Source organism: Carboxylicivirga litoralis, assembly GCF_025499605.1.
Classification (GTDB): Bacteria; Bacteroidota; Bacteroidia; order Bacteroidales; family Marinilabiliaceae; genus Carboxylicivirga; species Carboxylicivirga litoralis.
In genome coordinates this window covers 1-57,671 of the sequence record NZ_JAFMVC010000010.1, presented here as the reverse complement: position 1 = coordinate 57,671, position 57,671 = coordinate 1, and the positions used below count along the sequence as shown (strand labels likewise).

Here is a 57,671-nt window from a genome sequence, read left to right as displayed (position 1 = left end):
GACTATGATGCTGCTTTAAAAGCCTTATAAAATAATTAGTTGTTTAGTTTTATTCTCAAAAAAGCTGCACTGATAAAGATCGGTGCAGCTTTTTTAATAGATTTTTCATGATTTAAAGATATTAGATTACAAACTCAAGACAAAAGATAACTAATCTTCTTTGAGTTTATTTTTTCTAATGACCTATTGGTCTAAAGACCTATTGACCTAACTATATTCCATTCTTAAAGAAATCTTCTTCAGTTAATGTTGTCAAGCGGTTTTCAGCCACTTCTTTCAATTTAATAGCATAGCGTTCATTGCCTTTCTTAGGGTTCAGCTCCTCTGGTAGTACATCAATAAACAATTGGTACATTTCTTTGGCCTTTTTGGGGTCTTTAAGCTGATAATCGTAGATAGAAGCCTGACGATATAAATATTGCGGTTTGTTATCGTATTTAAAAGCCTCGTGATAGTTATTTATGGCTTGCTTGTAATTCCCCATATCAAAATAAATCATAGCCAGTTTAACATTTGTTTTCTCCATCAATACTGGTGATGGCTTAATTAGTTCCATGGCTAAATAGAGGTACATAATCCCATTTTGCGGCTGGTTCGATTGTCCAAGCGAAGCACCTAAGAAAAAGGCAACCTCAGGGTCATCATCTTTTAGTTTGAAGGCCGATTTCAGATATTTAGTTGCATTATCATAATTCTCTAATCGATACGAAGCAATGCCCAGGTGCTTCTTGGTTAGAAACGAACTATCACCTTGTGCCTCCAATCGTCGGAACATGACCAGAACATTGTGGTTAGAGCCATTTTTGAAATTAGCCAGGCCGGCAATCAGCAGGAAGTTTTTGTTATTTTCCAGCTTTTCAATATATGGCACACAAAGGTCGTGGCACTCAACATACATTTTTTGTCTTAAATACAAGTTAGCTAAGCGCACAGCAATCTTTTGATTGTCGGGGTACTGTGATAAAATCATTTTGTAGATTGAGATGGCAGAGTTGGGAACCTTGGCTTTCTCATACGTTTCGGCTAAAAGTGTGTTAACGCTTAGATTGGTTGAATCGTGTTTGGTGAAATTGCCGAGCAAATTAATGTTGGCATCAAAATCTTTATAGAAATGATTGATTTCGGCATATCGCAACAGGTTAATCACGTTGTTAGGTTCTGCATTATAACGATTCTTGCAAATCGGTAAAGCTTTGCTATAGTTACCATTGCTCATGTAGCTGCGGCTTAATAAATCTAATTGTTGAGTTGATAAATTAGTGGAGTCTTTTAGCAAACAATCAATGGCTTTATGAGGATAACCTGTTTGTTGATAGGCAATGGCGAGGTAATAATTATCTGTTGCTGATAGCGAGTTGGCTTTGGGTGACAGCTTTTGAATAACATCGTTGTAACGCGATTCGGCCAGCAAAATCTGAACGTCGCTTTGTGCATTAATACTGTTGATGCTGCAGATAATAAGTGCAGTAATGCCGGCAATTTGGGTCTTAAGGTTCATAGTATTTCAATTTTGTTACTCAAATTAACTAAAACATTAGTTGAATAACAAGTGTTAAGTAGAAAAATACAAAAGGCCACCAGTAATAATTACTGACAGCCTTAGAGTATATACGGAGTCACGAATATTGACTCGGAGATATAGAATTACTTAGGAGCAATTTCAGGAGGGAGTGGTTGAACCGCATCTCCTTCGGGAAGATGTGCAGGTTTCTCGGTGTAAATTGGATTTTCAGGCGAACCATCAGGAGCAATGTATTTGTCATCGCTACCACATGATGTTAAACTTAAACCGACAATAAAAAGACTAACTGCGAAAATTGACTTTAATGTTTTCATGACTCAAAACTTTAAATGATTAATTAAATTTTACATTACAAAGATGTTGTGATGTAACGAGGTATTTTATCCCAAATAAGTCAAGCGCTATCCCATTCAGCTCTTTCGATTGTTTTGTTTAGAGTTTGAATTACATTATTTTTAGAGTTATTCATCGTAAATCAGCAAGATTGGAGCGAGAAGTACTTAATATGCAAGAAGGTCCTGCCACTAACTATATTGATGCTTTGCATCAGAAGTTTGGCGGGCAACGAACATTAGATACTTATTCGATTAATAATGCGTCGATAGCATGTCATCTGACGACTTATGAAATTTATAGAGGAATTGAACTGGTTGTAACAGAGGGCTTATATAACAAAATATTAGAGACCAGGCATATTCCGGATGATGAACCGGATTTTATTCACATCAACATATTTAAAGAAGGGCAATTAACCCGTCATTATTCATCGAAAAAGGAACATGTTGAAGCCGGAACCACAAAAGGTGTATTTGCTCATAATGGTCTATTCCCTTTGGTTACTGAGTTTCCTGCCAACCACAATTTCAAAGCGATTGGCTTTAAGTTTCGGAAAGATGCCCTAATGGAGTTAATGCCTGAAGCCATCGAAACCTATCATACTTTGTTTGGTGATCATAACCCGATTACTTATCATGCCAGTTTGCCAAAGGAGATAGAACGGATAACAGACGATATTTTTTATTTCAGAGAGAGTGAGTTTGGTAATCGTTCATTGGTTATAGCAAGAGGGCTTGAAGCTTTTACCGCTTTATGGATAATGGCAAAAAATCATGCGGTAGCCAATGATTTAAACGGCCTGCATGCTGACGATTATAAGCGTCTGTTGAATATTAAGAAAAAGCTTTTAAGCAGCTTAGAGCAGAAAGTAGTTATTGAAGATATTGCAATTGAATATGGTATAAGCGTGTCGAAGTTGAAGCGTGATTTCAAGACTTTATATGATTGTTCGATTTACCAGTTTTATACACATGCCAAGATGGATGAGGCCTACCGAAGACTTAAATCAGGTGACTACTCCGTAATGGAAGTCGGTTATGATTTAGGCTATCAAAATCTTTCCAAATTCTCATCCATGTTTAAAAAGGTAAAAGGCATTTTGCCTAAAGAAGTTCTAAAATTACCTGATTAATCAGCTTTTTCGGCTAAAGCCAGTATGTAAATTCTTTTCAGTATATTTTACTTTAATAATTAACACTTAATGCTATGTCGTATTTAAGTGTATAGATTCATATCGTTTTCTCGACAAAAACAGAGAGCTCTATCTTACCGATAATAATTAATGAAAACTGTGGAAAGAAAGGCATATTAATGTTAACTGGCTTCAGCCAGTAGCACCATTCGTTGTCTCAGGTTACTTCAGCCCAATACCACTAATTTTCTTATACAAATCCAAGGCATATACATCGGTCATACCCGAGATAAAATCCAATACTGATTGTATTTTCTCGTAAAGTGGCGTCTCTTCATCTGTTGTAAACTGCTCTGGAATAAAAGGTAATAGCATTTTTGAGTAGAAATCCTTCGGGTTGGTAACCGCTTTTATAAACTCTTCGAGCAATGTACCCAATATGCGATATCCGGCTATCTCAATCTCAACCACAGAAGGATGTTTGTAGATGCGTTTAAAGGCGGTTGTTTTGCATGTTTCCATCGCTTCCAATTCGGTACCTGTCAGGTGATCGATTAAGCCACCTTTAAACTGCCCTTCAAGAATGGTTTGATGATTATTCCAGAATATTTCCGTGCAAAGGCCAACCAGTTTGCCAATGACTTTAGCACGTAAAAAGGCCATCTGCTCATTCTTATCCGTCACGTCATTGAATATTTCCTCAATCTTAGTGAACTCATGAGCTTCCTTCTTTTTATCGAAAAAGCCGGTTAGTAAATCATATGTTTCTTCGTAGGAAAGGATTTTCAGCTTGTGGGCATCTTCAATATCCATTACCTGGTAACAAATATCATCGGCAGCTTCAACCAGGTAAACCAGCGGATGGCGGGCATATATCCCTTTTTCTTCGTCAATTAGTTTTAAGCCAAGTGTGTTGGCAATGTGCTGAAAAGTCGTTTTCTCCGATTGGAAATAGCCGTATTTCTTCAGGCCTATACCCGATTCGTAAGGGTATTTAAGGATAGAAGCAATGGTGGTATAAGTCATGGCAAACCCACCTTTGCGACGGCCTTTAAAGGCGTGAGTGAGCATGCGCAAGGCATTGGCATTACCTTCGAAACGGGTGATATCGGTCCATTGAGAAGAAGTGAGTTCCTCCTTAAACTTCAAACCGTCGCCGTTGGTAAAATAATGTCCAATGGCGGCTTCGCCCGAATGACCAAAAGGCGGATTGCCCAGGTCGTGTGCCAGGCAAGCAGCTGCTACCACCGAGCCAATCTCAGCTACCAAATCCGCATTGCCCATGGCAGCTTTGAGTAATCGGGCAGAGATATTATTACCCAACGAACGTCCTACACTGGCTACTTCGAGACTATGTGTTAGCCGGTTGTGCACAAATACACTGCCGGGCAAAGGAAAAACCTGTGTTTTATCCTGCAAGCGACGAAAGGGAGAGGAGAATATCAAGCGGTCGTAATCGCGTTGAAATTGCGTGCGGTCGTGTTTTATCTCTTTCTTATCTTCTTGTCCGGTACGTATGGTTGATAATAGTTGCTCCCAATTCATTTTCACACGAGTCGATTTAAATAGTAAAACCTGTATTGATGATAAATCTGATTGACTGCATCAGATTCTTGGTCAAAACTAGTTAATTCCACCTATAAACAGCAATTTTATTCGTGTATTTACCTGAAATAAGAGGCAGCTTCCATTGCCAGACAGGCCCCCGCTCAGTCAAAACGCTGTTTTGATTTAGGACGAATATTAGAGTATGCAGGAACCCTGACCTTAGCAACGTAAGCGGAGTTTTATGTTAGTTTTTGTCCTGTAGCAAAAAGTGACTCTGGTTTGGGCGAAGCGTCAATATTACTTTCCTTTTGCATTGCCCAAAAGGAACAAAAGTCTAGCCGGAAAGAATTCCCCCGCCCTCTTTCCTTTTACGATTAATTCTAAAGAAGTAAGGTGTTTACAAACACAAAGGCAAGCCCCTTCTTTGAATTAATAAGGTAAAAGGAAATTCACCCTCACACAGGCCATCCCTTTCCGGCCGGCCCCCGCTCAGTCAAATCGCTGTTTTGATTGGTGAATGAAACAGACGGTAGTTTACAAAACTCTGAGTCTTTGCGCTTCCGTATTTATCTTATACGCGTAAATGCGGACAATCAATAAATTTTTGTTTGGTAATCTTTCATGGCTTTATCCAGCTGCCTGGCTTGTCCATTACACATGATGTCGAGTCGGGCCCAAAAGTGTGGACCGTGGTTTTTCTCATGCACATGACACAGTTCGTGTAAAAGTACATAATCTATCAATTCGGCGGGCAGGCGCATCAGGTGAAGGTTCAGGTTAATATTGTTGGTGGCCGAACAGGAGCCCCAGCGCGATTTGAGGTTTTTAATCGTCACATTCTGATAACGAATATTGTGCTGTTGTGCCAGCCAGGCCAGTCGCCCAGGTAAAAAGCGTTTGGCCTCCATGCGCAGCGCCTCTTCAATGCCAAAGCGGATGGTGTCTTGTATTTCGGGCGATGCAACCGGTACATTAGCCGGATAGTAAACCTGCAGAATGCCATCTTTCAGCTGTAAGCGTACTTTAGGATTAGCATGTTGACTGATGCGCAGGGCAAACGAGCGGGTTTGAAAGCGTGTATGCTCATCAAAAATGGTGAGCTTTTGCTCTTTTTCCTCCAGCTTGCGCAGATTCGCCTGAATCCATTCGCGCTTTTCGTGCAAAAAACGGATGCCTTCTTTAATGCTTTCGCCCTGAGGAACAATTAAAGTGACGCCGCTAAAAGGTTTTAAGCGGATGCTGATGCGTCGGGCCTTTGCACTCATTCGAATGGTCACTTCTCCCAACTCCGGTATGTCTATTAATTGTTCGTTTTTCACACTTTTACTTTGTGCTGTAAAAGTAATAAATAATCAGAATGAAGAGAGGAGAGACCCTCTGTTCGGCACGGCAATCGCATTTAAAATTAAGGAAGTGTTTTGCTCGCGCTATACCGACATAGGCAACGCAGTTTGAGGGTGTCCGAAAATAAAAAAAGGAATACGGTCACTGAGCGGAGTCGAAGTGATTATGCATTGAAAATCAACTTTATTTAAATTTCATCTCGACTCCCCTTCGACAAGCTCAGGGAGCAACTCGATGAACGGACTTTTGTTTTTGGACACCCTTTTTGGGCTGTAGGCAATTGAAGCGTAGCGTAAATCGTGAATTCCTTCAAAGGCTAATTTTTATGAACAAAAAGGGGAAGCCTCAACGGCTTGAGTTGAAAAGACAATTTCTTAAATGCGATTGCCGTGCTCTGTTCGGTATGGATTGTATCTATGTCGGCTTAATACGTAGTCTGAGACTACAAAGTAATAGAATCGAATTCGCCGACTTTGCTTAGCAATGATTTAGTATATCTACTTCGATAGCAGATTAAAGAACTTAAGCTTTTCGCTTAATGAAGTTGCTTGTTCCACCATTTGGCCCGAGTTGGAGCTCATTTCCTCCGAAATGGCGGCGTTGTTTTGCGTTGAGCGATTAATCTCCTGAATGGCATTATTAATTTGCGCAGCACCCAGGTTTTGTTCTTCACTTGATGAGGCAATCTCAGCTATCAGGTCAGCATTCTTTTTAATAAGTGGCAAGGTGTGTTGCAACTTTTCCAATGCCAATTCAGCCACTTCATTTCCTTGTTTCGAGAAGTCATCAATTTCTTTAGCAGCTGTCTTGCTTCGTTCGGCCAGCTTTCGCACCTCGCCAGCAACAACGGCAAAACCACGCCCTTCTTCACCGGCTCTGGATGCCTCAACTGCCGCATTAAGTGCCAGCAAGTTGGTTTGGATAGCTATTTCATCAATGACTTTAATTTTTTCATTGATTTGCTGCATGGCATTTAACGCCTGTTGTGTACTAGAAAAGCTTTCGTCTACCGAATCACTTGCTTTTTTTGAGTTTTCTTTTGTGGCAAGGGCATTTTGGCTGTTGGCTTCTATGTTAGCAGCCATCTCTTCCATGGCCGAAGATATTTCTTCCAATCCTGACGCCTGGGTATTAGCAACCGATGAAATTTCAGTGGCTGTCTTATTTAAATTGTAACCCATGCTATTCAAGTCGTTCGCCGATGTGTTGACTTCGTTAATAACAGTCCCAACCTGGCTTTGTAACTCATTAATGGCTTTATGAATTTCATATAATTCACCTTTAATAGGTGCTTTGTATTGCTCTTGTTTAGTTGAAATCTGTCCAGCTGCAATGGCTTTTAACTTCTCCGTTATATCCGCCAGAGGCTTTTTAATTTGCAGATAAACAAGGTATTGAAGAATGATGGTGACCACAATGCCTCCCAGCAAAGCCCCCCAAAACGGATAAGCGTCAGGATGGGTATAATGAATGCGACTGTTCATAACTGTCAGAAAGACGTTAATCATCCACAGGGCACCAATCCTAAAGAAAATACTGCCTTTGTATAATAGTCGAAGGACAAAGTAGCCAATTGAACCTGTGGTTACTAAAATAATAAAGAACCTTACTACAAATGATTCCATAACTTTGTTTTATCTCTCAAATTTAAGTTTATCTTTTCTTTATAGCCAATCTATTGTTTTGTTGTTAATTGACGCTATAGAAAATGAGAAAAGCGCTGCAAAGATAGTAATGCAATCATTTATGGCACTATGATAAATATTAGTTTTGCACCAAAGCACAAAAAAGCCACAACATGTCGTTGTGGCTTTTCGGTAAGTAACATTCAGTTATGTTATTAACCTGATTTCGTCGTAAAATTTCTGATTCAGATCGCTTATAAATTGTGAGTTTCAATCGAAAATTATGAAAGAATAGCGGGCTATTTTGAATAATTTTGGAGAAGAAAATCGCTGTTTATAAGTGAAACATCAATGCTTTGTCATAAAAAATTAATCTACTGCGTTAAATTTTTCGAGCTAGCTCGCTAGCCCTGCAAAATTTGCCTTGTATATCAATTCCTTATGACAATCTGAATTCTGAAATTTAACTCGAACTCAGGTTATTATCCTTTTTTCTCTTTCTTTTCTGAGCAGCATTCTTTCTTCTCTGTACATGCTTTCTTTTCAGAGCAAGCTTTTTTCTCAGAGCAGCATTCTTTTTTCTTCTTCTTGTCCGTTTTCTGTTCTGTTTTTTGTGGTTCCTGGTCAATAGTAGCTGCCATTGCAGGTGAAGCAATTGCTAAAGTAAAAGCAAAAAGGAACGAAAGGATTAATGTCTTCTTCATAATGTTGTGTTTTAAAAATTAATTTCTTGTTTGTGATATACAAATGTATAATTGCATGGAATAAAGGTAAGTTATTGACTTGTTAATCGTTGTTAAGGCGATGTTAAAAGAAGATATTCGAGTCTTTTATTTTGGTATTTTTGAGGCATTAATAAGAATGCGTATTTTTAAGGTGATGGCAAAAATTAAGAAACACTATGTATTATCGATAGCCACATTTATTGGTTTGGCTCTCTTGTTGTTTATACAGATAAACTACATTGTTAGGGCGGCCAGGTTAGAAGAGAAAAACTTTAATCATCGTGTGGTGATGGCTTTAAAGGATGCTCGCGATGAAATTGGGAATCGTTTGTGCCCCGAGATGGATAAGTTTTTATGTGGCAACAACTGCATCAATGCGCGCAAAAAAAGCGTTGAAGTTGATAGCATTATTCATTCGCAGCTCGAGATTTATAATCTGCCACTAAATTATACTTTTGCTGTTACCGACACGATATTAGGAAATAACTCAAGGCTTATTTGGGGGCCTAAATGCTATCAGCAAACTTTAAATGGCTTGTTGGAGCGCGAAGGCATACGTTTACGATTGCAATTCCCCGATCGTAATCGATTTATTTTGGCACAAATGAGTGGACTATTTATGATGTCTATAGCCATCATTCTGTTTCTTCTGGTTTCCTTTATTTTGCTTTTGCGACTGATAAATCGAGAGCAATTGTTAATGGCCCATATGCGTGAGTTTGTAAATAATATGCTGCACGAATTTCAAACGCCATTAGCCAATATTCGTCTGGCGGCCAACTTAATTATAAAGAAAAAAAGTGATGGTGATAAAGCTGAAGGATATGCCCAGGTTGTATTAAATGAGTACAAAAGGATGCAAAATCATGTAGAAGAGATTTTGAAATTATCGTGCGAACCCAACAAAGAAGGAGAATTTAACGAAATAGACCTGCAAAAAGTGATTGAGCAGGTGGTTCAATCGTTTACCTATCGAATAGAAGAAAAGGGCGGAAAGATTAACATGGCGTTAAAAGCATCGAACCATACTTTAAATAGTTATAACAGCAGGTTGTCACTTGTATTATCAAACCTATTAGACAATGCCATAAAGTATAGTGCTGATAGTCCTGAAATTCGATTAGAAACAGCAACGGTTAAAGGCATGCTACAGGTGAAAGTGATAGATAATGGAATTGGTATTGCCAAAAAGGAGTTGCCTTTTATTTTTGATAAGTATTACCGTGTTGGTACTGGCGATGTGCATAATGTAAAAGGTTTTGGTCTTGGGCTGACCTTTGTAAAAAAAGTAATTGAAGAACACAATGGCCAGATAACTGTTGAAAGTGAGGAGGGGAAAGGAACTTGTTTCACCATTTTGTTACCACTTAAGTAATGGCAAAAATACTGTTAGTCGAAGATGATATAAGCATGGGCTTTTTGTTGGTTGATTTTTTGGAATCGAACGGCTTTGATGTGAAGCTCTACAAAGATGGGAAACGAGGTTTGGAAGCGTTCAGAAAAGGACGATACGACTTCTGCATTCTGGATGTGATGTTGCCGGGTATGGATGGTTTTACCATTGCTGAAAACATACGGCAGGAAGATAAGTTGGTACCCATTATCTTTTTAACGGCGCGTTCCATGAAACAGGATAAAATCAAAGGTTTTCAATTAGGGGTTGATGATTATGTGACGAAACCTTTTGATGAGGACGAGTTACTATATCGTATTCAGGCCATTTTAAATAGAATAGAATTGCAAAATGAAATGCCAAAGCCTGAAATAACGAAATTCACCATTGGCAATTATAAGTTCGATTCGGCTAACCAAAGTCTTGAGGGCAATGAGTTCTCAAAACGATTGACTCAAAAGGAAAGCGATGTATTAAAGATGCTGTGCCTTTCAAAGAATGAAATTGTAAAACGTGAAGATATATTAATAGCGGTTTGGGGCGAAAACGATTACTTTCATGGTCGTAGCCTGGATGTGTTTATAGCCAAGTTGCGTAAATACCTGAAGGAAGACGAACGTGTTTCCATTGAAAATGTACCTAAGGTTGGGTTTGTATTAAACGGATAAAGCCTATGCAAGCTCATAATCAAATCAAAACCTTTCAGTTGACCAGACCCAATGGTGAGTCTACCGATTTTGTGATCAAATCAACTGCTGATATTTATGAGCAGATGGAAAATGATCCTCAATTAGCCGACCAGCCCCATCGGCATGATTACTATACCATTATTGTTGTTGAAAAGGCGCTTGGAGGAGCACATATTATCGATTTTAAAGAATATCCATTGAATGAAGCAGCTGTTCATTTTGTATATCCGGGACAGGTTCATCAATTTCTAAGTGTCACAAAACCTAATGGTTACGTTCTTAATTTCAGTTCGACATTTTTGATGCAAAATAGCATTTCTGAAGAGCTCATTGATAGAGTCTATTTGTATAATAGCTATGGCGATTCACCTCCAATGCCGGTTAATGAGCATCAGTTGTCAACTCTGTTTGGAATTATTGAGCAAATGAAAACCTACCTGCATGGCGATAACTATTTCCGTTACGAAGCTTTGGGCGCCTTACTGAAACTGTTTATTATTAATATTTCAGGTGCCTGTACTTTATCTCACTTAAATGCCGAATATGAAAGCGGCAGCCATCACCTTATCCGCGACTTTAAACGTTTGATACGAACAAATTATAAAAAGACTCATAAAGTACAGGATTACGCATCGCAATTATCGGTTTCAAACGACTACTTAAACCGCTATGTGAAAGAAAAGACAGGTAAATCAGCCAAAGATTATATACAAGATAAATTAGTAATTGAGGCTAAGCGCTTGTTGCTTTTTTCTGAAATGAGCAGTAAAGAACTGGCTTATGAAATAGGTTTTGAAGAGCCGTCACATTTTAACACCTTCTTTAAAAAACACAGTGGGCATTCACCTATTGCTTTCCGAAAATCCGTTCGGGCCACGTCGTAAAATGCACTAAATACCCATAAAAAGACCTTGAGGTCTGATTTTTATAATTCCTAGTCTGTTTTTTGTAAGCGCCGGATAATAAAGTGCTTGTATGTTTGCAATGTACAAAAACAGAATGCGATGAAAGCACAGGTTATTAAAGCAGAAAGCAGGGGGAAAGCGGATTATGGATGGTTGAAAGCCAACTATTCATTCAGTTTTGCCAATTATTATAACCCTGAACGCACTCATTTTGGTGTGTTACGGGTTTTAAACGACGATGTGATTGCGCCTTCAGCAGGTTTTGATACGCACCCACACGATAATATGGAAATTATCACTATTCCACTATCTGGCCGTCTAAAGCACAAAGATAGCATGGGGCATACTTCTTTTATTGAAAACGGAGAGGTACAGGTGATGAGTGCAGGGAAAGGAATTTTTCACAGTGAATATAATGGGAGTGAAGAGGAGGAACTGAATTTATTCCAGGTGTGGTTATTTCCGAATCAAAAAAATGTGGAGCCACGTTATCAGCAAATCTCCTTAAGTACTGTTGAAAAACATAATGCATTCTACCAGGTTTTAAGTCCTGATGAAAATGATGAAGGGGTTTGGATACACCAGGATGCCTGGTTCTCAATGGCACAGGTCGATGCCGGTTGGCAATCGGATTATCAGGTGAAAAAGCCCGGTAATGGCGTTTATCTAATCGTCATTGAAGGACAAGTTAAAGTGGCAGGCAAAACACTTGATAAGCGTGATGCAATTGCTATTTCAGATATTTCTGACTTAAAAATTGAAGCCTCTTCAGACAGTTACTTTTTAGTAATGGATATTCCAATGAATAATTAATAACAAAAACGATAAATGATGAAAACAAAAATTGTATTAGCAGTACTGGCAGCATTTTTTTCTATCAATGCATCTGCTCAAAGTCAACAGGTCAATATTGAAAAAACAACCGTTAAATGGACAGGAACTAAAGTGATTGGTTCAGCTCATGATGGCTTTATCAAACTTAAAGAAGGTCATTTAGATGTGAAGAAGGGTGACATTAAAGGTGGAAAGTTCGTTATGGACATGAATTCAATGACCAACACTGATTTGGATAGTGAGGAGTATAAACAGAAATTGGTTGTACACCTAAAATCAGATGATTTCTTCGGGGTAGCAACGTATCCAACTGCTATTCTTGAGATTAAAGAAGCTTCAGCTTTTATTAATAACAAGGCTAGTGTTAAAGGACATCTGACTGTTAAAGGTCAAACCAAGGCCATTGTGTTTGATGTAGAGAAGAGAGACAAAGCATATGTGGCTTCCATTGTTGTTGACCGTACCTTATATGGTATTCGCTATGGCTCTGGTTCATTCTTTGACGACCTGGGGGATAAAGCAATCAGTAATGACTTCACTTTGGATGTCAAACTGGTGTTAGAATAATTGAATGAATCAGCAAAGTAAAGAGAGGATGTTCAAAAACATTACTATTTCTCGCAAAGTGCGCAAAACAAGAAAAGCGCAAAGAACGCAAAGTTTTGAATAATAGCATTCTATATTTTGCGTTCTTTGCGAAAATCTTAGCGTTCTTAGCGTGAAACTTTATTTTTGGCCATCCTCTTTCTTTTGAGGAGGATTTGCGTTAACTGAACCAAGAGCCAGAAAGATCAGAAACGCTATGCTGATATAGGCGACGCTTCCGTATGTAGAACTCAGCGTTTTGGCTAAGCTGAACAAGTATGGACCAAGCGCACTGGCCATTACCACCATTGCCATGGCTTTACCAGAAATGGCGCCCAGGTTTTTACGGCCATAGTAGCGAGGCCAGGTAATGGCATTAATAACAGCAAAGAGGCCTCCTGTTAAACCTAATCCAATAATTATAAGTATGGTTCCTGCTGCTATTTGAATAAACAATAAACCAATAGACGCAATTATAGCACCCGTAATCATCAGGTAAAGCAGTAATTTTAGCTTGATCCAATCACTAACTATATTGGCAATAATTGAGGTGATGACAGATACAACGGTCATTGGTAAAAAGATGCTAATCGCTTCGGTGCGCGTTAAGCCAGCTTCGGCAAAGAGAGAAACCACATGAAAGGTTAAACCGGTAATAAAAAATGCATGAAAGGACAGGATGAGGGCATACATCCAAAAGCTACGCGTTTGTTTAGCTTCGTTCAAGGAATAGTCGTTATCTCCAGTGGCGTCAGCTGCATGTTTGCTGGCAGTATTTCGGCCATCAGGCGACAAGTCATATTGTTCGGGATTATCTTTATAAAAAAGCAATGCCATCAATAATACAAACACAAGTCCGGCCGCCATCACTTGCCAGGCACCTTGCCAGGTAAACTTCAGGATGAGGTAGTCGATAAATAATGGGGAGGCCGAAAATCCCAAAGAAACACTTACACTACTAAAAGCATTAATGCGGCCCCGCATCTGGTCAAACCATTTCATTATCATGTTTCTGGATGTCATGGTTAATACACCCTGACCACTAAAGCGTAACATAAAAAATAAAGCAACCATCAGTATAAATGGCACGGTCCAATGTTGTAAACCAGTAAAAGCCTTGATTTGCGCTGATATTACCTGAGAATATGAACACAACAGAAGTGTTATTGCCAATAGGGCGATGGATACAGATGCTGTTTTAGTCACACCAAAACGATCATACAGTTTTCCGGCTTTAGTGAGAACGAAAGAGCTGAGAAGTGTACCTACCATATAGGCTAAGCTAAACTGATCGCGTGTTAACAGCAGGGCATCTTTCACCGGGTCGGTAAAAGTTGAAACACCGGCTGTTTGTCCGGGTATACTGGCCCAAATACCAATTGTACCAACTAATGCGATTATATATCCATAAAAGAATGGAAATTTGCCGGGATGAATTATTTCTGCCTTTATTTTCATGGAGCGCAAAGTTATTAATATTGAAACTTTAATGGCTATATTTATAACAAATTCATTTGTTATGCGCCGAAAGGAAAGAGAAATAAAAGATGCGGTGGTAATTCATCAGCTATTATCACAAGCGAGTATTTGTCGTTTAGCTATTCATGATGAGCCATTCCCATACATTGTGCCAATGAATTATGGTTATGCTGATGGAGCCATATTTTTTCATTGTGCAACCGAGGGACGAAAGCTTGATTTGCTTCGGAAGAATAACAAAGTCGGTTTTGAAATTGAATGCGATAGTGAGGTGGTTAAAGGCGCTGTTTCGTGTCAATGGACCACGCGTTACCGGTCGGTTATAGGAACAGGAGAAATTGAATTTATTGATGATGTGGAAGGGAAAACCCTTGGCTTAGATGCCATTATGAAACAACATGGGAAAGCAGATAATGAATACATACCAAGTCTTTTAGCCAAAGCTTTAATTTTAAAGCTCAACATTACTTCATTTACGGCAAAGCAGGCTGGCGATTGGGAATAATTGCTCTCATGCTGTAATTAAACAGCAACAGGTATGAAAGACTTTCAGAAAAAAAAGATGTTCGATGATTAGCATTCCAAAAATCATCGAACATCTCAAACATCTCACATTAACATCTGATGGAATATGTCTGCGAAATTTTTTACGTTTAAAACTTATGCTTCAGCAATTGTGGTTCGCGCAATTTTAATCACTGTAGGGTGAACCAAACGCTGATAATCTTTGTATGTCATTTGAATTAACTCGGCATGATTACATGCGTTAAATGCAATGGTGCTGTCTTCGCTTAGCTTTTCAGCTACAAAGACTTCCATGTTGTAAAGGTTGCCAAAAGGTGGTTGCGCACCAACCTCACAGTCTTTAAAGGCATTCTTAAATTCCGATTCGGTAGCTAATCGAACATCTTTTGCAGCAGTAGCACGCTGTAATTCTTTAAGATCGACCTGGAACGATGCAGGTATAACAACCATACAAAGTTTACCATCTATCTTAACCATTACTGTTTTAGCTATTTCATTTCCTGAAATATGTGAATAAGCAGCTGTTTTTTGCGCAGTATAAGCTCTGGAATGGACAATGCGCTTGTAATTAATGTGTTCCAGATCCAAGTACTTTTCAAGGCGTGTAAGTGGCATAATTTTTCCCTCCAATTAAGTGTTTATAATATCTTCCTCAACAAAAACGCTAACATAAGTTACTATCAAATCAAAGGTCTGTAAAGAGGGTTTTAAGTGAAAAATTACTTCATTCCTCTTAAGTGCTGATTTTCAGATGCCATTTTTCTTTTCGACATATTTATGCCAATTTTGTGGCTCAAATAAATGTGAGAATGGGAAAAGAACAGGTGTTGACTGCCGAAGAATTACATTTTCTGGGCATCAAAGTGGTGTATAAAGATATGGTTGATAAGGGTTATAAGGTGTTGAATGTTAGAAAAGAGCCTGATGTTAATCCGCAGATATTAGCCACAAAGGATGATAAGCGATATTTTGTTGTTGTACGTACCGAAACCTATCCGGATATGGGCTTGCTATTGCCACATATTGCTTCGGAAGTAATGAAGCATGGCGAAAAACACAATGCCATTTGCTATTTTGCCAGTGTAGGTATTGCCAATGCTAATGGACAAACCGATGAAGAAATGGCCAAACCGGTTAAGGATGGTGAGTATTATATCAACTATAAAGGTTTGGAATTATTTCCAACCTACATGTAAGAATAGCAAGGATGTTAGATAAAATAAAAACCTTTTATCGTCAGAACAGGCTGCTGATTATTATTGGCTTGTCCTTCATATTGCTGATGCAAATTTGCAGTAGGGGCGGACGTGTAGATAAGCCGGCAGTACAAAAAGAACAGCCAGTTTTAGACCAGGAAATAGCGGATGATTCGCAACTTAAACCCCTCAATGAAATCTATTACGAGCAACAGCAGAAGAAGCAGGAGCGTAATCCTGAAATGATATCCTTGTATATATTGATGGGCATGGTGTTGTTGGTTTACGTAGCAACCAAGCGGGGCTGGCTACAAAAATTGAGTCCATCCATTGTGTGGGTAGTTATTAGTGTAAAGCGCAATAAAACGACTAAAGCACGGGTGGCCACCATTACAATCAATAACCAAACGAAGGAAAGCCTCACGTTTTCTCCACCAATTCTGGCTTTTGCTACACCTTTTAAAAAAGCCAGAAAATTTAGAATTAAAGGTGCTGATGAAAACCTGTTTCCCTTAACTTTAATGCCAGGAACAGCACACCGATTAACCATTGACATGGATGCTTTCAGAACAAAAGCAGGACTAACAGCTAATAAATGGGTGAGGGTAGAAGCCAACGCCGGATTAAAAGTATACCGTTCATTGTGGAAGTATCTGTTTTAAAACCATAAAAGCATCGAGTTGTTACATCAAAAAGAGAATTAGACAATGAAAAAAGGATTTTGGGCCGAACAATGGCATAAATACCGTCGAAAGAAAACCATTCTGGGGATTATTTTCGATTTTCTATTCACCATCCTGGTAATTGCCATGTTATTTCCAGCTTCCCGCAAGGTAGTGTCTTCTACAATCATTCGCTACAGCATGTTTCAGCCTAGCGAAAGTAAAGATGTGGTTTACTTATCTGATCGTGATTATAACTGGTACGTCGAAGATTTAGATGGCAATAGTGTATCATTATCAGAGTTAAAAGGTAAAGCTATCTTCCTCAATTTCTGGGCTACCTGGTGCCCGCCTTGTATTGCCGAAATGCCTTCTATCCAGCGTTTGTACGATGAATACCAAAATGAGATGGCCTTTATCCTTGTGAGCCAGGAGTCGAAGGGTATATTGCGTGAGTTTATCGACGAAAAGGAATATACCTTTCCGGTTTATGTGTTGAGAAGTCGACAACCAGATATCTTTTCCTCACGAAGTATTCCGGCGTCGTTCCTAATTTCACCTGAAGGTCAGTTGGTGATGAAAAAGCAAGGAGCCGCCCGATGGGATGGTGGAAAGGTTAAAGAGTTACTCAATGAGATGTTGAATTAAATATCAAGCCGAGATAATTAAGAGGGCAAGGTTACTCCTTGCTCTTTTTTTGTCCAGACTGATATTATATGGCATCCCTCAATAAAGCAAATCATTTCTTATCTTTGACCGTTTGATTTATAAAAACATGTAGCAATGAAATATAAAAGAGTACTTCTAAAGCTTAGTGGCGAGTCCTTAATGGGCGAGCAAGGTTATGGTATTGATCCGGAGCGTTTGAACGACTATGCAGAACAAATAAAGGAAGCTGTTGAATTGGGCGTTCAAGTTGGCATCGTCATTGGAGGTGGAAACATTTTTAGAGGGCTTAGTGGTGCCTCAAAAGGCTTCGATCGGTACAAAGGTGACCAAATGGGTATGTTGGCAACTGTTATTAACGGATTAGCCCTTCAATCGGCTTTGCAAGCCATGGCTGTAAAAACGCGCGTATTAACGGCTATTCGGATGAATCCTGTGGGCGAGTACTACGATAAGCCAAAAGCCGTGGAGGCATTAAACAATGGTGAGGTTGTTATTATGGCTGCTGGCACCGGTAATCCTTATTTTACAACCGATACAGGTTCGTCATTGCGCGGCATTGAAATTGAAGCCGATGTGATGCTGAAAGGAACGCGAGTAGATGGTATCTATACCGCCGACCCTGAGAAAGATTCAACAGCCACTAAGTTTGATGAAATTACCTTTGATGAAATTTACAACCGTGGTTTGAAGATTATGGATCTAACAGCTACAACGATGTGTAAAGAAAACAACCTGGATATTGTAGTATTTGATATGGATACAAAAGGTAACCTGGTTAAAGTATTAAAAGGCGATAATATTGGTACTTTAGTGAAGAACTAGAAAGATTATCAAATAGTAAAAAAAGAAGGATGACGTCTTTGCTTACAGCATGTAACAAAAGATGTCATCCTTTCTTTTTTGTCAATGATTAGTGGTAGTAAACGAAAAAAGGGAGCAAAACAGCTCCCTTTTATATATTTATCGACTAGACTTTATCCTACTATTAGAATTCCCACATATCGTGTTCCATCTCAAATATCTCTTGCTTAATACGCTCTGATTCCATCATTGCTTCCATACCAGCTGTATAGTCTTCAATACGACGGTTGTTATAAACGTTAGCTTCTTTATAAATGTAGCTACCAAAATAACGCTTGATAAAGATATCATCGAAAGTACGACGTTGAGCATCGTTACGTGGGTTAAATACCTCGTGACGAGCTAATAAATTACGTACTTCAGGGAAGTATATCCAGAATGTCTGAGAAATTCGAACTTCACTCTCCTGACTATCGCCTTGAACAAACTCGCGAATTGGACAAAGGCCAACAATGCGAACATCCATGCGAGAATATTTTCTGTCGAAGAACCAGATTTCCTTTAGCATGATTTGCTTAATTTCTGTTGAGCTAACTTCTCCTTCAACTACCTTTTCTTCGAATAATCCGGTTTCAACATTACGAATCATTTGCGTATCAGAAACAGCTCCCATTTCGCGCATTACCTGATCCAATGTTAATGGTACCTGAAATTCGTCATCGGTTGTAGCTGAATACGCCGTTAATCCTTCGTACTGAATTCCGTACATTAACAAATCTATCAAGTTATAACGATCATCCATCTTAGTGGTTGGATAATACATTGGTAAGTTCATCTTTTCACGTAGATCAATCACTCGCCAAATCTTTTTCGCCCAAAGCACATCAGCTTCACGCACATGCGCATACGGAATAGGCTTGCGGTTTGGTACGTGATCTTTGGTATAAAGCTCAGTATTCACTTCCTGGGCTTTGGCCATATCTGCTGCACCAATTCCTACCAATACAATCAGGATAAAGAATAATCTTTTCATCGTCTTTCTTTTTTATTTCTAGTCTACTGTAATTACTATCGGAGCCAGCTTTTTGTTACGTCCATCTGGTCCAATGGCTTTAATTTCTTCTATGGTAATCTTAGAACCTTTAGATGTTCCTTTAATTAAGTCTAATTGTTCTTCTGTAATGCGATTACTCTTTGATAATTTATTTACAAAGAATCCACCTCTTACGGTTGCAATACTAAACTGTGTGACTTTGTATTCCAGTTCGAAGTCAAAGTCAGGTCCCATGGTAGCAAATAATCCAGTTTGTGCCAGTAAAGTATTCTTTTTAATCTTACCATCTTGTTTACCTGCAAATGTAGCATAAGGTAAAGGAAGCGGTTTAATACGGAACTCTTTACTTCCAATGCGCTGACGTTTACCACCAATATTAGCATAAACCGTTACAATAGATTTGCCTCCGGCAAAACCTGGTTTAGGCTTCACAATGTAAACACCATTACCTTTGGAACGTTTTGTTGCATTTGAGAATGTTACATCCAAATCACTTGAAGATACACCAGGTACCGATACTTCTACCGGGTTATCTAATGCTTCGTAAAACACGTTCATCTTCATGGGTGAGATAACCGCGTTAGGTTGCATTACCTCAAACTCGTGTTCAATATCGTAGCCAATGTCTTTTCCATTTGGGTCAGTAAAGAAAATTTTACCTGACCACTTTTGTTTACCAACTTTGTTAGCAGGAATTTCTAATACACCAATACCTTGCTCGTTGGCTTCGATGCTATAACCCGGAATATCAAACGTTGGTTTCTGATACTCGTCAGTAGCGGCAATAAACAGTTCAACACTGTATTTTTCGCCTTTTAGTACCATGGATGAACTTGGTTTAACAATTGGGCGAATCTTATTGAACTTGTAGGTGTTTTCGTCGATGCTGCTTAATAAATATGAGGTAACATCGGCCTGTGTGTTTCTTATATTACTCTGAATACTACTTAATAATGCAAAGGATGCCGAAAGGGGTAAGTGCTCAAATTTCTGGCTTTCCCATGACTGCTGTACCTGTCCATCATTTTTAGGTTTTGCCGGCTCGGTTGATAATAACTTATTAATAGTCGCTATCATGGCCGTATCTTCTGCATCGATATTACTTAACAGAACTTCTTGGTACTTATTAATCTCCTCTTTCAGTTCTTTGCTTCGGGCACCTGCCTTTTCAGTTATCATTATCTGCGCTGCAATATCCTGGTTGTCGGCTCCTTTGTAGTTCTCAAGGGTCGCCTCAGGGCTATTATCAGCAGTACGCATCATTAATAGTTTAAGCTCGTGGATATGATTGTAAATCGTATCAGCTGAAGCCTTAATAATTTCAGCCTTTTCACGCGATGGCTTAACTTTTGCTTCATTCACTGCTTCAGCAGCATGAAAGCGAGCAATTAAGTCGGTATTTTTACTTTCAGTTGTTTTAATACTCTCTTGAATACTTTCGTCTACCAGTTGAAATGCTTGAAGTAACTCTCCTGACACGTTCAAAGCCAACATGGCTGTCAGGAACAGGTACATCATTCCGATCATTTTCTGCCTGGGGGTTTCGGGACAATTTCCGCCACTCATAGTGTTTTCTTTTTAGCAGTTAATTAATGATCTACCTGATTATTTGTTACTCATATTCATGGCACTAAGCATATTGCCATAAATAGCATTTAGCTCTGATACAGATTGGCTTAACTGCGCCACTTGTTCGCGGTATACCTTAGCATCGTTAGCCGATTGTTGAAATTGGTTTGTAATTTCAGATAAGCCTTGTGTTAAAGCTTGTGAGGCTTGAACCTGACTGTTAACGCCTTGTAATTGTAATTCGTAAGCGGAATTAATAGCAGCTAAGTTCTTTGTTACATCACCTAACTTTTCACCATACGATTGGTTATTCGATTGAAGTGTCTCGAAGTGAGCTTTCAAACTTTCGCCCGATGATGCATATACATTAGCTAATGCTTCGCTACTTTGTGCCATTGATGCTTGCTGATTAGCAAACTGACCAACAGCTTCGCCAGCATTTTTCATGTTATTGATGTAGGCATCAGTAGCTACTGTTGCATTGCCTAAATCAGATAATTGAGATGAAGTGTCTGACAACTTCTTGATACCTTCTGTTAATTTAGATATATCTTTTTGGTCAAGATTGCCACTCTGTACTAAAGCAGCTAACTCGCTACCACCACCACCAGAACCACCTTTTTCTCTAGGTTCTAAACCATGTAATTCTGGATAAACTAAACCCCAATCGGGCATTTCGTGTGGTTTTTCAAAGGCAGAAAGGGCAAAAATAATCGCTTCTGTTCCTAAACCAGCTATCAACATATAGGCTGCTCCAGGTAAGTGAAGAATTTTCCACAGTGCTCCTAAAATTACAACAGCTGCACCAAGACCGTATACTTTACCCATTACTTTTTTATAGCCAGGGCTCTCAACAAATTCCGAAATACTCATAATGAACTAATTTTTTTTCAATTAACCGTCCTAAAAATTGATTTGATTAGTCACCAATGTAATCTCTTACACATCGGAAACCGATAAATGATGTAGATGAATCCTGATACTCATATGTACGTGTACCATTTTGAAGGAAATAACCTACATCTTTCCATGAACCTCCACGAAGAACTTTTCTTTTCATTACGTGTGGATCATCTGGTAAGGCATTGTACTTATAAGTAGGATTAAAATCGTGTGTAAAAGTGTAAGCTGATTCATCGTAAGCACTAGAAGTCCATTCAGCAATATTACCAGCCATGTCAAATAAGCCGTAATCATTAGGCGCGTATGAACCTACGGACATAGTTGTCATACCACCATCATCACCATAACGACCACGAAGAGGCTTAAAGTTAGCCAGGAAGCACCCTTTATCATTACGAGTGTACATACCACCCCATGGATAATTAGCATGATCCAGACCACCGCGTGCGGCATATTCCCATTCAGCTTCGGTTGGCAAGCGATAGTTGTTTACCGGAGGCTCTCCTTTACTCTGAAGGAAGTTGTTCAATAATTGAGTTCTCCAAATACAGAAAGCCGTTGCTTGTTTCCAGTTTACACCTACTACAGGATACTCATCGAAACCAGGGTGCCAGAAATACTTTTCGGTCCAAGGTTCATTGAATGAATAGGTGAAGTCGGCAATCCAACAAAGTGTATCAGGATAAACATTAACTGCGTCTTTCATGATGAAAGCTGAGCGGTCTTTAATTTCGCGCTCTTCGCCATATTGGTCGTAAGCTACACCTTCGTACTGCTTTGTTTCAAAGTTATAACGGTTGCTTCTTTTAGCTGCTTGCAAAAGGTCAACCCATTCGTACTCGTAAGTTAATTTGCGCGTATCAATTTCTTTTCTTCTGAAGAAACGCTCGTTCTCAGGTAAGAACATTTCATCCAAAATCTCGGCATACTCTTCATTGTCCCATTCAATTGGTTCGTCCCAATTAACAAAAGGAGGATCAATCTCGTTGCCAAGATAATCTTCGCTAATAAGAAATTCTTCGAACTGCTCACCTAATAAACGACGTGCAATAGAGTCTCTCACCCAATATACAAACTGGCGGTATTCGCTGTTTGTAATTTCTGTTTCATCCATCCAGAATGAACGAACCGAAACGGTTTTTGATTGAGAGGTCATTGTATTGGCAATGTCCATATCATTTGGTCCCATGTTGAAACTTCCTTGTGGAATAAATAACATTCCGTAAGGATCTGGTTCATAAAATGAGGCCCGGCGTGCTACGCCAGTTAATTCTCCACCGCTGGATTGTCCGCATCCAGTTAAGATGGTGATTAAAATGACACTGATGGCAAGTACTTTCTTCATAATAGCCTTAATATCTGAATTACTCTTTTACTTATTCTTATATCTTATAAATATCGTACACTCTTGTATTGTTTCTTTCTTTTCTCGAGGCTTAAATCAAAACGATATCCGAGCATTATTTCATGCGAACCACTTCTGGCTCCACTTAACTCTGAGATGCTTATGTCGTAACTATATCCGATTCGAAGTCCGTTGTTTAATTCAACGCCTCCCAGCAAAACAATGGCGTCTTGCATTCGGTAAGTTAGTCCGCCCCAATATTTGTCTTTCAATATGCCGTTAATGTTCCAGTCAATCTGGTAGCTCGACATATTTGTTTTCAGAAACACGGATGGTACTAATACAATTGGTCGTTTCTTCATTTGAATGCGATAGCCTCCAGTGATAAAAACGGTACGGTTAAGGTAAGAAGCGTATGTGTCCTTAAATTTAGGTTTTGGTTGATTAAGGTGTGCCACTGAAATACCCAGATAATACTCTTTGTGTTCCAGAAAAGCGCCAAACCCTACATCAAATGCCATTCCTTGCTCCTCAGTAAATGTTTCTCTGTCATGAGATTTTTTTCCTAAAAGGTCGTCATTGTCATCTGGCAATGTGTAGAGTAAACTTCCATTGATACCTTGATTAATCAAGCCCAAAGAAAGCCCTACTCCTAACTTACCGTAATCAGTTTCCCATCTTTTAGCATAAATAGCCGACATATACAAGGTTGTAAAGGCGCCTATTTCGTCGTTCATGATTGAAAAACCAACTCCGCTGTTCCATCCCAATAAATTAATTTCTGTATCAACTCCAAAAACCGTTGTACTTGGAGCCATGGATGTTTCATTGATTTTGTCTTTAAAACCTCCCATCCACTGTTGTCTGTTACCAAGCGTAATATTCATCATTTCGCTTGTACCTGCATATCCCGGGTTGACAGTCAGCTGATTAAACATGTTCTGACTGAACTGTGGATATTGTTGCCCCCATGAAATTGAAGCAACGCAAAATAACAGAAAAAATACTATTCTCCTAGCCATGCCTTAAAAAAGCTGGTGTTAACAAAAATGAACCGTAGTTCTTAAATTTTATCTGATTGAAGACAATACTCTTCAAACGTTTATTACTACCAGCGGACAAAATGCTGGGGATATATACTCTAAATTCATATTAAAGGTTTCGTTTTTCAAAATTATAAATCACAAAAACATTGTTTTAGGTTGATTTACAATCGTTTTTTTTGAATGTAGCGAAACCATTTTTCCGGTATCTCATTGGTCGATGCAGCATCAAAATCGTTACGAGCACAAGCAATAACTTCGGCATCATTGTTTTCACCAGGAATCTCAACCCACCACCTGTCGTTATCGTGATTGTTGTAAAACTTTATTTCGAGTTCGTAATCTTCCAGGTAGACAATAAATTGACGATAGCTATCCAAATCTTTCACCGGATAATCATTATAACGTAAAGCAATGCCTTCTAGTATGTGCCAGATGGCTTGTGCTTTTAAAACTACGCCTTGTTGTTTTGTATCTAATTGTGTATCAAGCTCAAATAGACCAAAAACTTTCAGGCGATCACTCTGGCCGGCATACCAAAGGCATTGGCAGAGTTCTTCACCACTCAAGCCATTGGGCATTGGTGTCAGGTGAGCTGGTTGGTCGCACTGGCGAACGCACGTCATGTCAACACTTAAAGCATCGGCATCGCGCATTGGGGGTTCAATAACTTTATGCCCCTGCTGTCGGATTTGACCTAATCGCAAAATATCGAACGAATGCTTTTTGATTTGCTCTTCCTGATAGGAGCTGAATAAATATTTTTGAGCAGCAATAATGGATAGGTCAGCAGGAGCAAGTCCATTATCACATAAAAAACCTAAATAACTGGAGGCCGAAAAGTCTTGTTCTGGGACCAGCCAGTCTATTTTAGAGTCAATAATAGCTAAGTTATAGTTGCTTTTGTGGTGGCGTAGGCCTTTAACCATCGGTAAGGTGTAGTCCTGACTGCCTCCAATTATGATTGGAAGTACTTTCAGTTCTAACAGCTTGTTGATGATATCTTCTAAGGCTTTGTAACGATCGTCTAGAGTATTGCCGAGCAGGTTGCCCATATCGACAATTTTCAGTGGTTTTGATAACGATCGTAAACCATACAAGTGACCGCGTGTTTTATCTGGAGCCATATCACAACCTTTGTGCGCCGAATTACGCGAATCGATGATGCCAATGATGGCAACATCAACTTCATCCCAGTTAATCGAGGATGGGCTTTGCAAAGGTGTTATTTGGTTGTTAAGTCGTTCGTCAACCGAACCAACAAATGCTTCAGTAATCTGATAGTTCGGTTGGGCGAAATAGTGTATCCAGTCTTCGGTCACAGTTTGGGTTATTTGGTTTTTTTAGTGCTCGTTTTCTTTTTAGTTGTCGTTGTTTTCTTTTTTGCAGCTGTTGTTTTTTTGGCAGTCGTCTTTTTTGCAGTTGACTTGGCGCCTTTTTTAGTTGTTGCTTTTGACTGGTCAGCAATCAAAGCCTGGCAGTCTTCCAAAGATAATTCTTCTGCATTTTTATCTTTCGGAATCTTATAATTCTTTTTCTGATATTTGATAAAAGGTCCCCAGCGTCCGTTAAGAATCTGTAAATCCGGCTCTTCATCAAATAACTTAATGATTTTCTTAAGGTCTTCTTCGCGCTTGGTTTTGATGCGTTCAATGGCGGTTTCTAAATCGATTTCAAACGGATCGTCCACCCCTTTTTTAAGCGAAGTAAATTTGCTGTCGTGGCGAATGTAAGGACCGAATCGGCCAATGCCAATCACTACTACTTTGTTTTCAAACTCGCCTAAAGTACGCGGTAATTTAAACAAATCAAGGGCTTCTTCAAGCGTGATGGTTTCCAGGTGCTGTCCTTTGCGCAATGAAGCAAAGCGTGGTTTTTCAGCATCTTCATCTTCCGATGAAACACCAATTTGTGCCAAAGGACCAAAACGTCCGATACGAACCGATACTTGCTGGCCACTTGTTGGATCGATGCCTAAAATACGCTCTCCTGTACTTTTTTCAGACACCTCTAACGTTTCTTCCACCTTCACATGGAATGGCTTGTAAAACTCGTCGATAGACTTGCTCCATTCAATATTACCAAGGGCAACATCATCAAATTCCTTTTCAACTTTCGCTGTGAAGTCAAACGACACAATGTTTTCAAAATATTTAACCAGGAAGTCGTTCACCACCATACCTATGTCTGTTGGGAATAGCTTGCTGCGTTCGGCTCCTGTAATCTCCGTTTTTTCACTTTCAACCAGTTGTTTGCCTTTTTCGAGCCAGATGTGTTGGTAAACGCGCTCTGTTCCGTCGCGATCTTCTTTTTCAACATACCCACGGTTCTGAATGGTTGAAATGGTTGGCGCATAAGTTGACGGACGCCCGATACCTAATTCCTCTAGTTTCCGAACCAGGCTGGCTTCCGTGTATCTTGCCGGTTTCTGGTTCCAGCGCTGACGAGCTTCAACATTTAGCATGTCTAATACGTCGCCTTCATTCATTGGTGGCAGTAATACACCCTCTTTATCATCCTGCTCACCTTCTGTATCAGTTGATTCAATATAAACTTTTAAGAATCCATCGAATTTGATGACCTCACCGGTGGCTGTAAATTTCTCTCCTGTAGAACCGGCATTTATATGGATGATCGTTTTTTCCAGTTGTGCATCACTCATTTGCGAAGCAATAGTACGCTTCCAAATAAGTTCATATAGCTTTTTCTCCTGGGCTGAGCCAGAGACAGTTTCTTTATCTAAATACGTTGGACGGATGGCTTCGTGAGCCTCTTGAGCCCCCTTAGCTTTCGTCTTGTATTTTCTTATTTTCACATACTCGGCACCCATTTTCTCAGTAATCATCGTTGATGCCATGTTTAAGGCCAGGTCAGATAGGTTTACCGAGTCGGTACGCATGTATGTTATTTTACCAGCTTCGTATAGTTTTTGAGCGATGGACATGGTTTGCGAAACCGAGTAGCCCAACTTACGCGATGCCTCTTGTTGCAGGGTAGAAGTTGTAAAGGGAGCAGCCGGCGATTTCTTCATCGGCTTTTTCTCGATCTGTGATACTAAAAATTCAGCATCGGAGCATTGCTCTACAAAAGCTTTGGTTTCTTCAAGTGTTTTAAAGCGCTTATGTAGTTCAGCTTTTAGTTCTTTAACACGTCCTTTTTCATCGCTTACCTCAAACAAAGCGGTTACGCGGTATGACGATGTTGGTTTAAAAGCAAATACTTCGCGCTCCCGGTCAACAATCAGTCGAACCGCCACAGACTGCACGCGTCCGGCTGATAAAGAGGGTTTTACCTTGCGCCATAAAACTGGCGATAGTTCAAAACCTACCAAGCGGTCGAGTACACGACGGGCTTGCTGTGCATTTACCAGGTTGGTATCAATTTTGCGAGGGTTTTCAACGGCTTTTTGGATGGCATCCTTTGTAATCTCGTGAAACACAATGCGACGTGTGTTTTCTTCTTTCAACCCAAGCGTTTCGAACAAGTGCCAGGCAATAGCTTCTCCTTCGCGGTCTTCATCGGAAGCGAGCCATACCATTTTGGCATTCTTAGCTAATTGTTTTAGTTCTTTAACAACATCCTTTTTGTCGGAAGAGATTATATAATCTGGTTGATAGTTATTATTGATGTCAACTCCAAAATCACTTTTTGATAAATCACGTATATGACCATAACTCGACTTCACTAAAAAGTCTTTGCCTAAAAACTTTTCAATGGTTTTTGCTTTTGCAGGTGACTCGACTATCACCAGATTCTCTTCTGTAACCGTTGTTTTTTTACCCATCTCTCAATTATCTTTCAAACACCACTTAGTGTTAAAGCTCGCAAAATTATATAAAATTGTCACAATGTTAAAAAATGAAAATGCTTTACGCAAACGTTCGCCTGTTTCTATCAATCAAATTTTACTATTTTTACACCAAAATATCAATTATTGGTTTGAATCCGGCATAATGATACACTATAACTGTAACCCTTGTCAATAGCTACATTAATCTATGCAAGGATTAATTATTGATGCGAGTAATTTAATGTCTGATATTTCTAACGAATAAAACTATCCTGTACTGATGAATCAAACAAAGTCAAAATATCGCAAGTTGGTTATTACCTTTTGGGTAGTGGTGATTGGAGGAATGTTATCTGTTTTTACCTTATTCACCATGATTTCATATGGCATGCTCGGTTTTATGCCAAGCTTCGAGGAGTTAGAAAACCCGAAGAGCAACCTGGCTACCGAAGTCATTTCAAGTGACCAGCAAATATTAGGTAATTATTTTAACGAGAACCGAAGCTATAGTACATATGAGGAATTATCTCCAAATATTGTTAATGCATTGATTGCAACTGAAGATGTTCGTTTTCACGATCATTCGGGTATTGATGCGCGAGGCTTGGCTCGTGTCATGTTCCGCACAATTCTGATGCAGGATCAGAGTTCGGGTGGTGGTAGTACAATCACTCAGCAGCTGGCTAAATTATTATTTCATGGTCAGGCTGCCAGTACACTCGAACGAGCTTTTCAAAAGTTAAAAGAATGGGTCATCGCCGTAAAGCTCGAAAGAAGTTATACGAAGGAAGAAATATTAACGATGTACCTGAATAAGGCCGAATTTATTTATGATGCTTATGGAATCAAAAGTGCCGCTCAAACATTTTTTAATTCAGCTACCGATACTTTAAAGGTTGAAGAGGCTGCTGTGATTATTGGGATGCTTAAAAATCCGGCACTTTATAATCCGGTTCGTCGACCAGAACTGACGCAAGATCGTCGTAATGTGGTATTGCACCAGATGTTGAAAGCCAAATTCTTAACAGATGCGGAATACGATTCTTTATCGACCATGCCCTTAGGCTTGCAGTTCAATCGAGCTGACCACAAAGAAGGTCCGGCACCCTATTTTAGGGAATATCTTCGCTTAAGTCTGACGGCATCGGAGCCTCAGAGAGATAGTTATCCATCGTGGATGGAAGCTAAATTTATTGAAGATAGTATTCGATATGTGGATGACCCCTTGTATGGCTGGATAAACAAGAATTATCGTCCTGATGGAACAAAATACGATATTTATAAAGATGGTTTGAAGATTTATACAACCATTGATTCGCGCATGCAGCATTATGCTGAGGAGGCAGTCAAGAACCATTTGAGTCAAGATATTCAACCTAAATTTTTTGCAGAGAAGAAAGGTCGCCCGGGAGCACCTTATACCGAAGATTTGGAGAAGGAAGACTATGAAAAGATAATTGAGCGTGCCATAAAAAATACGGATCGTTATCGCGGTTTAAGAAGCAGTGGTGCTGATATGGACAGTGTAATGCGTGTTTTCAATACCAAGTATGATATGACTGTCTTTACATGGGAAGGTGAGCGCGATACATTGATGACACCTTTAGATTCGATTCATCACTATAAATTTTACTTGCGTGCCGGTATGGTGTCAATTGATCCCCTGTCTGGTCATGTAAAAGCATACGTTGGTGGGCCAAATTTCAAGCATTTTATGTACGACATGGCTGGTAAAGGAAAACGTCAGGTAGGTTCAACTATTAAGCCATTTGTATACACTTTGGCGATGCAGGAGGGTTTTACACCTTGTGATTTGGTACCAAATATTGCTCAAACTTTTTACCTGGGCGGAGGAAAAACCTGGACGCCGCGTAATAGTGGCAGTAAGCGGGCTGGTGAGATGGTCACTTTGAAATGGGGACTAGCTAATTCGAACAATAATATTACAGCCTGGGTGATGAAGCAGTTTAACCCACGAGCTGTTGCCAATACCATCCATGAGTTAGGTATTAAAAGTCCAATGGATGCCGTGCCGGCCTTGTGTTTAGGAACGCCCGATTTTGGTTTAATGGAAATGACAAGCAGCTACTGTACCTTTGCTAATAAAGGGGTGCATATTGAGCCGATGATTGTAACACGAATTGAAGATCGCTATGGTAATGTAATTAGTGACTTTCATCCGCAAAAACGCGAAGCGATTAGCGAACCAACAGCCTACTTAATGTTAAACCTGTTGCAGGGAGTGGTTAACCAGGGAACTGGTAATCGATTAAGATACAGATATCAGTTTACAGGACAAATTGGTGGAAAAACGGGTACTACCAATAATAACTCCGATGGATGGTTTATGGGGGTAACACCACAGCTGGTAACCGGAGTGTGGGTCGGTGGCGAAGACAGAGATATTCACTTTGATTCAACCTACCTGGGACAGGGGGCTAATGTGGCTTTACCAATCTTTGCTCTTTATATGAAAGAAGTTTATGCCAATGAGGAAATCGAGATTACGGAAGAAGATGTGTTTGAAGAACCACTTAATTTCTATGTAAACCTTGATTGTAATCAGCAAACACAGAAGGTTGTCGATCAAGAAGAAGGTGAAGCGGCCGAAGAGGAAGAATTGGAAAATGTTGAGGAATTCTTTTAGAAGGATCAATCACCATATATAAAAATAGCTGCTCTGGTTTGGAGCAGCTATTTTTATATATGGTGATTTTGCTATAAGCTATTGGCTATTAACTGCCAGCTTTTTATGGCATCTTGTAAACAAATGCATTAATGTTCATGCCGGCACCAACAGATGTCATTACTACGTTATCTCCAGTTTCAAGTGTGTGGCCTTCCAATTTGCCTTTTAAAATAAGGTCGAAAAGTGTTGGTACAGTTGCCACACTGCTGTTGCCCAGCTCACGTATGGTCATTGGCATCACATTTAAATCAACATTGCGCTCACCATATAAACGGAATAAGCGCTTCAGAATAGCTTCGTCCATTTTAGCATTGGCCTGGTGAATCAAGACCTTTTTAATGTCAGACAGCGACATCCCGTTCTTGTCCAGGCATTCTTTAGCCAACTGTGGAACGTTGGTCAAGGCATAGTTGTATAATCGGCGTCCGAACATTTTGAGGAAGAGGTTTTCTCCCTTTAGTTCTTCGTTGTACGGGTTGTCCATACGAAGCAGGTCGATGTGCTCTTCGGTGTCTGTTTGAACCGCATGTTTCAGTATGCCAACAGGTATTTTGCTTTCACAGGCTTCCAAAAGCACAGCACCGGCTCCATCGGCAAAAATCATAGAGTCGCGATCGTGCGGCTCCATGGCACGGCTTAGTGTATCAGCACCAATGACCAATGCGCTTTTGGCATCACCCGATTTGATGTAGTAATTCGCCTGAATCATAGCTTGTGTCCAGCCCGGGCATCCAAAAGTAATGTCGTAAGCAATAGTTTTTGGGTTTTTAATACCCAATTTATGCTTCACCCGTGATGCTAATGTTGGAAGAATATCGGGATAAATAGTGCCGTGTCGCATATCGCCCAGGTTATGCGCTACAATGATGTAATCCAGTTTTTCCGGGTCAAAATCAGCATCTTCCAATGCCGCTTTTCCGGCAAACATGGCTAAATCAGATGTGACATGATTTTTTTCGGCACATCGTCTTTCAGCGATGTCGGTGATTTGCTCAAATTTATCAACAATTTCCTGTCCTTCTGTTTCAATAATGGTTCCATCATCGTTGTAGAAGGTGTTGCTGGTAAAATCGGCATTTGCTTTCACCACAGGAGGAATATAGCTTCCCGTTCCGGTAGCTACCGCATAAATCTCAGCCTTTGAATTCATTTTTACTTTTTTTCTAATATCAAACTATAAGTGGGTATCGAAATATTTTAGCTCAACGTCGTTTCCATCAAAAACACCGTAAGAAAAGTGTTGTATCCAGTCGCCCAGGAAAATAAGCTGGCTCTCAGGTCCCACACCGACCGTCCGTGCCACGTGGCGATGACCAAATACAAAATAATCGATAGCTTCTTTTTTCAAAAAATCTTTGGCATAAAGCACAGCAAACTCCTTGTCGTCGCCAAGGTAGCGGTTGCCATAAATTTCATTATTTTTTTTACGGCTTTTGCCCGACCAGAAGTCGGCTAATCCGATGCCGCAATTAGGATGAATGCGGGCAAATAACCATTGAGCAAATTTATTGGTAAAAACCGATTTAAGAAAGTTATAATGACGATCATAATCACCTAATCCATCTCCATGAGCCAGGAATAGTTTTTTGCCGTTAAAGGTTCTAACAACAGGATCTCGATATACCTTGACGCCACACTCGTTTTCAAGATAATCGAAGAGCCAGATGTCGTGGTTACCAGTGAAAAAATGTACTGGAATGCCACTATCGGTAATTTCAGATAATTTGCCCAAAAAGCGGGTAAATCCCCGAGGGACAACTTTTTTGTACTCAAACCAGAAATCAAAGATGTCGCCCATCAGATAGATTTCAGAAGCTTTATCCTTAATCGAATCGAGCCAGGCCACAAATCGCTTTTCGTGCTCACGATGATTCTTAATGCCGGGAGCACCTAAATGCACATCGGAGGCAAAGTATATTTTCTTCGTTGTTTCCAAGTAAATTGTCTAGGTTTTTATTTAACGCACAAATATATCAGAAAAATCAAGTTTCTCCTAACTATATGGAAGGGGTAAATAGTTGTTGAACAAACAAATAAAATAGTCGAAAACTTTATTGAATCCGATTTTAAGTATGTGAGTTATGTAAATGATTGATAATTAAAAAGCCGCGGGTTGATTTTGACTCTACCTGTTGCTTTTGAGCACATTTCATTTGGGTTGTATAAAATGAAAAGACCTTAAGGTTTCTAAAACCTTAAGGTCTGTTATAATATTCAATGAAAGATATATCTTTTATAAAATCTCGTTCAATTTATCCGTAAGGCGATTGCCAAATAGGTTTTTACCAATGATTTCGCCTTTAGGACTGATAATGTAGTTCGATGGTAATTGCTGAATGTTGTACAGACGGGCAGGGAAAGAGTTGGTGTATTTCAAATCACTAACATCTACCCAGGTGTAACCTTCTTTTTTAATGGTGCTTTCCCAAAGTACTTTACTCTTATCAAGGGAAACGGAGTAAACCTCCAGCCCTTTGTTTTTGTGCTTGTTGTACATTTTTTTCAAATGACGGTTGGCAGCAACTGATTTTTCGTCCCATGAAGCCCAGAAATTAACAATGATAGTTTTTCCCTGCAACGATGATAGCTTAATGGTATCACCCTGAATATTTGGAGCCTCGATGTCGACATAGCCACTTTCAGCCGCTTTTGAAGCGATTAACTCTTCAGCAAATTTCTGATGTTGTTGCTGAGCTTTGGCACCCAATACATAGTTGTACAGGTGACTGGCTCTTTCCGATTCAGGAAAATAAAGGTTTAAGCTTGTTGCCAGTGTTGAGAAGTATACCTGGTCTTTTTTGTCGAATACATTCAGAACCGCTGAGTTATCATCTAAATTCTGAAATAAGGCATAATAACCGGCAAAAGAACGTGGGTTTTCCATGATGAATTCACCCACAAAGGCTTTGTGTTCTTGTAGCTTCTGATCGTATTCTTTCTCTAATTCTTTTTTCATCTCGCTGTTGTCTGTAGCCTGATATTTAGCTACAAGGGTATTAAGCTCTTTGTTGAGTTTGCGAATACGTTTATTAAACATCTGAATATAGACCGAACCAATGGAATTGCGCAACTGGTAACTTGTTTCCAGGTTTTTGGCATCGGCATTGATAACAATAGTTTCTGTAGTGTCGGCCAATAAGGTAATGTAGTTTTTGGGGCTTAATTTCAACATTAAGAAGGTTGGTTCCGTCAAGCGATCTTGTTTAAACTCAAAGTCACCATTCTTAATTTTAACCGAGTCAATAATCACCGTTTGGTTTAAATCCATACGCTCCAGATAAAGCATTTTATCCTTAGCGCCTTCAATGCGGCCACTTACTGTGTATTGCTCTTTATTGGTACACGCGTTTGCGATTAATAATATTAGCAGTAAAAACAGTCCCTGTTTCATATATAGATTCAATTGATTGTACTTTAGTTTGTTCCTTATGTTCCTTCGATTATAATCGCTCAAATATAGGATTAATTTTTAATTATTTGTTGAATGGCAGGCCTTAGCTCTTCCAATTCCCTTGCGCGTTTGACAATTATTCTATTGTCATCAAGCAATAAAAGTGATGGGAGTGAAGTCAATCCAAATTCTTTCATAACAGGAGAATCTTCACCCTTTAAATCTGAGAGGTGCAGAAGAGCTAAACGATCTTCTTTTATTGCTGCCAGCCACCTGTCTTTGTTGTCGTCCATTGAAATCATACAAATCTGTAAACCTTGGCGACGATAACTCCTGCTCCACCGCATCAGTTGTTTGCTAACTTGTCGCGATGCTAATTCTTCTGAATTCCAAAGTACTAATAGTGTTGGTTTGTCGATGAGCGTATCTAATGCAAATTCCCTTCCCCACGCATTGGTGATAGAAATTGAAGGCAAAGTGCGTCCTTCTTTGGTTAATGAATTAAACAGGTTCTGGCTCATGATGGAGTCTACCTGTAACGCAAAAACTCTGACCGGTTTATAATGGGGATATAAATTGCTGAGTTGGTTGCTCGTTTCATAGATATAATCGGCTTCGTTTTCACGATTTAATAAATAGTGATTGCCAGCCTTTAGTTGGGCTGTCAATAATGGCAAAAGTGTATTTCTATGATTTTTCTGTGAACGTTTAAGGTCTTTTGCACTCTTTTCGATACTGTGGTTAATACGATTGTAAATAGAATCGCGGACCCTGAAATACTCATCAGCCATAATAGAATCTGGAATGGTGGCTGTTGTTTGAGCAATTTCATCTTCAAGGCTTGCGGCTATTGATTGGCATTTCCACAATGCTTTTGTAGCTTCATTGCCTGTGATGGTTAATTCGTTTGATTCTGTCTTAAAGCTTCCACTAATAGAGAATGGAAAAGTGTCCTTAATTAATAAAGTGGTAACGGTTTGTCCGTTAATCCGCAATTCGTAAATAGCATCAGGAACGGAGTCTTTTATAAATAAAAGGTGATTCGATTCTTCGTCGACAATTGCTTTGTCAAATAACTGGTAATCATCTTGTAAAATGTAAAGTTCGGCCTCGCCGGTAATGTGATTATCAGGTTTAAGCGTTAAATACGGGGTCTTTTGTGGTTTTGAACAGGCCGCAATAACGATGACAATTGAGATTAAAATAATGTGCTTCATGCTAAGGAAGTTTATACAAAAATATAAAAAAGAAGCTATTTTGTTTGTTAGGCTTCACTAAGTCCGTTTACTATATTATTTGTGGCATAGCAATTGCTTACATTGGAAAGTCAAATGATTAATGAGTATATTGATGTGATTTTGATGAGATTAGCAGGATGAATTAGGCTATTTCAGAATTTTGAATAATTTTGGTCGGTTATTTATCTATTCAAAACATTTTTTAGGAATCGGATAAATGCATTTAGCTGCAACAAATAAAACAACCAATATGGATAATAATGGATACTTGAGCTATGTTGAAGAAGCTCTGTCAAACTATGGGAATTTAAAAGCATTTAGTGATTTTCAGGGAGAAACAATAACATACAATCAGGTTGGTGAGCGAATAGTGGGGTTGCATCAGCTGTATAAAGATTTAGGTATTCAAAAAGGAGACAAGGTTGCGCTCATTGGTCGTAATATGACTAGCTGGGCCGTTGTTTACCTGGGAACAATCACGTACGGAGCTGTTATTGTGCCCATTTTGCCCGATTTTAATTCAAGCGATATTCATCACATTGTGAATCACTCCGAATCTAAGCTGTTGTTTTCAACCGATTTATTGTTTGATAAGCTTGACGAAACGAAGATGAAAGGCCTGATGGGCATTGTTTCTATTAATCAGTGTATTTCACTGGTTGATCATGCAAGTGGAAAGCTAAGTGAATCAGTTGAAAAACTGCAACCGGCATTTAAAGGCGATGGCAAAAGCTTTAGTTCTGAACAGTTAAGTTTTCCAGAGATAGGTTCCGAAGAGATAATGGTGTTATCATATACTTCTGGTACGTCCGGATTTTCGAAAGGCGTATTGTTGCCGCATCGTAGTATCTGGTCGAATATAAAATATGCACAGGAGCATTTAATTCTAAAGCCTGAAGAACGGGTAGTATCCTTTTTGCCATTGGCGCATGCCTACGGTTGCTTGTTTGAGTTTTTGTGGCCTTTCACAATGGGCTGTCATATTACCTTTTTAACCCGAACTCCTTCGCCACAAATCATTACGGAAGCTTTCCGAAAAGTGAAGCCCCACATTATCTTATCGGTTCCTCTCATTCTTGAGAAAATATTCAAGAAGCGTATATTACCACAATTGGAAGAAACTAAAGTGAAAACTTTGATGAAAATTCCAATACTAAACAAAGTAGTATATAGCAAGGTAAAAAAGAAGTTGCTTGAAGTATTCGGAGGCGAATTCAGAGAGATTATAATTGGTGGAGCAGCTTTAAATAAAGACGTGGAGCTGTTCTTGCGTAAAATAGGTTTTCCATTTACAATTGGTTATGGCATGACTGAATGTGGGCCACTTATCAGTTATGCTCCGTGGACTGAATCACGTAAGTTTTCAGCTGGTGAGCTAGTTGATCGCATGGAGGTGAAGATTGACTCTAAAGACCCATTTAACGAAGTAGGGGAGATATTGGTGAAAGGGGATAACACGCTTTTGGGTTATTATAAAAACCAGGAAGCAACAGATGAAATATTCGATAAGGATGGCTGGTTGCATACCGGTGATTTAGGCGTGATTGATGAGCAAAATTTTATATACATCAAAGGGCGAAGTAAAAATATGTTATTGGGGGCTTCGGGGCAAAATATTTATCCGGAAGAAATTGAAGCTACTATTAATTCGATGGAGTATGTGCAAGAGTGCCTGGTACGTGATAATGAAGGGAAGTTGGAAGCTTTAATTTATCCCGATTATGAGGCGACCGATGCTGAAAAACTCAATCAGGTGCAGATAGAAGGAAAGTTGCAGGAGATAAAAGAATCTGCCAATAGTATTTTACCTGCTTACATGAATATTCAGCAAGTAACTTTGTTTCCAGAGGAATTTGAGAAAACGCCTAAGAAAAGTATTAAACGGTATAAGTACACGAAATAATAGTTGCGTATTTTGATATAAAACCACCTGTTGATCAGGTGGTTTTTTTGTGCCCCATTGACAATAAGAGATAAAAACATCTTATTTATATGAACTTTTAAAGCGACCTAGTGTTTAATTAATGATGTAAAACAATAAACAAAAGTTCATCAATTTGATAGCTAATAAAAAAATAGTCATTCTCGGGGCAGGTTTTTCATCTCTGTCAGCTAGTTGTTACCTGGCTAAAGCTGGTTACGATGTAACCATATTAGAGAAAAATGATGCGGTAGGAGGACGCGCTCGTCGGTTAAAGCGCGATGGTTTTACCTTTGATATGGGACCAACCTTTTATTGGATGCCTGATGTTTTTGAGCGTTTTTTTAATGATTTCAAGTCAAATGTATCCGATTGGTATGAGCTGATGCAGCTGAATCCCTCCTATTCGGTGTGTTTTGGAGAAGATGATTTTGTGAGTCTGAGTACTGATTTTAGCGAGATACAAAATACATTCGAAACGATTGAGCAAGGTAGTGGAGCTAGCTTACAATCCTTATTGAAGAAAGCTGAAGCTAATTATGATATTGCCGTTAAAGATTTGGTGTATAAACCCGGTGAGCATCTTTTTGAGATAGTTAATGCAAAAACCATCAGTCGTTTAGGTGCTTTTACCAAATCAATAAAAGCCGATGTAGCTCAATACGTTAAAAGTCCGAAACTGCGAAAGATATTAGAATTTCCCGTGTTGTTTTTAGGAGCTAAACCATCTACAACGCCATCGTTCTATAACTTTATGAATTATGCCGATTTTATGCTGGGTACTTGGCATCCGAAAGGAGGTATGTTCGAAGTGGCAGATGCCATGCGACGACTGGCTGAGCAATTAGGAGTCAAAATTCGACTTAATGCGCCTGCTGATGATGTGTTGATTGAACAATCGAAAATTAGCAAAGTATACGCAGGTGGTGAAGCTTTTGATTGTGATGTGCTTTTAAGTGGAGCCGATTATCATCATACTGAGCAATTATTACCCAAGCATTTCAGACAATATTCAGACAATTATTGGAATAAAAAGACGTTTGCCCCATCGGCCTTATTATTTTATGTAGGTTTTGATAAGAAGTTGGAAGGTTTAGCGCACCACAGTTTATTTTTTGATGTGGACTTTGATGCACATGCATCTGCTATCTACGACGATCCTCAATACCCCGAAGAACCATTGTTTTATGCCAGTTTCCCTTCTGTTTCAGATGATTCAGTTGCGCCAGCGGGTAAAGAAGCGGGCATTTTTTTAATTCCATTGGCACCTGGTTTAGAAGATAATGAAACTATCAGAAAACGTTATTTTGACATCATTATCAATCGTTTAGAGTTGACGACCAAACAAAGTTTCCGCACTCATGTTTTGTTTACAGAATCGTTTAGTGTCAATGATTTTGTATCGACCTACAATTCGTTTAAAGGAAACGCCTACGGATTGGCTAATACTTTACTGCAAACGCATGTATTGAGACCTAAGCTAAAGAGCCGAAAGGTGAAAAACCTGTATTTCACTGGACAGCTGACTGTTCCTGGGCCCGGAGTGCCACCATCATTGATTTCGGGCAAGATTGTAAGTGATTTAATCATAAAATACCATGCACCATGAAGCAATTATTCGACTCATCAAGCTACAATTGTAGCCGGCTGGTAACACGTGCCTATAGTACGTCATTTTCAAAGGCTATTACCTTGTTGGCACCATCGGTGAGGCCTGCAATTTATGCCATATACGGTTTCGTGCGTTATGCCGATGAAATTGTTGATACCTTTGATGGATTTAATCAGGAGGAATTACTACTTGAGTTTGAGGAAAACTACGAGAAAGCGCTCAAGAGAAGAATTAGCATGAATCCTATATTAAATGCTTTTCAGGAAGTGGTTCACCAGTATAATTTGTATGATTTGGTGAATTCGTTTATGGAGAGTATGAAGATGGATTTGTATAAAACTGAATATAAAACAGCCCGCGAATATGCCGATTACATATATGGTTCGGCTGATGTGGTGGGCCTCATGTGCCTCAAAGTATTTGTTAAAGGCGATGAACAACACTACAGTGAACTAAAGCCATACGCCATGCGTCTGGGCTCTGCTTTTCAGAAGGTTAACTTTTTGCGCGACTATAAAGATGATATGGAGGGCCTAGGTCGTTCGTATTTTCCGAATCTAAAAAATGCGCATCTTGATAACAATACTAAACAAGAGATTATTAAGGATATAGAAGCAGATTTTAATGAGGCTTACAAAGGGGTTGTTCGTTTGCCACTCGAAGGACGCCTGGGGGTATACTTGGCATATCGTTATTACAGACGATTGTTGCAGGAATTGAAAGCAGCCGATAGTAAGCGCATCAGAAGTGAACGCATTCGTATCAATAATTTTCTAAAGCTGGAGATCTTGGTGGAATCGTATTTAAGATACAAACTAAATGTGATATAATGCGATGGCCCATGGTCATAGGATTGATGCTTGCATCTGTAATGACATGGTCACAACAGATGGATGAAATTCGTAAGCAATTTCATACCATCGACAATGAAGAAAGTTTGAAGGCCTTTATTGAACTAAGCTCTGGCGTTGATGATAAAAAGGCAAGCCCCTATATTGAAGCGGCGCATATGCGACAAGCCATTTATACGAATAATCCCTTTAAGAAGATGAAGTTTTTCAGCAAGGGTAAGAATAAGCTTGAGCAGTACATTAATCAAAATCCTTTTGATATTGAAGCGCGATACGTAAGGGCATTGGTGCAAAGCGAGGTGCCTGTATTTTTAAAATACAATGAGCAACTAAATTCTGATACAACCTACATTCTTGATAATATCGATGATAGCTCCTTACCATCGTATTATAAAGAAATGTTAAAGCAGGCCATTCATCAACTCATCAAAAACCATCAGTTATGATAGTCTTATATATTATAATTACGCTTGCTACTTTTGCTTTTATGGAAGGTGTTACCTGGTTTACTCATAAATACATCATGCATGGTTTTTTGTGGGTGCTGCACGAAGATCATCATCATCCATCGAAAGGACAGGTATTTCAAAAGAACGATAGTTTCTTTTTTATTTTTGCCACTCCCAGTATTTTGCTGTTCTTCTTTGGTGTAAATCCAACGCTCAATTTTATGTTCTTTATCGGCTTAGGTATATTATTTTATGGCATTGCTTACTTTTTAGTTCATGATGTATTTATTCATCAACGTTTCACGTGGTTGTCAAACGTGAAACATCCCTATTTTTTAGGCTTACGACGAGCACATGGTAGCCATCATACCGGTGGCCAATGTTTTGGAATGTTGCTGGTGCCCCGGAGGTTTATAAAAGAAGCTAAAAATAATACCTTGCTGCTTGAGTAGGAATCTTATATAAGAATTCCCCCCATCACCTTTCAGGCACTTCCTCATGGGGGAAGATTTTTTAGTTTCACTAATGTCATTCTCCCCATGGGGAGAAACCCAAAGGGAGAGGGGGAAGAGGATTTTTTTGTTATTTCTTGAATGAACAACCTAGGCATGGGAATCGAAGCATACACCTACTTATTCATAAACATAGCTTGCATATTAATTCCGTTTGTGGCCAGTTTTTATCCAAAGCATGCTTTTTACAAGGAATGGCGGTACTTCTTGCCAGCCAATTTTACAGTGGCATTACTCTTTTTAGTATGGGATTATTATTTCACTCAAATGGGCATTTGGGGCTTTAATCCGCGCTACCTCACAAAAGTATATTTGCTTAACCTGCCACTGGAGGAAATACTATTTTTCATTGCCATTCCTTATGCCTGTGTGTTCACTTGGTTTGCCATAAAGTATTTGGTTAAAAACAATCCGTTTAAGCGTTTTCATGGAGTTATCACTATTATATTGGCCATTTTGTTTCTGATGGCAGGTTTTGGTTTTATAGGAAAATGGTATACTTCCTTAACGGCATTCTTAACCGGATTATATCTTCTTATTACATTCTATAAAAAACGCGATCTATCGTATGTTTACTTATCCTATCTAATCGTTTTACCTTTCTTCTTTATCAGCAATGGTATATTAACTGGTTCCGGACTGGAAGAACCAATAGTGTGGTACAACAATGCTGAAAACCTGGGCATACGCATTGGCACCATACCCATTGAAGATAGTGTATATGGTTTTCTGCTTGTGTTGATGAACATTGATTTGTATGAATGGCTGAAAAAGCATTTTGCTTAACGTCTCATCTTAAGTTTTAACCTTTGAAATTGTCTTAGTTATAACTTCTGTCAATGGCTTTCATTTCACTGTTAAATACCCAATGATGAAAATTTGTGGAATGTTATCGATTATTTGTTGTGCTAAAGTTTTAATTTTGGCTGCTTGAAATCTTGATAGCTCTGAGAAATGAAAGTTTTAATTGTTTATAACGGTATTATTCCAACTCCTTTGTATGGGGGAACATCACGTGTGATATGGTATTTGGGGAATGAATTGGTTAAAATGGGCCACAAGGTAAGCTACCTGGTTAATAAAGGCTCTTCTTGTCCATTTGCTGAAGTAAATACGATTAATCCAGCAAAAGCCATCGTTGAACAAATAGGTGATGATGTTGATTTGGTGCACTTCAATATGATAGTTCCAGGTATAGAGCAATTGAAAAAGCCATACGTCGTAACAATGCATGGAAATGGCAACAAGGATGTGGAATTGCCACTGAATACAATTTTTGTTTCCAGAAATCATGCTGAACGCTATGCTTCCTCCAGTTTTGTAAATAATGGTTTAGACTGGGATGACTATATGACTCCGAACTTGAATGAGAAACGGAATTATTTTCATTTTTTAGGCAAGGCAGCATGGAAAATCAAGAATGTAAAAGGAGCTATTGATATAGTGAAAAACACCCCCAATGAACGCCTTAAGGTATTAGGTGGTAATCGCCTTAATTTCAAGATGGGGTTTCGTTTTACAACCAGCATGCGAGTGTCGTTTCATGGCATGGTAGGAGGCGAAAAAAAGTATCAACTTTTAAATGGTTCAAAGGGATTGATATTCCCGGTGCGTTGGCACGAGCCCTTTGGTTTGGCTATCACTGAAAGTCTTTATTACGGATGTCCAGTCTTTGGAACTCCTTATGGAGCTTTACCTGATTTAGTAAGCAACGAAGTTGGTTTTTTATCGAATAAGCAATCGGACTTGGTTAATGCTGTCAAAAACTCGGAACAGTATTCAAAGACTGTTTGTCATCAATATGCTGTTGATGAATTCAATTCCTTAGTGATGGCCAAAAGTTACGTGGAGAAATATGAGCAGGTACTCAATGGTGATAGTTTAAATGCAACGGCTCCCTTCCAGGCATCTCCAGAAAAAAAGAAGATGTTGGATTGGAGTGTTTAGTGAGTCATTGTTTCACTTATTGATTTTGTAACTGAAAATACTTATTCAACACCATTAAGGAGATTAGGCGCTCGCGTTTTTTATTTCTAAACTGGTCAATATAGTCATGCGCATTTTTGATAATGGCTTCGGCTTTGTCCGGGTTAGCGATGTAATAATTCATCTTGTCAACCACATCCGAATAATCATCCTTTACCTGTATATAATGATAGTCGGGAATTAATGTGCCTTCCATAAACCAGGTTTCATACTTAGGTTTGGGCATCACCGCCACAGAGTTGGACGCCATCACCCATTTCAGACTGGTGGCTACATCGTAACCTTCAATGACCATTACAAACTTGTATTGAAGCATTTCATACATGTTCAGCTTTGGTTTGCGCCAGTGCAGAAATGGTTCCAGGTTGCTAACATGTGCCACATTGCATTGAGGATGATCAAACCACTTTTCTACAAATTTAATGCGCTGTATGTGAACAGTTTTAAAAGCACCTCGCCACACCAATAAGTCTTTCTTTTTGTCGTAAGGAGTAATGTCTTTAGGAAAGGTGAAGTGACGTATCTTATTTAGTTTCAGAAGTATCGAATTTTGGTTAGAGTCGTTAATGGGACGACTTTTAACAATGGCCGGATGTGGTGGTACTTCTGTTATATCACCAAATTCGTAATCGATAAGATTGTTATTTGGGAAGTAACGCGTAATTTCTCGCGTATCGAAAAAGTAGGTGCGTTGCTTTTTGCCAGGTTTAAGATCTCCAAGTCGTTTAGGTATATTACTGTATGAAAATGAAGTATTTAATTTTATGTAATAATTAACCCGTTTGTCGATGTAAGCTTTTTCGGAATTCGATTTGTTGTTGTAACTCGACAGAATTAGCTGGCGCTTTATTTGAAAAAAGAAATTGGGTATTATAAGCTTTAAGGCACTTTTAAAATAATAATATTGCTTAAAATTTCGATATCGAAAAGTCATCCATTTCGAAAACCATCTTTTGTCTTTGATACTCATTTAACTTCTTTTTTACAAGATGGCGTAAAAATACGTAAATCCAGTTAAATGTGATTGAATGCCGGGATCGAATTTGTTTGACCAGCTGCAATTGTGTTTTGTACTGTTGTTTCATCGGGTTGAACCTGCAATGAAAAGTACTTTTGAAGCACTAACAGTGAAATTAAGTCTTCGCGTTCTTTGTTTTTAAATTGAGCAACATAGTTATTGGCATTTTTCACAATAGCCTTAGCTTCCTCCGGGTTTTCAATGTAATATTGAATCTTCTCTTCCAAATCAGAGTAGTCATCTTGTACATGGATATAATGAAAATCGGGTAGGAGACACCCTTCCATAAACCAGGTTTCATATTTTGGTGTTGGCATGACAGCCACTGAATTTGATGACATTATCCATTTAAGGTTGGTTGCCACATCAACACCTTCGATACTCATGATGAACTTATATTGAAGTTGATCAAATAAATTCATTTTTGGTACTTGCCATTGTTGCCGGTTAGCAAAGGAATTCACATGTCCAATATTGAACAAAGGGTTGTTATTAAATTTCTCTAAAAAATGGATTCGTTGGGGCTGCGATGGCAAAACATATGCCCTGAATAGAACCTTATTAAGTTTTTTTTCAAAAGGGGTTTTATCATTTAAGAAATTAAAGTGTCTTACCTGATTTAGTTTTAGAAGAACTGAGTTTGTGTTATTTCCATAAACAGGACGACTTTTAACGATAGCAGGTGTATCAGGAACCCAGGTTACATCGCCAAAGGAATAATTAATAAGATTACTTTGTTTAAAGTAACGTGTGTACTTGCGTGTGTCGAAAATATAAGTTGTGTGTTTCTTCCCTGGTTTAATAGTTGACAAATGCAATGATTGATTAGTTGTGTAAAAAACCTTTCGTAGTTGATTGTAATATGAAACCCGGAAGTTAATGTATTGCTCATCATATTGTTTAATCTTTTGAAGCTTGCGTGTAAGAAACAACTGATTAATCGATGTTGGCAACCAAAACCGAAGGTAGTTTTTTAAATAAAACAAAGGTTTAAAATTCTTATACTTAAACGAGTACCATTTAGATATTATTTTAGTAACCATGTTTTGCAGGCATATAAAAAGTTTGTATACAAAGCTTTTTAAATCAACAGACATTGTCGTTTACTTTTCCTTATTTATACATTAACACTTCTTAATGCGCAAAACATTAATCGTTGACATTCCTTTAATTAATATATCTTTGTGATAAATTATTAAAGCGAGTGAAATGACCTGTTTTTTTGATGTGCAGAACATCTATTACATTCCTCAGTATTTTCCTGTATGGAGAGAATTAATGAAGCGAGACCACACATGCAAATTGATTGTGTATGAAAATACCAATAAGGAATCGTTAATTAATAAGGTGTTGAGCCAAATAGGTGTTGACTATGTTAAGGTGCCGGGTGAAGAACAGGCCAAAGAGCTTTATTTGAAAGAAAAGCCAGACTGGATCTTCTTTGGAAATAAGTTTGGGTCACTCGATTTAATTCATCAGCATTCAAAATCTATACAAATGGGGCATGGTATTGGTCCCAAAAGAAGTTATTATCGCAAGTCGGATACGCCTATGACTGTTCGATTTATTGAGGGTGAAATGCGGATGAAAGTCATCCAGGAAATGTATCCGGATGATAATTTTGTACAGGTTGGCTTTAGTAAGCTCGATCCTGTTTTTGACGGTTCAGAAGGCGGCATTGATTTAAAAAAGCTAGGGCTTGATCCTGAAAAACCAACTATATTATATGCTCCAACCTTTAATCCGACTTCGATAGGTTGTTTTCCAAAAGATTGGCCAGCTCATTTTGAAGGGTACAATATTCTGATAAAACCTCATTCTTTTACTTTTGCTTTAACCAAGAGCAGATATATTAAAGATCAGAAACGGATAAAGGAATGGGCCAAATATCAGAATGTATATTTAGCAGATGCTGATGAATATTCATTAGTGCCATTCTTAAAAACAGCCGATATACTTATTAGCGAAGCCTCATCAACATTATTTGAGTTTGCAGCTTTAGATAAGCCGGTGGTAATTTGTGATTTTTATGATTTAAAATGGTCCTACAAAGGCATTTTCAAATATCGTTTCAAAAAACGTTTCCTGACTGAGTCAGTTATTTATCAGGATTTGGGAGCTCACGCAGAAAGTTACAAACAAGTAAAACGAAAAGTAGAAGAAGAGCTGAAACGGCCTGAAAACTACCAGGTTAATCGTCAGCAATATAATAAAGACCATGTTGGTCCTACTGATGGAAAGGCATCAATCAGAATTGTAGATTATTTAGAAAACTTCAAAAACTAGTTATGAGGAATTCAGATGATTTATTGATCATCTGAATTCTCTAATAAGTTAAGTGCCTTTTTCAAAATAGTTGAACTGACGTTGGGGGTGTAATCAAAATAAACCATATCACACGTTACTGGTGGGTATTTCCCTTTCCAATCAGAACCAACCGAAATTGCATCGATATTATACTCATCAACAACGCTTTGTTTGTTTTTATTGACTTGTGGAATCACTTCGTCAACATATTTGACTGAGCTTATAATACGAAAGCGCTCTTCGTATGGTATTACAGGCTTTCGGCCCTTAGAAGCCATTATTAATTCGTCTGTCGAGACTCCAACTATCAGGTGGTTACAAAGTTCTTTGGAACGCTTAAGTATATTCAGGTGTCCGTAGTGCAGTAAATCAAAACACCCTGAGGTATACATTCGATTATATCTCTTTGTGCCTGGGTTTGTTTGGAGTAGGCCTCTTAAATAATCTCTAACTAATATTTTTTGCTCGTCAGAAATTGTATTCTTGTGAGACGCCAGGTCGATAGCTCCTGGCCAAGAGCCATCGGTATAGTTAAAGTTTTCAAAGTCTACCGATTGGCTATACCTTGGTATCACATGAAAATGAACTTCTGGATCGACCATCATCAGCATTAGGTAATTTATCTTTTCTGCTTTTAGCTCTGCTTGAATACAAAGTTCGATTTCCTTAGTGATTATCGACATTTCCTGCATTGCTTCTTCGCTGATGGCATGAAACTGGTTCACATCTTCTTTGCAAATTAATATCATAGCACCTAAGGTCACTTGCTCTGAGCGAAGTAGTAGTAGCCAATGGTCGTATTCTTTAATTAATGAATTAGGATATCCAAATTTTTTGAGCGTGTCTTTAAGCATTATCTTTCAATTATCCGTTTGGGGCATCTAAAAGTAAATCTTAACTATTTTAAGGTATTATCAGGTTTAGGGCACAAAGGTAAAAATAATTGCTCAAGCTGTCGGATATCTTTTAGCAATTACAATTAAAAGACTATCTTCGTTTCCTCTTATGTAAACTTGAAGGGCATTGTGCTACTTATACAGTTACATTTTTTTGAACTTATTTAATCGTAACAGAATTTGATGAATTTATTATTAATTAATTCAATAGGCAGGCAAAAATGGGGTGGAGGCGAAAAGTGGATGGTGCTTGCTGCGTCTGAATTAATTAAAAAAGGGCACCATGTGCATATTGGTTGCCGCGTCAATTCAGTGTTAGAACAACGGGCAAAAGAAGCTAATGTGCCAGTTGTGCGTATCGATATCTATACCGACTTTAGTCTTGCAGGTTTTTTGCAGCTTAAAAAGCTGGTAAAAAAACTAGGTGTTGAACTGATAATAGGATGTCAGAATAAAGATGTAAGAGTAGCCGGTTTTATGTCACGTTTGACAAATGGCCCCATTGTTTTAAGCCGCCAGGGAGTTCAATTGTTAAATAAGTCCGGAAAGTATAAATGGAGTTTTCTGCCATACTGCGATGGCATTATAACGAATACCAATTCTATCAAACAAGAATATGACAGTTATGGCTGGTGGGACAATGAATTTGTAAAAGTTATTTACAACGGCATCAATGAAACCAAGATTTCTGATACCTGTTACGATTTAAGTAAGTACATTCCTGCGAGTGTTAAAAATCCGTTAGTTATCGTATCAACAGGCCGATTGGCAAAGCAAAAAGGATTTGAATATTTGATTGATGCAGCCAGGTCCATTGTTAAGAACCATCCGAATATCTACTTTTTTATAGCCGGCACAGGAAAATTAGAAACAGTCCTCAAGCGACAGATTCATGAGCTTCATCTTGATGAGAATGTTCATTTGTTAGGTTTTCAAAAAAATATCTCGGAGTTGTTAAATGCTGCCGACTTATTTGTCTTGCCATCGTTATACGAAGGTATGCCCAATTCCTTAATGGAAGCACTGGCGCACGGTTTGCCCGCGGTTAGTACGCGCGTGAATGGTGTGGAAGAGTTGATGAAAGATGGAGAACATGGTTATGTTGTAGAACCCAAGAGTGTTTCAGATTTGGAAGAGGCCATTGAGAAGTTAATTGTTGATGCTGAGTTAAAAGAAAAAGGACAACAAGGAGCTAAACATGTTAAAGAGAAATTCTCCATTAATAAAATGGTGGACAGCCTTGAAAAACATCTTTTACAACAAATTTCGAAATAATACTGATACATAATCAAAGTAATTAGCAAAATGATTAAGGCGTATTTTGTATAAGTTCTAATCGGTAAATTCTACATTTCATTCATAAATTAAGGGTGGTTACGTTTCAACTGCTTATTTTTGCATCGCTAATTATTTGATGTAATTGTAATACGTGGATAATGATTAAACCATTTTTATATAAATTTCTTCGTGCGTTTTTATTCTGGTTATTGTTTTTTGCTATTCATCGACTGGTGTTTATGCTGGCTAATATTCAATATGCCAATGAAAGCCCGTTGGGACAACTTTTATGGTCGTTTATAATTGGCATTCGTTTAGATAGTTCGTTTACGGGTTATATAATGGTAATAGCCGGTATTAGTCTTCTGCCAGTAGTATTAATCAAACGTCGGCTTCAATTCTGTTGGTTTAACGGTATTAATAAGGTGTTAATCGTTTTTTTAACAGGATTTTTGTTGGGTGATGTTGTACTTTATTCTTTTTGGGGCAAACATATGGATAGCGAAGCCATCGGTTTTCTCAAAACACCTGATGTCGTTATGGCATCGTTGCATTGGTACCAGTTAATACTGTTTATTGTCGTATTGGGGGTAGTGTCATTTCTGCTTATTAAGCTATATAAACTTGTGACCAGGGTGAAGTTAAATAATGAAGAACCTCAGGGGTGGAAATATACGTTTTCGACTGCTGGCGTTATATTACTTGTTACAGCTTGTATGATTGGGCCAATAAGGGGAAGCGTGGGAGTTGCGCCAATTAACACCGGAGTTGCCTACTTTTCATCACATCGTTATGCTAACCACTGTGCTATTAATCCAATTTGGAACCTGGCCTACGATATGAAAAAGATGGACAAAACCAAGGTGCGTTATAAGTATATGGATGATGAGAAAGCGAATACCATCTTTAATGAATTAACTCAACATTCTGGCCAGTACCAATCGGTATTAAATACGAAGCGTCCAAATGTAGTGGTTGTATTACTCGAAAGCTTCGCGGCTCATGTTATTAAGGATCTTGGAGGCAAGGCAGTAACACCTAATATTAATCAACTAATGTCTGAGAGTATTCTTTTTAGCAATATCAGGGCTGCAGCCAATCGTTCCGACAAAGGTTTAGTAGCAACAATAGCCGGTTATCAGGTGATGCCATCTTACTCCATTATTCGTTTCCCAGAGAAAACCAATTCTTTGCCATTTCTGCCCCGAAAGCTGAAGGAGAATGGTTACCACGATTTAACGTACATGTATGGAGGCGATATTAAATTTAAAAACATGAACTCGTTTGTGAAGCAAGCCGGCTTTGAAAAGGTAATTTCCATCGATGACTTTGATTCCGATTTGCAGGGAGAGAAGTGGGGCGTTCATGATGAATATACGTTCCGTCGCCTGGTGCAGGAGATGAAAGCTTCGCAAGAACCTTATTTTAAGTTTTTCTTTACCCTAAGTAGCCATGAGCCTTTTGATGTGCCAATGGAGCGTGTTCATGAAAACGACTATTATAATTCTATTGCGTATACCGATAAATGCATTGGAGAATTTATAACATCCGTAAAAGAGCAAAACCTTTGGGACAAGACCTTGTTTGTTTTTATAGCTGATCATGCTGTTCCCGGACCAGATCTTGTGCCGCTCGACAATATTGATTACGCTCGTATTCCGATGTTTTGGACGGGTGGTGCATTAAGTATTAAAGATACAGTAATCAGTAATTACGGTTCACAAACCGATTTAACCAGAACGTTGTTGAGCCAATTAAATATTGAGGCAGAAGAGTTTAAGTTTAGTAAGAATATATTAGATGAAGGTGTTAGTAAGTTTGCTTTTAACATTATAGCGCCAGGAGGCATTTCGTTTTCTGATAGTACCAGTTTTCAGTTTTACGATACAAAAATCAATCGTTTTATTAAGGCGATTAGACAACAATCAGCTGAAGACAGTTTAAGAGCGAAGGCTTATTTACAAGTAGTTTATAACGACCATCAAAGCAGATAGCATGCAAATAACAGATTTGAAAAGAGAAGATTTTGAAATAATGGCGCCGGTGGGCTCATACGAGTCTTTGAGAGCAGCTATACAGGGAGGAGCCAATTCTGTTTACTTCGGTATTGAGCAGTTGAACATGCGTTCGCGCTCATCCAATAATTTCTCGAACGATGACCTGCGGGAGTTGGTGAAGATTGCCAAAGAACATGGTATCAAGACCTATCTGACGGTTAATGTGGTTATTTTTAACGAAGAGCTGGATACCATGCGCGAGATAATTGATGTGGCTAAGGAGGTGGGTGTAACCGCAGTTATTGCATCCGACCAGGCGGCTATCAATTATGCACATAACAAAGGTGTTGAAGTGCATATCTCTACACAGGTGAATATCTCCAACGTTGAAACCCTGAAGTTCTATAGCAACTTTGCCGACGTCGTTGTGTTGGCGCGCGAGTTGAATATGAACCAGGTCAAAGCCATTCATCAGGCCATTATCGATGAGGATATACGTGGTCCAAAAGGCGAGTTGATTCAAATCGAAATGTTTGCTCATGGTGCTCTTTGCATGGCTACATCGGGTAAGTGCTACATCAGTCTGCACCAATTAAATGCTTCGGCCAACCGAGGCGGATGTTTGCAGCCTTGTCGACGCGGTTATACCGTAACCGAGAAAGAGACTGGCAAGCAAATGGATTTGGAGAACGACTACATCATGTCACCCAAAGATTTAAAAACCATTCATTTTCTGAACAAGATGATGGATGCCGGTGTGCGTGTATTCAAAATTGAAGGGCGTGCGCGTTCGGCCGAATACGTAAAAACAGTTTGTGAATGTTACAACGAAGCTATTGAAGCTGTTTTAGATGGTAGCTTCGATGAGGACAAAATAAAGGGCTGGGATGCGCGTTTGGGCGAAGTTTTTAACCGTGGTTTTTGGGATGGTTATTATTTAGGGCAAAAGCTGGGCGAATGGAGCCATAATTACGGTTCGCGAGCGACAAAAAAGAAGATATACATCGGAAAAGGGATGAATTACTTTCCAAAGCTTAAAGTGGCTGAATTCTTAATGGAAACACAATCGCTTAAAGTAGGGGATGAGGTTTTGATTACCGGCCCTACAACAGGGGTGGTTCAAATGACCGTTCCAGAAATACGAGTGGACTTAAAACCAGTGGAAGAAACCGTAAAAGGAGAACGTTTTAGTATTGTTGTAGATGAAAAGATTCGTCGTTCAGATAAGCTCTACAAGATAATATCGGTTGACGAAGGTGATTTGCAGAAGTAGTAGGGTGTATTATTAATAAATCGGCGTTTATCAGCGTAATTTGCGGGAAAAGAATTAGAATTTATGGAAGTACAAGGTAATCTGTTAAAAATGAAGACAAATTTCACTGATGATGCAGTGGAATATCAAATGCGATTAGGTGATGAATTGGTCGGCTTAAACCCTTATATCGGTAAAACAATTGAGTTGCAATATCAAAACCAAATTAACTGCATTGCCTGCGGTAAAAAGACTTCCAAATCATTTGCGCAGGGCTTTTGTTACAATTGCTTTCAAACGGCTCCTGAGGCTGAGGAATGTGTGTTAAAACCTGAGACCTGTCGTGCTCATCTGGGCGAAGCACGTGATATGGATTTTGCTGATAAACACTGCCTGATTCCGCATTATGTGTATTTAGCTGTTTCATCGGGCATAAAAGTGGGAATTACCCGCAATACGCAAATTCCAACGCGCTGGATTGATCAGGGAGCATCAAAAGCTGTTATTATTGCCGAGGTGCCCAATCGTCATATTGCCGGGGTAATGGAGGTGTTCCTGAAAGACTACTTTGCTGATAAAACCAACTGGCGTAGCATGCTGAAAAACGAGGTGGCAACCGAAATAGATATTCAAGCAGAACGAAATAGAGCGATAACCCTGCTACCCGATGAGTTAAAGCAGTATGCTAAAACAGATGAGGCGGTGTGGGCATTAAACTACCCTGTAGATGCGTTTCCTTTGAAACCTAAATCGCTCACTTTTGATAAGGAAGCAACTATTAGTGGAACGCTGAAAGGCATTAAGGGGCAATACCTGTTATTAGATAATGACAGAGTGCTGAATATCCGTAAGCACAATGGGTATTTAGTAAAGATAAAAGCAGATTAATTGTTTATTGCAGTATTAGCTCATCAATAAAAAACCAGGACGGATTACCGCTGCCACTGTGCGATTTTGGTAACAGGCCGCCATTGTAAACCGATATTTTGACGTAGCGGGCCGATGAATTTAGAGGTAAATGAAACAACAATCGCTCGCTCTTGGCCTCATCAAAGGAAGGCAGAATCTTTTTTTGCGCAATCGTCTTGTACCTGATGCCATCATTGGATGTTTTAACTTCGATTTTGGAAGGTGCAACAATCCATTGGGCCGGTTGCGACAATGATGAAATGTACAATTCTGTGATTGTTTGTTTTCTGCCCAAATCAAAAAGAAAATCATTGTCAGTGCCATTGAAACCACACCAGCTGCCATCGTTTAGTTGATTGTCGTTGCCACGCTTATCGTCGAAAAGGGCACCGTAGCCTTTTGAAAAATATTTTTCATCAGCCTCAGGGATAACTTCAGTTAACTCGGCAAAACTTCTTTTTTTCTTAATAACAGTAGTCGTAACTGTTGAAGAAGGGTACATGTTATCCGCAAACGACTTCGCTTTAATAGTGCTGCTTTCCTTTAATATTAGAGGCTTGGCGTATATGGCTGATAACGTATCCGGTTGTTCATCATTTAAGGTGTAATAGATATCGGCCTTGGTGCCTTGTGGTTTAATTTCGACCAAAACAGAATCGTAGAAACACCATAGTGCCGGTGTAATAATAGGCACCTGGGCATTTTGAATTAGTTTTTTACGATTGCCTAGCTCACTTCTGCGATTGAGCCTGAAATCCAGCTGGGCCATAATGGGGTAATGGTCAGAAATAAAGACATCATTTTTGATGACGTGGTGGGTCGAAAAGCTTTTAACATCAAAAAAGCCATTCGTAAAAATATGGTCAATAACAACTTCAGGTGTTTCGTGCTTGAAACCATTGAAGGTTTGAAAATTAGCTTCATCATTCTCGATAGGCAAATAGCGTGTGTCCCAAAGTTGCAGGTAACCTTCCCAGTTGTCGGTTAGCGTTGAATACATGCGTTCGGACGGTTGCGCATTAAAATCACCCATTAGTACTACAGGTGCTTTACCCGCTATAGTTTTTATTTTATTGAGCAATAAAATAGCACTCTCGTTACGGGCAAAGGCACTCACATGACTAAAGTGTGTGTTGAAGACATAAAAGATATACCCATTGTTTTTGTCTTTCAGCTGAAGCCAGGTAACAATACGAGGTAATACTGCTCCCCAGCTTTTACTGCCTGCTATTTCTGGTGTTTCAGATAACCAAAAGTGAGAAGATGCCAGTAACTCAAACTTATCTTTGGCATAAAATACCGGTACAAATTCGCCGCTTTCACGTCCATCGTCGCGACCAACGCCAATGTATTCATAATCGATGAGTTCATTACTTAAATCATCTAACTGACTTTTTAATACTTCCTGAAAACCAATGATGTCCGGTTGTTTATCATCCAGGAAATCATATACCAGTCCCTTGCGGTTAGTCCATGCATTAATGCCATCCTCTGGATTACTGTAGCGGATGTTAAAGCTCATCACCTTAACACTATTATCTTCATTGGTGCAGAAATAAAGAAAGCTGCCAATGATGATGATACAAAACAAGAGGAGGCTTCTGATGGTCATGATTAATACTTATTGTTTGGGACTATTGCCCAGTTTGTATTTAATGTGTCCTAACTCTATTAAATCTTTGTGGTTGATGAAATAGCGGTTGTAGGGATTGCCATTCACTTCGATGGATTTAATGTAAATGGCATCCGGTGACTTACGCTCCGATTCAATAACAATCTTCTCTTTATTATAAATTCTTTGATCCAGATGAATGGTCACTTTATCAAATACAGGGCTCGATAGTGTATAGTTCATATCTCCAGGGCAAACCGGATAAAGACCCATCATACTATAGATTAACCAGGCCGACAAGGTTCCGGTGTCGTCGTTGCCAGGCAGGCCAGCCGGAGCATTGGAGTAATAGCGTCGGATACAATCGTGAACCTGCTTTTGAGTACGCCACTCCGAACCACTTGCATAGTTAAATAAATAAGGGTAACCCATATCTGGTTCGTTACTCATGTCAAACAAGCTGTCTTTAAAACACTTGTTGAGTTGTTGCACAAACTTGTTTTTACCACCCATGGAGCGCATCAAACCTTTAATGTCGTGTGGCACGGCAAATGAATACTGCCATGAGGTACCTTCGTGGAAACCGTGAACAGGCTGGAAATTTTCGCCCTGAACCGGGTCAAAGCCTTCCATAAACTTGCCCTCTTCAGTTACTGGTCTAAGCAAATTATACTTTTTGTCGAAATAGTTACGATAGCCCAATGATCGTTGGTAAGCTTTCTTGTAAGTTGATTTATCGCCCATCTCATTGGCCATGAGCGCCAGATTATAATCAGCTACATATAGCTCCAGGGCTTGCGATACCGAGTTGTCAAAGTCCTTAAGGAACGGGATATAATGTTCTTTTAGGTAGAATTCGTTATTGTGACGGATGAAATTGTCTTCAACTGTATTGGCATGTTTCAACATGGCTTCATAGGCTGTTTCCACATCAAAATCGGTTAAGCCGCGACGATAGGTGTCGGTGATGACAATTAATGCCGGATCGCCTTCCATCACATGTGATTCACGGCCATATATTTCCCATTTAGGCAACCAGCCACTTTCTTTGTACATATCCACCATGCTGCGCACCATGTTCAACTGCTTTTGTGGGTACAGCAACGACATCAGTGGATGTACTGTTCGATAGGTATCCCAAAGAGAAAAGACGGTATAGCGTTCCTCATCCTCCACATTCAGGATGGCATCGCTTTCCATAGCAGGATACTGGCCATTCACATCTTGTAGGATATTAGGGTGCAGCATCAGATGATAGAGTGCCGTGTAAAACATCACTTTGTCATCATGCGAACCGCCTTCTACCTCAATTACTTTAAGCTGGTCGTTCCAATTGTTGAAAGCATTTTCTTTGATTTGCTCAAATGAGAGGTTAGTCTGTTCTGCATCCAGGTTTTCGCGGGCATTTTCAATACTCACATAACTTACACCAACCTGCACTTCTACCTGCTCGCCTTCACTGGCTTCAAACGAAAAGTAAGCTCCTATCTTTTCGCCCGACAGCTCCTTGTTGTATTTTGTATAAAGCTTATAGGTGTCGCTTGTAGAACTCCAGTTGTGGCGTGCACCTGGTAATTTGTTATGGAATTTCCAGTAGCCACTTTGCATATTATCGCGCTTAATACGGGCCACAAAATAAACCGGGATGATTGCCTGAGGGTGGTAACAGAAGGTACCCATCATTTTGTAACCTTCAATCTCGTTTCCTGCCACACGTTTGATGTGTGCCCCCGACTCGTTGGTTAGCCCATGACCTAAATCGAGCAGGATATTGGCTTTGCCTTCGGGAAAAGTAAAACGACTGATGCCTGAGCGTGAGGTAGCTGTTGTTTCGGCTTTAATGTTATAGCGATTCAGTTTAGCCGTGTAATAGCCAGGACTCGCTTTCTCGTTCGATAAGGTAGTGCCGTATTCGTTGACATCCACATTTAAATCGCCTGTTGTTGGCATTACAATAATACTCCCAAAGTCGGGACAACCAACACCACTGAGGTTAACATGGGTAAAACCGGTCATCCATTCGTTGTTATAAACGTAGGGGTTGCTGCACCAGCTATCTGTGTTGGAGTATTCGTTGCCTTTGTGCGGCGTCACATTAAATGGAACAACAGACACCATGCCGTGAGGAACCACAGCACCCGGATACGTCGCACCGTAATTGGTAGTGCCGATAAATGGATTAACAAATGTAGCAGGCTCCTGAGCTATAGTTAGCAACTGAATCAGTAAGCCTAGTGTAAGGATTGCAATATTCTTCATATCATAGCTTTGGATGCAAATTAAAGGTATAATCTTATTTGCTCAAAAGCACCTGTTTTTAGATGGATAGGATTAATGATTTGATTACTAACTAAATATTGTAGATGAGTGGTGTTAATCCAGAATATGTTTACCCTGAGATTGCACATAAGTACGACAAAATGATTGGAGTTGAGAGTGGGTGAGTTTAGTGTTTCCTGTTTTGCATTTGTGTTTCCCGTTTTGTGTTTCCTGTTGGGGGGAGTTTTCTATTGGTTAAACTTCAAATATTCAACTAATTGTTTATTAAATGCAAAGAGACTTGTATCTTTCCGTAAATTCTTGACCGGGTGCGTATCTATAAAGCATTTATACATCAGTTGTTAGTGCTGCTACTTAGTGTGCTGTTGCTGTCGTGTGCCGGTAATCGCCGGCTCACAAAGGATGTGTATTTGAATGGTTTTGATGATGGTGAGCCCTTTACAACGATTACTGCTGCCGATAGCGGTCAGATGAAAATCTATTTGATACGCCATGCCAAACCCGATGTGAAGAAGAAAAAAGTTTGTACATCGGCCATGGCACAGGCTTATGTTGATGCTTATGCGAAGGCGCCCATAATTCCTTTTGATAGCTCGTTAGTGGTGTTTAACTTGCCCGACTATACTACCATCTATTGCTCCAACCTTAGGCGGGCACACGTAACAGCACAAGCCATTTTTGGTAGTGATTGTAATTTGCTGGTTGATGCGCAGTTCAGAGAGTTTGAAACCACCATTGTTGCACAGCAAAACACCTTGTCGTTGCCATTGCTTATGTGGCAAACCATTAGCCGTGCCGCATGGGTAATGGGGCTTAATCAAGCCGATGTAGAAAGCTATAAAGAGGCCAGGGAACGAGCCCGACAAGTAGCTATTCGTTTGGCGCTGCTGGCCGAAGAAGAACAAACCGTGGTAGTGGTGGCGCATGGGATGCTCAATCGTTCGGTGAGCAGGTGGCTGAAGCAGAATGGCTGGCGCATCACTCAAAAGCAGGGGCATATTAATATTGGTGCAACGGTGCTGGTGAAGGAGTAGTTTTAAAGGAATTTAAATGAGCAACTAACAATGCATTGTAGATGAGTAAATTACTGCCTCAATTGTTAAAGGTAATCTGATAAATGACGAATGTGGAAACCAGATATTTTACAAAGCGACAGGATTGGAGAAAATGGCTCGAAAATAATTTTGAGACCAAGGATGATATCTGGTTAGAATACCCTTTAAAAAAGACCGGTAAAGAACGAATTGTATACAACGATGCGGTTGAGGAAGCCCTTTGTTTTGGCTGGATTGACAGCACGATTAAATCACTAAATGAAGAGACTAGTATCCAACGATTTTGTAAACGAAGAAAAAACTCAACTTTCTCACAACCAAACATCGAACGCTTAAAATGGCTTTTTGAAAACAACTTGATTCATCACTCAATCAAAGAGGATGTTTTGAAGATAATTCAACAGGATTTTATTTTTCCGAACGACATTGTGGAGCAGTTAAAAAAGGATAAATCAGTTTGGGATAACTATCAAAACTTTTCAGAATCCTATAAAAGAATACGAATTGCATATATCGAAAGTGCAAGAAAAAGACCCGATGAATTTGACAAGCGCTTGAAGAACTTCATTGAAAAAACAAAAGTGAACAAGCTGATTAGAGGGTTTGGAGGGATTGAAAAGTACTATTAATTGCTAATGCGAATCAAGTGTTGGAACTTAATATTCAATCAAAAGGGATTTCATCCCTAAAACCCTGACTTCCTTTTCTTTTCTTGATAAAAGAAAGGAAGCAAAGAAAATCAAG

At 39.2% G+C, this 57,671-nt stretch carries 51 protein-coding genes (1 of these 51 running past the window's edge); 27 read left to right on the top strand and 24 right to left on the bottom strand.

Translation table 11 applies throughout. The features are described from left to right. Window positions 1-30 carry the 3' portion of a thiol peroxidase gene (gene tpx, locus J1N10_RS10975; protein WP_262326752.1) on the top strand. The gene continues 468 nt to the left of window position 1, outside the view, so the window shows 30 of its 498 coding nt (coding positions 469-498); its start codon lies off the left edge, out of view; its stop codon occupies window positions 28-30. A gap of 181 nt (window positions 31-211) precedes the next feature. Here tpx and J1N10_RS10970 read toward each other — a convergent pair whose 3' ends face one another. Then, window positions 212-1,498 carry a tetratricopeptide repeat protein gene (locus J1N10_RS10970; RefSeq protein WP_262326751.1) on the bottom strand — a complete coding sequence of 429 codons (1,287 nt, stop codon included), beginning with the start codon at window positions 1,496-1,498 and terminating at the stop codon, window positions 212-214. Window positions 1,499-1,644: 146 nt separating this feature from the next. Next, the gene (locus J1N10_RS10965; RefSeq protein WP_262326750.1) at window positions 1,645-1,836 is read right to left on the bottom strand and encodes a hypothetical protein; all 192 of its coding nucleotides are present in this window, start codon (window positions 1,834-1,836) and stop codon (window positions 1,645-1,647) included. 170 nt (window positions 1,837-2,006) lie between these two features. On the opposite strand from J1N10_RS10965, the gene J1N10_RS10960 reads away from it, so the two are divergent. Continuing rightward, window positions 2,007-2,990: a helix-turn-helix domain-containing protein gene (locus J1N10_RS10960; protein WP_262326749.1), complete on the top strand. Its 984-nt coding sequence runs from the start codon at window positions 2,007-2,009 to the stop codon at window positions 2,988-2,990. 222 nt (window positions 2,991-3,212) lie between these two features. Here the strand turns inward: J1N10_RS10960 and J1N10_RS10955 are convergent, their stop codons facing one another. The 4 genes from J1N10_RS10955 to J1N10_RS10940 form a co-directional block, all read right to left on the bottom strand. Beyond that, a complete protein-coding gene (locus J1N10_RS10955) occupies window positions 3,213-4,535 on the bottom strand; it encodes a deoxyguanosinetriphosphate triphosphohydrolase (protein ID WP_262326834.1) in 1,323 nt (440 codons plus the stop codon). Window positions 4,536-5,131: 596 nt separating this feature from the next. Continuing rightward, window positions 5,132-5,857, bottom strand: a complete 726-nt coding sequence (locus tag J1N10_RS10950; protein WP_262326748.1) for a M48 family metallopeptidase — start codon at window positions 5,855-5,857, stop codon at window positions 5,132-5,134. Window positions 5,858-6,379: 522 nt separating this feature from the next. Continuing rightward, window positions 6,380-7,507, bottom strand: a complete 1,128-nt coding sequence (locus tag J1N10_RS10945) for a methyl-accepting chemotaxis protein (RefSeq protein WP_262326747.1) — start codon at window positions 7,505-7,507, stop codon at window positions 6,380-6,382. 482 nt (window positions 7,508-7,989) lie between these two features. Continuing rightward, window positions 7,990-8,211 carry a hypothetical protein gene (locus tag J1N10_RS10940; protein ID WP_262326746.1) on the bottom strand — a complete coding sequence of 74 codons (222 nt, stop codon included), beginning with the start codon at window positions 8,209-8,211 and terminating at the stop codon, window positions 7,990-7,992. Window positions 8,212-8,311: 100 nt separating this feature from the next. Between J1N10_RS10940 and J1N10_RS10935 the strand changes: the two genes are divergently transcribed. From J1N10_RS10935 to J1N10_RS10915, 5 genes are all read left to right on the top strand, one after another. Continuing rightward, the gene (locus J1N10_RS10935; RefSeq protein WP_262326745.1) at window positions 8,312-9,607 is read left to right on the top strand and encodes a sensor histidine kinase; all 1,296 of its coding nucleotides are present in this window, start codon (window positions 8,312-8,314) and stop codon (window positions 9,605-9,607) included. Then, a complete protein-coding gene (locus J1N10_RS10930; protein ID WP_262326744.1) occupies window positions 9,607-10,293 on the top strand; it encodes a response regulator transcription factor in 687 nt (228 codons plus the stop codon). Before J1N10_RS10935 ends, J1N10_RS10930 begins: the two co-directional genes overlap by 1 nt. Window positions 10,294-10,298: 5 nt before the next feature. Continuing rightward, window positions 10,299-11,198 (top strand): AraC family transcriptional regulator, encoded by a 900-nt coding sequence (locus tag J1N10_RS10925; protein WP_262326743.1) that lies wholly within the window; start codon window positions 10,299-10,301, stop codon window positions 11,196-11,198. Window positions 11,199-11,318: 120 nt separating this feature from the next. Next, window positions 11,319-12,032: a pirin family protein gene (locus J1N10_RS10920; RefSeq protein ID WP_262326742.1), complete on the top strand. Its 714-nt coding sequence runs from the start codon at window positions 11,319-11,321 to the stop codon at window positions 12,030-12,032. 15 nt (window positions 12,033-12,047) lie between these two features. Further along, entirely contained in the window at window positions 12,048-12,620 is a 573-nt protein-coding gene (locus tag J1N10_RS10915; protein ID WP_262326741.1) for a YceI family protein, read from the top strand. A gap of 159 nt (window positions 12,621-12,779) precedes the next feature. On the opposite strand, the gene J1N10_RS10910 is transcribed toward J1N10_RS10915, so the two are convergent. Then, complete coding sequence (locus J1N10_RS10910; protein ID WP_262326740.1) at window positions 12,780-14,096, bottom strand: MFS transporter; 1,317 nt, start codon at window positions 14,094-14,096, stop codon at window positions 12,780-12,782. A gap of 61 nt (window positions 14,097-14,157) precedes the next feature. On the opposite strand from J1N10_RS10910, the gene J1N10_RS10905 reads away from it, so the two are divergent. Continuing rightward, on the top strand, window positions 14,158-14,622 hold the full coding sequence (locus J1N10_RS10905; protein WP_262326739.1) for a pyridoxamine 5'-phosphate oxidase family protein: 465 nt from the start codon (window positions 14,158-14,160) through the stop codon (window positions 14,620-14,622). 155 nt (window positions 14,623-14,777) lie between these two features. Here J1N10_RS10905 and J1N10_RS10900 read toward each other — a convergent pair whose 3' ends face one another. Beyond that, window positions 14,778-15,257, bottom strand: coding sequence for an aminoacyl-tRNA deacylase (locus J1N10_RS10900; protein WP_262326738.1), 480 nt, complete (start codon window positions 15,255-15,257; stop codon window positions 14,778-14,780). 194 nt (window positions 15,258-15,451) lie between these two features. Here J1N10_RS10900 and J1N10_RS10895 point away from each other — a divergent pair, with 194 nt between their 5' ends. The 4 genes from J1N10_RS10895 (at window position 15,452) to pyrH (ending at window position 17,991) form a co-directional block, all read left to right on the top strand. After that, entirely contained in the window at window positions 15,452-15,838 is a 387-nt protein-coding gene (locus J1N10_RS10895) for a hypothetical protein (RefSeq protein WP_262326737.1), read from the top strand. 11 nt (window positions 15,839-15,849) lie between these two features. Next, complete coding sequence (locus J1N10_RS10890; protein ID WP_262326736.1) at window positions 15,850-16,500, top strand: hypothetical protein; 651 nt, start codon at window positions 15,850-15,852, stop codon at window positions 16,498-16,500. 45 nt (window positions 16,501-16,545) lie between these two features. Continuing rightward, window positions 16,546-17,148 (top strand): TlpA family protein disulfide reductase, encoded by a 603-nt coding sequence (locus J1N10_RS10885; protein WP_262326735.1) that lies wholly within the window; start codon window positions 16,546-16,548, stop codon window positions 17,146-17,148. Between the two features lie 135 nt (window positions 17,149-17,283). Next, the gene (pyrH, locus tag J1N10_RS10880) at window positions 17,284-17,991 is read left to right on the top strand and encodes a UMP kinase (protein WP_262326734.1); all 708 of its coding nucleotides are present in this window, start codon (window positions 17,284-17,286) and stop codon (window positions 17,989-17,991) included. 163 nt (window positions 17,992-18,154) lie between these two features. On the opposite strand, the gene porN is transcribed toward pyrH, so the two are convergent. The 7 genes from porN to topA all read right to left on the bottom strand — a co-directional run bounded on the left by porN (window position 18,155) and on the right by topA (window position 27,668). Further along, window positions 18,155-19,003, bottom strand: a complete 849-nt coding sequence (gene porN, locus J1N10_RS10875) for a type IX secretion system ring subunit PorN/GldN (RefSeq protein ID WP_262326733.1) — start codon at window positions 19,001-19,003, stop codon at window positions 18,155-18,157. An 18-nt stretch (window positions 19,004-19,021) separates the two neighbouring features. Then, complete coding sequence (porM, locus tag J1N10_RS10870; RefSeq protein WP_262326732.1) at window positions 19,022-20,590, bottom strand: type IX secretion system motor protein PorM/GldM; 1,569 nt, start codon at window positions 20,588-20,590, stop codon at window positions 19,022-19,024. A gap of 39 nt (window positions 20,591-20,629) precedes the next feature. After that, window positions 20,630-21,466, bottom strand: coding sequence for a type IX secretion system motor protein PorL/GldL (porL, locus tag J1N10_RS10865; protein WP_262326731.1), 837 nt, complete (start codon window positions 21,464-21,466; stop codon window positions 20,630-20,632). A 46-nt stretch (window positions 21,467-21,512) separates the two neighbouring features. After that, window positions 21,513-22,841 carry a T9SS ring complex lipoprotein PorK/GldK gene (gene porK, locus J1N10_RS10860; RefSeq protein WP_262326730.1) on the bottom strand — a complete coding sequence of 443 codons (1,329 nt, stop codon included), beginning with the start codon at window positions 22,839-22,841 and terminating at the stop codon, window positions 21,513-21,515. 44 nt (window positions 22,842-22,885) lie between these two features. Beyond that, on the bottom strand, window positions 22,886-23,863 hold the full coding sequence (locus J1N10_RS10855) for a PorP/SprF family type IX secretion system membrane protein (protein WP_262326729.1): 978 nt from the start codon (window positions 23,861-23,863) through the stop codon (window positions 22,886-22,888). Between the two features lie 185 nt (window positions 23,864-24,048). Beyond that, window positions 24,049-25,206, bottom strand: a complete 1,158-nt coding sequence (locus J1N10_RS10850; protein WP_262326728.1) for an arginase family protein — start codon at window positions 25,204-25,206, stop codon at window positions 24,049-24,051. A gap of 8 nt (window positions 25,207-25,214) precedes the next feature. Continuing rightward, complete coding sequence (gene topA / locus J1N10_RS10845; RefSeq protein WP_262326727.1) at window positions 25,215-27,668, bottom strand: type I DNA topoisomerase; 2,454 nt, start codon at window positions 27,666-27,668, stop codon at window positions 25,215-25,217. A 286-nt stretch (window positions 27,669-27,954) separates the two neighbouring features. Between topA and J1N10_RS10840 the strand changes: the two genes are divergently transcribed. After that, complete coding sequence (locus J1N10_RS10840; protein ID WP_262326726.1) at window positions 27,955-30,321, top strand: transglycosylase domain-containing protein; 2,367 nt, start codon at window positions 27,955-27,957, stop codon at window positions 30,319-30,321. Between the two features lie 103 nt (window positions 30,322-30,424). Here J1N10_RS10840 and J1N10_RS10835 read toward each other — a convergent pair whose 3' ends face one another. The 4 genes from J1N10_RS10835 to J1N10_RS10820 form a co-directional block, all read right to left on the bottom strand. Continuing rightward, the gene (locus J1N10_RS10835) at window positions 30,425-31,513 is read right to left on the bottom strand and encodes a 3-oxoacyl-ACP synthase III family protein (protein WP_262326725.1); all 1,089 of its coding nucleotides are present in this window, start codon (window positions 31,511-31,513) and stop codon (window positions 30,425-30,427) included. Between the two features lie 24 nt (window positions 31,514-31,537). Further along, window positions 31,538-32,299: a UDP-2,3-diacylglucosamine diphosphatase gene (locus tag J1N10_RS10830; protein WP_262326724.1), complete on the bottom strand. Its 762-nt coding sequence runs from the start codon at window positions 32,297-32,299 to the stop codon at window positions 31,538-31,540. A gap of 297 nt (window positions 32,300-32,596) precedes the next feature. Next, window positions 32,597-33,754, bottom strand: a complete 1,158-nt coding sequence (locus J1N10_RS10825; protein WP_262326723.1) for a TlpA disulfide reductase family protein — start codon at window positions 33,752-33,754, stop codon at window positions 32,597-32,599. Between the two features lie 71 nt (window positions 33,755-33,825). After that, the gene (locus J1N10_RS10820; RefSeq protein ID WP_262326722.1) at window positions 33,826-34,971 is read right to left on the bottom strand and encodes a TlpA family protein disulfide reductase; all 1,146 of its coding nucleotides are present in this window, start codon (window positions 34,969-34,971) and stop codon (window positions 33,826-33,828) included. A 271-nt stretch (window positions 34,972-35,242) separates the two neighbouring features. Between J1N10_RS10820 and J1N10_RS10815 the strand changes: the two genes are divergently transcribed. The 7 genes from J1N10_RS10815 to J1N10_RS10785 all read left to right on the top strand — a co-directional run bounded on the left by J1N10_RS10815 (window position 35,243) and on the right by J1N10_RS10785 (window position 42,284). Further along, window positions 35,243-36,895, top strand: a complete 1,653-nt coding sequence (locus J1N10_RS10815) for an AMP-binding protein (RefSeq protein ID WP_262326721.1) — start codon at window positions 35,243-35,245, stop codon at window positions 36,893-36,895. A 154-nt stretch (window positions 36,896-37,049) separates the two neighbouring features. Further along, window positions 37,050-38,522 carry a phytoene desaturase family protein gene (locus tag J1N10_RS10810; RefSeq protein ID WP_262326720.1) on the top strand — a complete coding sequence of 491 codons (1,473 nt, stop codon included), beginning with the start codon at window positions 37,050-37,052 and terminating at the stop codon, window positions 38,520-38,522. Further along, window positions 38,519-39,355, top strand: coding sequence for a phytoene/squalene synthase family protein (locus tag J1N10_RS10805; RefSeq protein ID WP_262326719.1), 837 nt, complete (start codon window positions 38,519-38,521; stop codon window positions 39,353-39,355). Before J1N10_RS10810 ends, J1N10_RS10805 begins: the two co-directional genes overlap by 4 nt. Next, a complete protein-coding gene (locus J1N10_RS10800) occupies window positions 39,355-39,822 on the top strand; it encodes a hypothetical protein (RefSeq protein WP_262326718.1) in 468 nt (155 codons plus the stop codon). The genes J1N10_RS10805 and J1N10_RS10800 overlap by 1 nt, the downstream gene beginning before the upstream one ends. Further along, complete coding sequence (locus J1N10_RS10795; RefSeq protein WP_262326717.1) at window positions 39,819-40,277, top strand: sterol desaturase family protein; 459 nt, start codon at window positions 39,819-39,821, stop codon at window positions 40,275-40,277. The genes J1N10_RS10800 and J1N10_RS10795 overlap by 4 nt, the downstream gene beginning before the upstream one ends. A gap of 156 nt (window positions 40,278-40,433) precedes the next feature. Continuing rightward, window positions 40,434-41,123, top strand: coding sequence for a lycopene cyclase domain-containing protein (locus tag J1N10_RS10790; RefSeq protein ID WP_262326716.1), 690 nt, complete (start codon window positions 40,434-40,436; stop codon window positions 41,121-41,123). Between the two features lie 168 nt (window positions 41,124-41,291). After that, the gene (locus J1N10_RS10785) at window positions 41,292-42,284 is read left to right on the top strand and encodes a glycosyltransferase (RefSeq protein ID WP_262326715.1); all 993 of its coding nucleotides are present in this window, start codon (window positions 41,292-41,294) and stop codon (window positions 42,282-42,284) included. Window positions 42,285-42,300: 16 nt separating this feature from the next. Here the strand turns inward: J1N10_RS10785 and J1N10_RS10780 are convergent, their stop codons facing one another. Together J1N10_RS10780 and J1N10_RS10775 are read right to left on the bottom strand one after the other, a co-directional pair. Further along, a complete protein-coding gene (locus J1N10_RS10780; protein WP_262326714.1) occupies window positions 42,301-43,293 on the bottom strand; it encodes a glycosyl transferase family 90 in 993 nt (330 codons plus the stop codon). 44 nt (window positions 43,294-43,337) lie between these two features. After that, entirely contained in the window at window positions 43,338-44,384 is a 1,047-nt protein-coding gene (locus tag J1N10_RS10775) for a glycosyl transferase family 90 (RefSeq protein ID WP_262326713.1), read from the bottom strand. 166 nt (window positions 44,385-44,550) lie between these two features. Between J1N10_RS10775 and J1N10_RS10770 the strand changes: the two genes are divergently transcribed. Next, window positions 44,551-45,627, top strand: a complete 1,077-nt coding sequence (locus J1N10_RS10770; RefSeq protein WP_262326712.1) for a CDP-glycerol glycerophosphotransferase family protein — start codon at window positions 44,551-44,553, stop codon at window positions 45,625-45,627. Between the two features lie 20 nt (window positions 45,628-45,647). Here J1N10_RS10770 and J1N10_RS10765 read toward each other — a convergent pair whose 3' ends face one another. Continuing rightward, a complete protein-coding gene (locus J1N10_RS10765) occupies window positions 45,648-46,502 on the bottom strand; it encodes an adenylyltransferase/cytidyltransferase family protein (protein ID WP_262326711.1) in 855 nt (284 codons plus the stop codon). Window positions 46,503-46,727: 225 nt separating this feature from the next. Between J1N10_RS10765 and J1N10_RS10760 the strand changes: the two genes are divergently transcribed. From J1N10_RS10760 to J1N10_RS10745, 4 genes are all read left to right on the top strand, one after another. Next, on the top strand, window positions 46,728-47,819 hold the full coding sequence (locus tag J1N10_RS10760) for a glycosyltransferase family 4 protein (protein ID WP_262326710.1): 1,092 nt from the start codon (window positions 46,728-46,730) through the stop codon (window positions 47,817-47,819). A 161-nt stretch (window positions 47,820-47,980) separates the two neighbouring features. Further along, window positions 47,981-49,816, top strand: coding sequence for an LTA synthase family protein (locus tag J1N10_RS10755; protein WP_262326709.1), 1,836 nt, complete (start codon window positions 47,981-47,983; stop codon window positions 49,814-49,816). Between the two features lies 1 nt (window position 49,817). Next, a complete protein-coding gene (locus J1N10_RS10750; protein WP_262326708.1) occupies window positions 49,818-51,092 on the top strand; it encodes a peptidase U32 family protein in 1,275 nt (424 codons plus the stop codon). A 90-nt stretch (window positions 51,093-51,182) separates the two neighbouring features. Further along, window positions 51,183-51,959, top strand: coding sequence for a DUF2797 domain-containing protein (locus J1N10_RS10745; RefSeq protein ID WP_262326707.1), 777 nt, complete (start codon window positions 51,183-51,185; stop codon window positions 51,957-51,959). A gap of 4 nt (window positions 51,960-51,963) precedes the next feature. On the opposite strand, the gene J1N10_RS10740 is transcribed toward J1N10_RS10745, so the two are convergent. Both J1N10_RS10740 and J1N10_RS10735 read right to left on the bottom strand, forming a co-directional pair. Beyond that, window positions 51,964-53,592: an endonuclease/exonuclease/phosphatase family protein gene (locus J1N10_RS10740; protein WP_262326706.1), complete on the bottom strand. Its 1,629-nt coding sequence runs from the start codon at window positions 53,590-53,592 to the stop codon at window positions 51,964-51,966. A gap of 9 nt (window positions 53,593-53,601) precedes the next feature. Further along, window positions 53,602-55,851, bottom strand: coding sequence for a GH92 family glycosyl hydrolase (locus tag J1N10_RS10735; RefSeq protein WP_262326705.1), 2,250 nt, complete (start codon window positions 55,849-55,851; stop codon window positions 53,602-53,604). A 329-nt stretch (window positions 55,852-56,180) separates the two neighbouring features. Here J1N10_RS10735 and J1N10_RS10730 point away from each other — a divergent pair, with 329 nt between their 5' ends. Both J1N10_RS10730 and J1N10_RS10725 read left to right on the top strand, forming a co-directional pair. After that, the gene (locus J1N10_RS10730; RefSeq protein ID WP_262326704.1) at window positions 56,181-56,906 is read left to right on the top strand and encodes a histidine phosphatase family protein; all 726 of its coding nucleotides are present in this window, start codon (window positions 56,181-56,183) and stop codon (window positions 56,904-56,906) included. An 83-nt stretch (window positions 56,907-56,989) separates the two neighbouring features. Continuing rightward, a complete protein-coding gene (locus tag J1N10_RS10725) occupies window positions 56,990-57,556 on the top strand; it encodes a YdeI/OmpD-associated family protein (RefSeq protein WP_262326703.1) in 567 nt (188 codons plus the stop codon). Window positions 57,557-57,671 lie beyond the last annotated feature (115 nt).

Coding starts and splice junctions, on each gene's coding strand:
- J1N10_RS10970 (WP_262326751.1), bottom strand. CDS start 1,498: ATGAACCTTAAGACCCAAATTGCCGGCATTACTGCACTTATTATCTGC.
- J1N10_RS10965 (WP_262326750.1), bottom strand. CDS start 1,836: ATGAAAACATTAAAGTCAATTTTCGCAGTTAGTCTTTTTATTGTCGGT.
- J1N10_RS10955 (WP_262326834.1), bottom strand. CDS start 4,535: ATGAATTGGGAGCAACTATTATCAACCATACGTACCGGACAAGAAGAT.
- J1N10_RS10945 (WP_262326747.1), bottom strand. CDS start 7,507: ATGGAATCATTTGTAGTAAGGTTCTTTATTATTTTAGTAACCACAGGT.
- J1N10_RS10940 (WP_262326746.1), bottom strand. CDS start 8,211: ATGAAGAAGACATTAATCCTTTCGTTCCTTTTTGCTTTTACTTTAGCA.
- J1N10_RS10935 (WP_262326745.1), top strand. CDS start 8,312: ATGTTAAAAGAAGATATTCGAGTCTTTTATTTTGGTATTTTTGAGGCA.
- J1N10_RS10930 (WP_262326744.1), top strand. CDS start 9,607: ATGGCAAAAATACTGTTAGTCGAAGATGATATAAGCATGGGCTTTTTG.
- J1N10_RS10925 (WP_262326743.1), top strand. CDS start 10,299: ATGCAAGCTCATAATCAAATCAAAACCTTTCAGTTGACCAGACCCAAT.
- J1N10_RS10920 (WP_262326742.1), top strand. CDS start 11,319: ATGAAAGCACAGGTTATTAAAGCAGAAAGCAGGGGGAAAGCGGATTAT.
- J1N10_RS10915 (WP_262326741.1), top strand. CDS start 12,048: ATGATGAAAACAAAAATTGTATTAGCAGTACTGGCAGCATTTTTTTCT.
- J1N10_RS10910 (WP_262326740.1), bottom strand. CDS start 14,096: ATGAAAATAAAGGCAGAAATAATTCATCCCGGCAAATTTCCATTCTTT.
- J1N10_RS10905 (WP_262326739.1), top strand. CDS start 14,158: ATGCGCCGAAAGGAAAGAGAAATAAAAGATGCGGTGGTAATTCATCAG.
- J1N10_RS10900 (WP_262326738.1), bottom strand. CDS start 15,257: ATGCCACTTACACGCCTTGAAAAGTACTTGGATCTGGAACACATTAAT.
- J1N10_RS10895 (WP_262326737.1), top strand. CDS start 15,452: ATGGGAAAAGAACAGGTGTTGACTGCCGAAGAATTACATTTTCTGGGC.
- J1N10_RS10890 (WP_262326736.1), top strand. CDS start 15,850: ATGTTAGATAAAATAAAAACCTTTTATCGTCAGAACAGGCTGCTGATT.
- J1N10_RS10885 (WP_262326735.1), top strand. CDS start 16,546: ATGAAAAAAGGATTTTGGGCCGAACAATGGCATAAATACCGTCGAAAG.
- pyrH (WP_262326734.1), top strand. CDS start 17,284: ATGAAATATAAAAGAGTACTTCTAAAGCTTAGTGGCGAGTCCTTAATG.
- porN (WP_262326733.1), bottom strand. CDS start 19,003: ATGAAAAGATTATTCTTTATCCTGATTGTATTGGTAGGAATTGGTGCA.
- porM (WP_262326732.1), bottom strand. CDS start 20,590: ATGAGTGGCGGAAATTGTCCCGAAACCCCCAGGCAGAAAATGATCGGA.
- porL (WP_262326731.1), bottom strand. CDS start 21,466: ATGAGTATTTCGGAATTTGTTGAGAGCCCTGGCTATAAAAAAGTAATG.
- porK (WP_262326730.1), bottom strand. CDS start 22,841: ATGAAGAAAGTACTTGCCATCAGTGTCATTTTAATCACCATCTTAACT.
- J1N10_RS10855 (WP_262326729.1), bottom strand. CDS start 23,863: ATGGCTAGGAGAATAGTATTTTTTCTGTTATTTTGCGTTGCTTCAATT.
- topA (WP_262326727.1), bottom strand. CDS start 27,668: ATGGGTAAAAAAACAACGGTTACAGAAGAGAATCTGGTGATAGTCGAG.
- J1N10_RS10840 (WP_262326726.1), top strand. CDS start 27,955: ATGAATCAAACAAAGTCAAAATATCGCAAGTTGGTTATTACCTTTTGG.
- J1N10_RS10835 (WP_262326725.1), bottom strand. CDS start 31,513: ATGAATTCAAAGGCTGAGATTTATGCGGTAGCTACCGGAACGGGAAGC.
- J1N10_RS10825 (WP_262326723.1), bottom strand. CDS start 33,754: ATGAAACAGGGACTGTTTTTACTGCTAATATTATTAATCGCAAACGCG.
- J1N10_RS10820 (WP_262326722.1), bottom strand. CDS start 34,971: ATGAAGCACATTATTTTAATCTCAATTGTCATCGTTATTGCGGCCTGT.
- J1N10_RS10815 (WP_262326721.1), top strand. CDS start 35,243: ATGGATAATAATGGATACTTGAGCTATGTTGAAGAAGCTCTGTCAAAC.
- J1N10_RS10805 (WP_262326719.1), top strand. CDS start 38,519: ATGAAGCAATTATTCGACTCATCAAGCTACAATTGTAGCCGGCTGGTA.
- J1N10_RS10800 (WP_262326718.1), top strand. CDS start 39,355: ATGCGATGGCCCATGGTCATAGGATTGATGCTTGCATCTGTAATGACA.
- J1N10_RS10795 (WP_262326717.1), top strand. CDS start 39,819: ATGATAGTCTTATATATTATAATTACGCTTGCTACTTTTGCTTTTATG.
- J1N10_RS10790 (WP_262326716.1), top strand. CDS start 40,434: ATGGGAATCGAAGCATACACCTACTTATTCATAAACATAGCTTGCATA.
- J1N10_RS10785 (WP_262326715.1), top strand. CDS start 41,292: ATGAAAGTTTTAATTGTTTATAACGGTATTATTCCAACTCCTTTGTAT.
- J1N10_RS10780 (WP_262326714.1), bottom strand. CDS start 43,293: ATGAGTATCAAAGACAAAAGATGGTTTTCGAAATGGATGACTTTTCGA.
- J1N10_RS10775 (WP_262326713.1), bottom strand. CDS start 44,384: ATGGTTACTAAAATAATATCTAAATGGTACTCGTTTAAGTATAAGAAT.
- J1N10_RS10770 (WP_262326712.1), top strand. CDS start 44,551: ATGACCTGTTTTTTTGATGTGCAGAACATCTATTACATTCCTCAGTAT.
- J1N10_RS10765 (WP_262326711.1), bottom strand. CDS start 46,502: ATGCTTAAAGACACGCTCAAAAAATTTGGATATCCTAATTCATTAATT.
- J1N10_RS10760 (WP_262326710.1), top strand. CDS start 46,728: ATGAATTTATTATTAATTAATTCAATAGGCAGGCAAAAATGGGGTGGA.
- J1N10_RS10755 (WP_262326709.1), top strand. CDS start 47,981: ATGATTAAACCATTTTTATATAAATTTCTTCGTGCGTTTTTATTCTGG.
- J1N10_RS10750 (WP_262326708.1), top strand. CDS start 49,818: ATGCAAATAACAGATTTGAAAAGAGAAGATTTTGAAATAATGGCGCCG.
- J1N10_RS10745 (WP_262326707.1), top strand. CDS start 51,183: ATGAAGACAAATTTCACTGATGATGCAGTGGAATATCAAATGCGATTA.
- J1N10_RS10740 (WP_262326706.1), bottom strand. CDS start 53,592: ATGACCATCAGAAGCCTCCTCTTGTTTTGTATCATCATCATTGGCAGC.
- J1N10_RS10735 (WP_262326705.1), bottom strand. CDS start 55,851: ATGAAGAATATTGCAATCCTTACACTAGGCTTACTGATTCAGTTGCTA.
- J1N10_RS10725 (WP_262326703.1), top strand. CDS start 56,990: ATGACGAATGTGGAAACCAGATATTTTACAAAGCGACAGGATTGGAGA.